Consider the following 54,310-nt stretch of genomic DNA (forward strand, 5'->3'; position numbering starts at 1 on the left):
ACGAACTCGCCGCCGATGTAGTTGCCGTAGCGGGCCTTGAAGGAAACGATGGCGCCTTCGCTACCGGGATGGGCGTAACGCATGATGGTATCTCCTGGCTCTTGTGCTTATTAGGGGAGGACGCGCTGTCGCGCTTGTCGTAAGCCTGGAGCAAGGGCCGGGCCAGAGTGGCGAAAGGCCCGGAGTAGAGCGTCCTGGAGGTTTCGCAGGGGAGCTTGCGAACGCTCCCTGTCACGCGGGCGGGACGCTCGTGAGTGACACTCTGTACCGTTTTCGGCGCAGCTCATGACTCATCGGTCAGTCCGTCGTTGCATTGCGCCCCGGCCTGTTGGATGCTGCACCGATAGCCGTCCGGAGAGTCGCGGACCGATCCACCGCGCCCAGGCAAGAGACGGCCCGTCCCTCGCGGAGAACCATAACAATGCCTGCCAGTTCCATGAGCCGCCACGCGCGGCAAGTGCTGACCGTCGCCCAGGGCAAGATCCCGCCGGGCGGCCCTGCGACCGATCCGTCCATCGCCCGCTCCTGGCTGCGCTGCCTGGAACAGCACCATCTCGATCCCGGCCAGCCGATGGCGCCGATGGTGCTGGAGCACGCGCGCATGCTCGAACGCCGCGAGCGCCTGCAACAGGTGCTGGAGATCGCCGATGGCGAGATGCACAGCCTCTACCAGCAGCTTTCCGGCAACGACCACGCGGTACTGCTCACCGATGCCCGCGGGGTGATCCTCAATTGCGTCAACGCCGACGCCCAGCGCCAGACCTTCGAACACGCCGGCCTCTGGCTCGGCGCCGACTGGAGCGAGCCCTGCGAAGGCACCAACGGCATCGGCACCTGCGTGGTCGAGCGGCAGGCCCTGACCATCCAGCAGGAAGAGCACTTCCGTAGCCGCCACACCGGCCTGACCTGCTCGGCGAGCCCGGTGTTCGATCCGCAGGGCGAGCTGATGGCGGTGCTCGACGTGTCTTCGGCGCGCCAGGAAGTCTCGCGGCAGAGCCAGTTCCACACCATGGCGCTGGTCAACCTGTCGGCGAAGATCATCGAGGGCTGCTATTTCCTCCGTCGCTTCGAGGGCTCCTGGCTGCTGCGCTTCCATGTCCAGGGCGACTATGTCGGCCTGTTCAGCGAAGGGCTGCTGGCCTTCGAGGAAGACGGGCGGATCCGCGCGGTGAACCAGAGCGCGCTGAACCTGCTCGGTTGTCCGCGCCAGCGCCTGCTCGGCCAGCCGGTGGAGACCTTCTTCGATTGCCGTCTCGACGACCTGCTCGGTCGCGCCTCGCCGCAACCCAGCGCCAGCTGGCCGCTGCGCACCCGCGAGGGACGGACCCTGTACGCCATGCTGCGCGGCGCGCCGCGGGCGATACCCCAGGCCCTGGCGGTGCCCACGGCAGCGAAGCCGGCGCCTGCCGCGCCCGGCCTGTGCCTGGGCGACGCCGAGCTGGCCGCCGATTTCCGCCGGGCGCTGAAGGTCTACGCGCGCGACGTGCCGCTGCTGCTCAACGGCGAGACCGGTTCCGGCAAGGAGGCCTTCGCCAAGGCCGTGCACCTGGCCGGCCCGCGCGCGGAACAGGCGTTCGTCGCGCTGAACTGCGCGGCGATCCCGGAAACCCTGATCGAGAGCGAACTGTTCGGTTATCGCGGCGGCAGCTTCACCGGCGCGCGCAAGGAGGGCATGCGCGGCAAGTTGCAGCAGGCCGACGGCGGCACCCTGTTCCTCGACGAGATCGGCGACATGCCGCTGGCCTTGCAGACCCGCCTGCTGCGGGTGCTGGAAGAGCGCCGGGTAGTACCGCTGGGCGGCGAGCCGGAGGATGTCGACGTGCGCCTGATCAGCGCTACCCACCGCGACCTGGCCGGGCTGGTTGCCGATGGACGCTTCCGCGAGGATCTCTACTACCGCCTCAATGGCATGGTCGTGAGCCTGCCGCCGCTGCGCGAGCGCAGCGACCGCGAGGAGCTGCTGGACTACCTGCTGGCCGAGGAGGCCAGGGGCCAGCGCATCCAGCTCGACGGCGAGGTTCGCCAGGGCCTGCTGGCCTACCGCTGGCCGGGCAACGTCCGGCAGATGCGCACGGTGCTGCGGACCCTGGTGGCACTCTGCGAGGACGGCCGGGTCGGCCTGCGCGACCTGCCCGCGGATATCCGCCAGGCCCTGGCGGCGCTGCCGCCCGCCGCAGCGGCGCCCGCCCCGGCCGCGGGCAACAGCCTGGGCGACGCCGAGCGAGCCGCGTTGCTGGCGGCGCTGGACGGCCAGCGCTGGCACGTGAGCCGGGTGGCCGAGCAACTGGGGATCAGCCGCAACACCCTGTATCGCAAGCTGCGCCGGCACGGCCTGGTGCGCGGCCAGGCCTGACGGGCGGGACGGCTCCAGGCGGGCCGCCGCGAGGCCGGCGGGAACCCCGCCGACGCCGCGTCGTCTGATGCCGCGACGCCGGGCGGCCGGCGCCTCCGCTGTGCTAATCTGCCGCCCATTCACAGCGCCTTCGACGGCTTGATCTGCAGGAGTCTGCATGCACATCCACGTACTCGGCATCTGCGGGACCTTCATGGGCTCGCTGGCCGTGCTGGCCAAGGAACTGGGCCACCGGGTGACCGGTTCCGACGCCAACGTCTACCCCCCCATGAGCACCCAGCTGCAAGCCCAGGGCATCGAGTTGATGCAGGGCTACGATCCGGCCCACCTGGAGCCGGCGCCGGACCTGGTAGTGATCGGCAACGCCCTGTCGCGCGGCAATCCGGCGGTGGAGCATGTCCTGAACAAGGGCCTGCCCTACGTTTCCGGCCCGCAGTGGCTGGCCGACCACGTGCTGCAAGGACGCTGGGTGCTGGCGGTGGCCGGTACCCACGGCAAGACCACCACCACCAGCATGCTCGCCTGGGTCCTGGAGCACGCCGGCATGAGCCCGGGCTTCCTGATCGGCGGGGTGCCGCAGAACTTCGGGGTTTCGGCGCGCCTGGGCGGTACGCCGTTCTTCGTGGTCGAGGCCGACGAGTACGACAGCGCCTTCTTCGACAAGCGCTCGAAGTTCGTCCATTACCGCCCGCGCACGGCGATCCTGAACAATCTGGAATTCGACCACGCGGATATCTTCCCCGACCTCGCGGCCATCGAGCGGCAGTTCCACCATCTGGTGCGCACTGTGCCGGGCGAGGGCCTGATCATTCGCCCGAGCGCCGAGAAAGCCCTGGAGCGCGTACTCGGGATGGGCTGCTGGACCCCGGTGCAGACCACCGGCGAAGGCGGCCAGTGGCAGGCGCGCCTGCTCGCCGAGGACGGCTCGCGCTTCGAGGTGCTGTTCGACGGCATCGTCCAGGGCGAGGTGGACTGGCCGCTGACCGGCCTGCACAACGTCGCCAACGCCCTCGCCAGCCTGGCGGCGGCGCGCCATGTCGGCGTGATGCCCAGCCAGGGCGCGGCGGCGCTCAGCGAGTTCCGCAACGTCAAGCGGCGCATGGAGAAGGTCGCGGAGGTCCGGGGCGTGACCCTCTACGACGACTTCGCCCACCATCCGACCGCCATCGCCACCACCCTCGACGGCCTGCGCAAGCAGGTTGGCGCGGATACCCAGGTGATCGCCATCGTCGAGCCGCGTTCCAACTCGATGAAGCTCGGCGCTCATCGCGACGGCCTGCCGGACAGCGTGCGCCAGGCCGACCAGGTGCTCTGGTACGCGCCGCCGAACCTGGGCTGGGACCTGGCCGCCACCGCCGCGCAATGCGCGATACCGTCGCAGGTCTGCGATACCCTGGAGGCGATCATCGAGCAGGTGCGCCAGCAGGCCAGGCCCGGCGCGCAAGTGGTGATCATGAGCAACGGCGGCTTCGGCGGCTTGCACGGCAAGCTGGCCGCGGCGCTGGCCGAGCGAGGGGCGCGATGAGCGGTCCGGAACGCATTACCCTGGCGATGACCGGCGCCTCCGGCGCCCAGTACGGCCTGCGCTTGCTCGATTGCCTGGTGCAGGAAGAGCGCGAGGTGCACTTCCTGATCTCCAAGGCCGCGCAACTGGTGATGGCCACCGAGACCGACGTGGCCTTGCCGGCCAAGCCGCAGGCGATGCAGGCCTTCCTCACCGAATATTGCGGTGCCGCCGCCGGACAGATCCGCGTGTTCGGCCAGAACGACTGGATGGCGCCGCCGGCCTCCGGCTCCAGCGCGCCCAATGCCATGGTGATCTGCCCGTGTTCCACCGGCACCCTGTCGGCGGTCGCCACGGGGGCCTGCAACAACCTCATCGAGCGCGCCGCCGATGTCGCCCTGAAGGAGCGCCGGCCGCTGGTGCTGGTGCCGCGCGAGGCGCCGTTCTCCAGTATCCACCTGGAAAACATGCTCAAGCTGTCCAACCTCGGCGCGGTGATCCTGCCGGCGGCGCCGGGCTTCTACCACCAGCCGCAATCGGTGGAGGACCTGGTGGACTTCGTCGTCGCGCGAATCCTCAACACCCTGGGGATTCCCCAGGATATGCTGCCGCGCTGGGGGGAACAGCACCTTGTCAGCGACGAGTAGGGTGCTGCTGCTGCTGGTCCTGGCGGTGCAGATGGGCGGTTGCGCCACCGTGCGCACCCTGGATGCGGCCAAGCCAGGGGCGCCGGTGGTCTACGCCGGCACCCGGCTGGATTGGTACAGCCTGCACGGCGGCTGCTGCCCGATGGAACGCTTCGGCGCGGAGGCGCCGGCCCATCCGGGGCTCGACCTGCCGGGCAGCGCGCTGCTGGACACCCTGTTGCTGCCGTTCTCGCTGGCCACCGCCATCGGCCTCAACCTCGGCGTCAGCGGCGGCATGTAGGGCGAGACCCGCCCCAGGCTCATTTCCCCAGCTTGCGCAGTTCGTCGGACTCGACGAAGCGCACGCCCTTGCCTTCCTCCAGCGCCAGGCGCCAGAGCGCGCGGGCCAGGTCGCAGGCCTCGATGCCGTGGTACTTGCCGGGAAGGATGCGGGCGATCGGCGCAGCGAGGATCTCGGCCAGGCGGAATTCCTCGCGCGGGCCGAACAGCAGCGATGGCCGGGCGATGGTCAGTTGTGGCCAGCCCTGTTCCTGCAGGGCCTGCTCCAGTTCGCCCTTGACCCGGTTGTAGAAGATCGACGACTTGGCGTCGGCGCCCAGGGCGCTGACCACCAGGTAATGCCGGGCGCCCATCTCCAGCGCGCGCTTGCCCACCGCCAGCGGCAGGTCGAAATCGACCGCGCGGAAGGCCTCCTCCGAGCCGGCTTCCTTGATCGTGGTGCCGAGGCAGCAGAAGGCGGTATCGATGCTGCCGTCGAGTTGCGGCAGCAGCTCGGCCAGCGGGCCGACCGGGTTGTCCAGCCGCGGATGCTCGGCCAGCGCCTTGCGGGCAGGGGCGATGACCTTGGCCAGGGTCGGCTCGCTCAATATCCGATCCAACAGGTGCTCGCCGGTAAGACCGGTCGCGCCGGCGAGCAGAACGCGCTTGGGCGTCGAGTGCATGTGTGTTTCTCCCCTTCCACACCAATGAGCGTAGTGCGCGGCGTATCTATTTGCCCGCCGCGCCCTCGCCGGTTTTTCCTTCCCGGAACGCGAGCGCGCGCTCGGCTTGCTGCCCCCGCAGCGTCCGCCAGTGCGCGAGCACGCGTTCCGGTAACCAGGCTTGCGGTTCCGAAGCTTCGAAACCTTCCTCCTTCTCCCTTTGACGCACTTCCTCTTTCGCCAGTTCGAACGCTTTGGACAGATCGTCGGTGCGGTTCAGCGCATTGGCCAGCAAGGCGCGGCCGAAATAGGTGAAGTCGGCGTCGTCGGAACAGCCGAACGAGACCCGGTCGGCACGCGCGGCGGTCAGGATCAGGGTACGTTCGTCTTTCAGCGGCGGGATGAAGCCCCCGCTGTAGCAGGCCGATACCACCAGCACCTTGTCGCGCTGGCGCAGCGGCGCGAGCAGTTCGGCCAGTTCCGCGGCCGGCAGGTCGCCGAGGTTCAGGCCGGGCATGTCCAGGGCCAACTGGTGGTCGCTGGAGCCGTGGCTGGTCAGGTAGATGAAGACCAGGTCTTCCGGCCCGCTGCGTTCGGCCAGGGTGCGCACGGCGCGGGACAGGCTTTCCCGGGTAGCCAGCGGGCGGTCGCCGAAGTGGTCGCGGTGGTTGACCAGGCGAATCACGCCACGAGCGGCGAAACGCTGGCCGAGCAGGTCGCCGGCGTAATCGGCCTCGCGCAGGAACACGCCCTGGCGGCCATCGCCGCCCAGGCTCAGGGCATAGAGTTCGCTGGCCGGCGTCGAGGCCGGGATCTTGCGCAGTTCTTCGTCGAGCAGGCGACCCTGGGCCAACAGGCCGATTTCCAGGGTGTCGGGCAGGGCCTTGCCGGCGGCGTCGCGGATGCGCTTGCCGTCGGCCCAGAGTCCCTGCTCACGGCTGCCGTCGGCGCGGTCCAGGGTGCCTTGGCCGGCATAGGCGCCGGCGGCGAAGCCGCCTTCGTAGCGGGTGCCGTCCAGTTGTTCGAGCAGGCCCTGGCCATGGAAGCGCCAGAACTGGAAACCGCCGCGGTAGCGGCTGCCGTCGGCGCCGAGAAGCTCGCCGGGGCCGTTCAGCGCGCCTTCGCTGAAGCGGCCGATCCAGACATCGCCGCTGGCGCTTTCGTAGCGCCCCTGGCCATGGAACTGGTTGTCCTTGAACTGGCCGACGTAGCGGTCGCCATCGGGCCCGCTCCAGCGCCCCTTGCCGTTCAGTTGCCCGTCGCGGAAGGTACCGGCGTACTGGTTGCCCTGGCTGTCGCTGAAGCTGCCTTCGCCTTCCAGGCGGCCCTGGCGGAAGCTGCCCTGGTAGCGGCTGCCATCGCTGCCGTCCAGCGTGCCCTGGCCGCTGTACAGGCCCTTGCGGAAACCGCCGCGGTAGCGAGTGCCCTGTTGTTCCAGGCTGCCTTCGCCATCGAACAGGCCCTGGCGGAAACCGCCCTGGTAGACGCTGCCATCGGCCATCGCCAGGCGTCCCTGACCGTCGAACAGGCCGGCCGCGAAGCCACCGCTGTAGCGGCTGCCGTCGGCGCCCTGCCAGGTGCCATGGCCGTGCAGCAGGCCATGCTCGAAGCGGCCGGCGTACCAGGCGCCGTTGTCGTAGTCCAGCCGGCCCTGGCCTTCCAGGCGCCCGTCCACCAGCTCGCCGCGATAGCGCGCGCCGTCAGGCAGGCGCGCATCGGCCGGGAGCAGCGGTTCGCCCTCGCCACAGGCGGCGAGCAGGATGACCAGGGCGGAGCAGAGCGAGAGAGACCTGGCGGGGCGAAGCATGCGGCGTTCCCGATGAGTGGTTCGGTCCGAGGGTGGAGGGGAGACAGTGTGGCGGAAAAATCGTTGCCTGGCAGTAGGGTATTTCCCTGCCGGCCCAGAGCGCCCCCGCGAGCGGGGGCTTTTGGAAGGGGGGAGAGGGGCGCGAAGGCGCCTGGCCGTCAAGCGAACGGCAGCGCTCGCTGGGGCGGGCTCAGACGAAGCAGAGGCTGAGGGTCTCGGCGATGTAGGCGGGTTTCTCCTGGCCTTCGATCTCCAGGGTGGCGCGCGCCTTGATCAGCCACTGGCCGGGATTCTTCTCGTTGACGTCGAGCAGGGTCAGGCCCAGGCGGACCCGCGAGCCGACCCGCACCGGCTGGATGAAGCGCACCGTATCGAGGCCGTAGTTGACCGCCATCTTCAGTCCTTCGGGAAGCACCAGCAGGCCTTCCATCAGCTTCGGGATCAGCGACAGGGACAGGAAGCCGTGGGCGATGGTGCCGCCGAAGGGCGTCTTCGCCGCCTTCTCCGGATCGACGTGGATGAACTGGTGGTCGCCGGTGCATTCGGCGAACTGGTCGACCCGCTCCTGGTCGATGGTGAGCCATTCGGAATGGCCGAGATCCTTGCCGACATAGTCCTTGAGCGCTGCTACGGGTACGAATGGCATAAGTCCTCCGGGAGGATGGCTGTTGTTCTCATGGTGCAGGAAGATCAGCACGCGTTGGCGACCGGGTCAAGAAACCATCGGCCTGGCGAATATCGCGTCATGCGGTGCCGCGACTGCGACTGATGGATAGGCGAGGAGCGTGCCAATGTCCCGGCGGGCTGGGCATAATGGTCGGCCCTTGCTGGAGGTGCCCATGTTGCTTCGTGGTCTGACCTGGCTGGTGCTGTTCCAGTTGCTCGGCACAGGTCTGAACGTTCTGTTGTTGCCCATGCTGCCCGGTCCGATCATCGGCCTGGTGCTGCTGTTCGGTTATTTCCTGGCGCGTGGCGAGGTCGGCAAGCCGGTCAACGAGGCGGCCGGCTCGTTGCTGCGCTACCTGCCGCTGCTGCTGGTGCCGGCGGCGGTCGGGGTGATGGCCTATGCGCGGGAGATCGCCGCCGACTTCTGGGCCATCGTCGGCGCGCTGGTACTGTCGCTGGTGCTGTCGTTCCTGTTCGCCGGCTGGATGATGCAGAAGCTCATCGATCGCCAGCAACGTCGCCGGGAGGAGTCCTGATGGCCTGGCAGGCCGCCCTCGAGGCGGTGATCCACCATCCGCTGTTCGGCGTCGGCGTGACCCTGGGCGCCTACCAGTTGGCCCTGGCCGCCTATGAACGGACCCGCTGGGTGTTCCTGCAGCCGGTGCTGGTATCGATGCTGGTGGTGATCGGCGTGCTGCTGCTTTGCGGCATCGACTACGACGAATACAGTGCCAGCGCCAAGGTCCTGACCATTCTCCTCGGCCCCGCCACGGTGGCCCTGGCGGTGCCGCTATTCCTCAACCTGCGGCGTATCCGCCAATTGTTCTGGCCGACCCTGCTGACCCTGGTGGTCGCCGGTACGCTGGCGACGGTGCTGGGCATCGCATTCGGCTGGTTGTTCGGTGCCGAGCCGCGGATGCTGATGAGCATGGCGCCGAAGTCGGTGACCTCGCCGATCGCCATGCTGGTGGCCAGCCAGATCGGCGGCGTGGCGGCGCTGGCCGCCGTGTTCGTACTGATCACCGGGGTACTCGGGGCGATCCTCGGGCCGGAGCTGCTGCGCGCCATCGGCGTCCGGCACCCCGCCGCGCAGGGCATGGCGCTGGGCATGACGGCCCACGCGGTAGGCACTTCGCGGGCCTTGCAGGAAGGCGAGGAGTGCGGCGCCTTCGCCGCCCTGGCGATGAGCCTGATGGGCGTTGCCACCGCAGTGCTGCTACCGTTGGCGGTAGCGCTGGTTGCCTGACGATGCCCGAGGAGTCGCGATGAAGTTGCCGTTGTTTCCCCTCAACGCCGTGCTGTTCCCCGGTTGCCGCCTGGACCTGCAGATCTTCGAGGCGCGCTACCTGGACATGATCAGCCGCTGCATGAAGCAGGGCACCGGTTTCGGCGTGGTGACCATCGGCGAAGGGCGGGAGGTCGGCGAAGCGCCGAGCCGCCTGGCGATGGTCGGCTGCGAGGCCTCGGTCCGCGACTGGCAGCAGCGCCCGAACGGCCTGCTGGGCATCCGCGTGGAGGGCGGTCGGCGTTTCCAGGTGCTGTCGGTGGAGGTCCAGGCCGACCAGCTCAGCGTCGGCGAGATCGAGTGGTTCGAAGACCTGCCGGAGCAACCCCTGACGTACGAACACAACGATCTCGCCGCGTTGCTCAGCGTGCTGGCCGAGCATCCGATGGTGGCCGCGCTGGAGATGGGCGGCGAGCCCGGCGGCCAGCAGGACCTGGCCAACCAGTTGGCCTACCTGCTGCCGTTCGATACCGAACGCAAGCTCGAACTGCTCGCCCTGCCCGACGCGCAGATGCAACTGGCGCGGATCCAGGTGCTGCTGGAGCACCTGCAGGGCGAGTTGGGTATCGACTGAGCGCCAACCCTCACAGCGGCCGGTAGCGCGCAATGGCTTCCGGCAGGGCCCAGCCGGCGGCGATCGCCAGGGTCGCCACGCAGACCGGCAACAGCAGCCACCAGACCCGTTGCGGCAGCGCCGGCAGCGACTCGCGGCGCTGGCTCAGCCACAGGCTGGCGGCGCAGACCGTAGTGGCGAGCAGGGCGCCGGCGACGATGTCCGACGGCCAGTGCACGCCAAGGTAGACCCGCGACAGGGCGATGCTCAGCGACGGGATCACCGCCAGCAGTACCCAGGTCAGGCGCCAGCGCGGCGGTTGCTGGCGGCTGGCGAGGACGCCCAGGGTGAGGAAGAAGGCGAAGGACGCCGAGCTGTGTCCGCTGGGGAAGCTGAAGCTGCTCAGCGGTTCGGCCAGCACTTCCGGGCGGGCGCGGGCGAACAGGGTCTTCAGGGTCTGGTTGGCCAGCGCGGTACCCACCAGGGTGCCGATGGCGAAGATGGCCGGACGCCATTGCCGGGTCAGCAGGAGGATACCGCCGAGCAGCGCGCCGGCGATGAACTGGGTGCGGAAATCGCCGAGCCGGGTGACCACCACCATCACCGGGTTCAGGTCGGCGTTGCGATGCTCCTGGACCAGCGTCATCAGGCCCTGGTCGAGGTCCTGGAGGTACGGCCAGGCGACGGTCATCGCCAGCAGCAGGACCAGGCTCAGCGCGGCCGCCACAGCGGTTGCCCAGCGTTTGCGCCGCAGGCTGGCCTGGACTACCACGCCGACCAGCACCGCCAGGCAGGCCGCGACGATCCCGGCTTCGCTCCAGAAGCCTTCCGGCAACGGCAGGCGCAGGGCTGCGCCGGTGGCCCAGCCGGGCAACAGGTAGGCGACCGCCCAGCCGGCGGCGGCGATCAGCGAAACGCCGAGAAAACGGCCGAACGGCATGTCGAGCATGCCGGCGACCATCGGCAGCATCGGTCGCAGGGCGCCGATGAAGCGGCCGACCAGCAGGCTGGCGATACCGTAGCGTTCGAAGTACACCTCGGCGGCGGTGATCCACTGCGGATGGCTGCGCAGGCCGGGCAGGCGGCGGATGTTCTGGTGGAAGCGGCGGCCGATCCAGTACGAGCTGAGGTCGCCCAGCACCCCGCCGGCGTAGGCCAGCAGCAGGGTTTCGCCGAGGCCGAGGGCGCCGCTGCCGGCGATCACCGCGACGCCGAACAGCAGCACCACGCCAGGGAGGACGATACCGACGATGGCCGCGCATTCGAGGAAGGCGATGAGGAAGATGGCCAGCCCCAGCCACTCGGGGTTGGCGGCCATCCAGGCGTTGAAGCTGTCGAGACTCATTGCAGGTGCGGGTCCTGATGTCCGAGTAGATGATAGTCGCGCCCGGCGACCTGGCCGCGGCGCAGTGGGTTGCGGGTGCAGAAGGCGGCGAAGGTGGCATCGACGAAACGGTACGGCAGGTGTTCGTCGCGCCCCTTCGGAATGCCCAGCCGAGCGGCCTGGATCACCTGGCTGGGGCGCTCGCCGACATCGTCGACGAACAGTCGCTGCGGGTCGAAGCGCTGTGCGTCCCACTCCGGCACCTTCAGCCCCATGGCCTTGCACAGCAGGGTCTGGCCGGCGCACAGGCGGCCGATCTCGCGGGGCCGGCCCTGGCTGTCCGGGTTCAGGCTCTGCATCCGCTCCAGCGCCGTGTGGTCGCTGATGCGATCCAGCCAGGGATGGCCGGACTTGATCAGCACCGCATTGCCCGGCCCGCCGGCGCTGAAGTTCAGCGAGTCGCCGCCGCGCGCGTAATACATATAGATGTGCCCGCCGTCGAGGAACAGTGCCTTGCGCTTCTCGGTGTAGCCGAGCGAGGCATGGCTGCCTTTCTCCTCCAGGTAGTAGGCCTCGGTCTCGATGATTCGCGCCGCCAGCCAGAGATTGCCCTGGCGATGGCGGATCACCTTGCCCAGCAACTCGCGGGCGACCAGCAACGCATCGCGGTCGAAGAAGGTGTCGGGGAGCGGCCGGGCGTCGGGCCAGGGCAAACTAAGGATGGGATCGCGGGACATGGGATTGTCGCTGGGACCATGGCAGTCATAGGCTGGCGAATGATAACAACAAGAGCCTGAATCATGGTTGAACGAGAGCGTGTCGACAGTGCCCACATCACGCCCAGCGCCCATTACACCGGGTACGTCTGGTTCCGCCATCGACTCGCCGAACCGGCCTTCGCCACCGTCTTCGGCCGCTGGGTACACGGCTTCGTCGCGCCGATCAACTGGGGCGCGCAGCTCGGTTTCGGACTGAACATCGAGGATTTCCTGTTACAAAGACACCTCATGATCGACGCGCGCCTGACCCAGGCCGTCGAACGCGAGGGAGTGGTCCAGGTGGTGGAAATGGCCTGCGGGCTCTCGCCGCGTGGGCGACGCTTCCGGCAACGCTATCCACAGTTGCGCTACCTGGAGGCCGACCTGCCGCCGATGGCCGCGCGCAAGGCGGCGTTGCTCCGCGAGCAGGGGTGGCTGGGCCCGGAGCACGCGGTGGCGGCTGTGGATATCCTCGCCGAGGACGGCGAGCGCAGCCTTGCCGCGCTGTTCGCCGGGCTCGATCGCGAGCGCCCGCTGGTGGTGATCACCGAGGGGCTGGTGAACTATTTCCAGCGCCCGGTGATCGAGGCCTTCTGGAGTCGCCTGGCGACCGAACTTAAACGCTTCCCCCAGGGCACCTACCTGACCGACCTCTATCCCGATCTCCGCGAGCACCCGCGCTACCGGCAGATCCGCTGGGGAGTGGGGATCATCGGGCGGCTGACGCGGGGAAGCTATCCGTTGCATTACCGCAATGCCGCGGAAATCGAGGCGGCCTTCGCCCGCTGCGGCTTCGCCTCCACCCTGGTGCTCGACCCGCAGCGCGAAGGCGCCGCCCTGGGCTTGCCGCAGGGACGCCTGCCGAGCCTGGTGCGGGTGATCGAAAGCCGCACGGCATAGCCGCCTCTCAGGCGACCTCCGCTCGCTCCCAGGCGGCGAGGAGGTCGGCCAGTCCGGCGCTGGCCGCCGGATCGGAGTGCGGGAAGATGAAGGCGAAGCCGCCGGCGGTCGAGCGCAGGGGCAGGATGTCCAAGTCCGCCAGGCCGTCGCAGCACAACCGCCAGCCGCGTTGCGGGCGGGATTCGGGCAGCTCGGCGTGCAGCCGCCCGCCGAAATAGCCGAGTTCCACCAGTTCCGCCGCATAGACGCCGAACTGCGGATGTTCCAGCCGAGCGTGCCCTTGGGCTGGCCGATGGCGGACCTCGAAGCGTCGCTCCAGGCCGAGCAGGCGCGTGCGCGGGATCCGCGTGCTGCCCTCGGCGCGCTCCGGCAGTGCCTCGCCGCGCAGGAACGGGCCGTAGAGCCGGGCGCAGGCCTCGCGTCGTTCGAACTGGGCAAGATGGTCGGCGTCGTGGATCAGGGCGAACTCGGCGTTCCCGCAGGCATGGGCGAACACCGCATGTTCCCAGGGCTGGGTGAAATGGTCGTACTCGCCGGCGAGCACCAGGGTCGGGCAGGTCGGGTGCCGCTCGAAGCCGCCGAAGGCCAGCAGGCGCCGGCTATTCTGCCGGTAGCGTTCGATCTCCGCCGCGGTCAGGCGTTGCAACTGGCGCAGCATGGCCTTGCGAAATACCGGGGAGACGCCGGTACGTTCCAGCTGTAGCGGGTTGATCAGGCCGGTCAGTACGCCGTGGGCGAAGGCGCTCTGGTCGCCCTCGTCGAGCCGGGCCAGGGCTTCTTCCAGCAGCAGCCGCGCACCGGGGCGGCCGAATGCGGTGATGCCGGCCAGTAGCAGGCGCGCGCAGCGGCGCGGATGGCGGGCGGCGAACAGCGCGGCCAGGGCCGAGCCGTAGGACAGGCCGATGGGCATCAACGGCGGCAGGCCGAGCTGTTCGGCGAAGGCCGCGATCAGGTCGGCGAGGTCTTCCAGGCTCAGTTCCGCCGCCAGTTGCTGGTTGCCGCCCTGGCTCGGCAGGTCGAGCAGGATCACCGGGTGCTCGGCGAGCAGTTCGCTGACCTCGCCGGTGAACGAGCGGAAGCTCTGGAAGGCGCCGCCCAGCAGGAGCACCGGCGGGCACGGGTCGTCGGCACGGGCGGCGAAGGCCTGGTAGCGCAGTTGCCAGCCGTCGAGAAGGAGGATATCCGGTTCGCTGCTCAGCGACTGCGCGCTGTAGTCGGTACGGTAGCGCATGGCGAGGCCCCGCGGTGTGTGCGTCGTTATTGTTGTTCTGCCGAGCGGGTGCCGGTGGGTGGCAGCGGCCAGGCTCGCTTCGAAGGTAAACAGAGGTAGCAATTTTGTTTACCTATCCTTCGGCCGGCGCCTGCGCCCGGGTGTCACCGTCTCGCGCACAGGCCCAGGCGCAGCGGGGCCGCCGCGTTACCGCCGGGGGCCGCGGAACGCACTGTCTACCGACCGGCTGTTGCGGCTGGGCGCGCCGGGGCTGGCTCGCTATAATCGCGCATTTCCCTGACGCCAGATGCCGAGACCATGACCGAGTCCGTCCTCGACTATATGAGCCGCCTTGGCCGCGATGCCCGCGCCGCCTCGCGGTTGCTCGCGCGCGCCGCCACCGCGCAGAAGAACCGCGCCCTGCTGGCCGCGGCCGATGCGCTGGACGCCGCCCGCGCGGAGTTGTCCCACGCCAACGAGCAGGACCTCGCCGCCGGCCGCGCCAATGGCCTGGAGCCAGCGATGCTGGACCGCCTGGCGCTGACCCCGGCGCGCATCGACGACATGATCGAGGGCCTGCGCCAGGTCGCCACGCTGCCCGACCCGATCGGCGAGATCCGCGACATGCGCTATGTGCCCTCGGGCATCCAGATCGGCAAGATGCGCGTGCCGCTGGGCGTGGTCGGGATCATCTACGAATCGCGGCCGAACGTGACCATCGACGCCGCCAGCCTGTGCCTGAAGTCCGGCAACGCGACCATCCTGCGCGGCGGCTCCGAGGCGATCCACTCCAACCAGGCGATCGCCCGCTGCATCCAGCAGGGCCTGGCCGAGGCCGGCCTGCCGGCCGCCGCCGTGCAGGTGGTGGAAACCACCGACCGCGCCGCGGTCGGCGCGCTGATCAGCATGCCCGAATACGTCGACGTGATCGTCCCGCGCGGCGGCAAGGGCCTGATCGAGCGCATCAGCCGCGAGGCCAAGGTGCCGGTGATCAAGCACCTGGACGGCATCTGCCACGTCTACATCGATGTCGCCGCCGACCTGGACAAGGCGATTCGCGTCGCCGACAACGCCAAGACCCAGCGCTATGCACCGTGCAACACCATGGAGACGCTGCTGGTGCATGCCGGCATCGCCGAGCAGGTGCTGCCGCCGCTGGCCACGATCTACCGCGAGAAGGGCGTGGAACTGCGCGGCGACGCCGCGACCCGCGCGCTGCTTGGCGCAGACGTGCTGGAGGCTACCGAGGAGGACTGGCGTACCGAGTACAACGCGCCGATCCTGTCGATCCGCATCGTCGACGGACTGGACGCGGCGATCGAGCACATCAACACCTACGGCTCGCAGCACACCGACGCGATCATTACCGAGAACTTCAGCGATGCGCGGCGTTTCCTCGCCGAAGTGGATTCCGCTTCGGTGATGGTCAACGCCTCGACCCGCTTCGCCGACGGCTTCGAGTACGGCCTCGGCGCCGAGATCGGGATTTCCACCGACAAGCTGCACGCCCGCGGCCCGGTCGGCCTGGAAGGCCTGACCAGCGAGAAGTACGTCGTCTTCGGCGACGGTCACGTGCGCACCTGATGGGCAAACGTATCGGCCTGTTCGGCGGCACTTTCGACCCCGTGCATATCGGACATATGCGCAGCGCCGTGGAAATGGCCGAGCAGTTCGCCCTCGACGAACTGCGCCTGCTGCCCAATGCGCGGCCGCCGCACCGGGAAACCCCGCAGGTGTCGGCCGCGCAGCGGTTGGCGATGGTCGAGCGGGCGGTGGCGGGAGTCGAGCGATTGACGGTCGATCCCCGCGAACTGCAGCGCGACAAGCCGTCCTACACCATCGACACCCTGGAGTCGGTGCGGGCGGAACTGGCGGCCGACGACCAGTTGTTCATGCTGATCGGCTGGGATGCCTTCTGCGGCTTGCCGACGTGGCACCGCTGGGAGGCGTTGCTGGATCACTGCCACATCGTCGTGTTGCAGCGTCCGGATGCCGACAGCGAGCCGCCGGAGTCGCTGCGCGACCTGCTGGCGGCGCGGAGCGTGGCCGACCCGCAGGCCCTGAAAGGGCCGGGCGGACAGATCACCTTCGTCTGGCAGACGCCGCTGGCGGTGTCCGCCACCCAGATCCGCGCGCTGCTGGGTGCCGGGCGCTCCGTGCGTTTCCTGGTGCCGGACGCGGTATTGAACTACATCGAGGCGCACCACCTGTATCGTGCGCCACACTGATAAAGAAACAGAGACCGACTCAATGCAAACCGAACAACTCGTCCAAGTGGCCATCGATGCCCTGGAAGACCTCAAGGCCCAGGACATCGTGACCCTCGATGTGCGGGACAAGACCAGCGTCACCGACTACATGGTGATCGCCTGCGGCAGTTCCAGCCGCCAGGTCAAGTCGCTGGCCGACAACGTCCTGACCAAGGCCAAGGAAAACGGCGTCAAGCCCCTGGGCAGCGAAGGCCTGGAGTCCGGCGAATGGGCGCTGCTCGACCTGGGCGACGTGGTGGTCCACGTGATGCTCCCGGCGACCCGCCAGTTCTACGACCTGGAGCGCCTGTGGCAGGGCGCCGAGCAGAGCCGCGCCCAGCACCAGCCGGAAGAGTGACGCCGGCATGCGGTTGCGCCTGATCGCGGTTGGCTCGCGCATGCCTCGCTGGGTCGAGGAAGGCTGGCAGGAATACGTCAAGCGCCTGCCGGCCGAGCTGTCCCTCGAACTGGTGGAGATCCCGCTCAACACCCGCGGCAAGAACGCCGACGTGGCGCGCCTGATCCGTCAGGAAGGCGAGGCCATGCTGGCGCGCGTGCAGCCGGGGGAACGGGTGGTGACCCTGGAGGTCGAAGGTCGGCCCTGGAGCACCGAGCAACTGGCTCGCGAACTGGATCGCTGGCGTCTCGACGCACGCACCGTGAATCTCATGGTCGGCGGCCCGGAAGGGCTGGCGCCGGAGGTCTGCGCGCGCAGCGAGCAGCGCTGGTCGCTGTCGCCGTTGACGCTGCCGCACCCGTTGGTGCGGATCCTGGTCGGCGAGCAGATCTACCGGGCCTGGACCGTATTGTCCGGGCACCCCTACCACAAATAGTCCCCAGTCCCGATGCCGCAGCCGATCCACCTGAAAGACCACGAGAAAGACGCCCGCCTGGTGCGTCGGCGCGTCATCGTCGGGGCGGTGGCGGTGGTCTTGCTGACCCTGGTGCTGGTGGCGCGCATGTACCACCTGCAGGTGACCCAGTACGAGTACCATTCGACGCTGTCGGAGAACAACCGGGTCCATGTGCAGCCGATCCCGCCGACCCGCGGGATCATCTTCGACCGCAACGGCGTGATCATCGCCGACAACCGGCCGAGCTTCAGCCTGACCATCACCCGCGAACGCACCGAGGACCTGCAGAAGACCCTCGACACGCTGGTGGAGATCCTCGGCCTGACCGAGGACGACCGGGCCATCTTCGAGAAGCGCATGAAGCAGGGGCGGCGTCCGTTCGAGCCGGTTCCCATCATGTTCGAGCTCAACGAGGAACAGATCGCCCGCATCGCGGTGAACCAGTTCCGCCTGCCGGGCGTCGACGTGGCGACCCAGTTCGTCCGCCACTACCCGCTGAAGGAGCACTTCGCCCATTCGGTCGGGTACGTCGGGCGGATCAACGAGCAGGAACTGAAGAACCTCGACCCGATCAACTACAGCGGCACCCACCATATCGGCAAGACCGGCATCGAGCGCTTCTACGAGAGCGAGTTGCACGGCACGGTTGGCTACGAGGAAGTCGAGACCAACGCCCGCGGGCGGGTGCTGCGGGTGCTCAAGCGCACCGACCCGATTCCCGGCAAGGACATCGTCCTGAGCATCGACAGCCGCCTGCAGGAGGCCGCCGAGAACGCCCTGGCCGGGCGGCGGGGCGCCATCGTGGCGATCCAGCCGTCCACCGGCGACGTGCTGGCGATGGTCAGCCAGCCGAGCTACGACCCCAACCTGTTCGTCACCGGCATCAGCTTCAAGGCCTATGCCGAGCTGCGTGACTCCATCGACCGGCCGCTGTACAACCGCGTCCTGCGCGGGCTCTATCCGCCGGGCTCGACGGTGAAGCCGGCGGTGGCGCTGGCCGGCCTCGACGCCGGGGTGGTCACGCCGACCTCGCGGGTCTTCGACCCCGGCTACTACCAGTTGCCCAACTACGACCACAAGTACCGTAACTGGAACCGCTACGGCGATGGCTGGGTGAGCCTGGAGTCGGCGATCTACCGGTCCAACGACACCTATTTCTACGACCTCGCGCACAAGCTGGGGATCGACCGCCTGCACGCCTTCATGAGCCGCTTCGGCTTCGGCCAGAAAGTCGCCCTGGACATGTTCGGCGAAGCCGACGGGCTGATGCCCTCGCGCGAATGGAAGCGCAAGACCCGCCGCCAGGTCTGGTACCCGGGCGAGACCCTGATCCTCGGCATCGGCCAGGGCTACATGCAGGCGACGCCGATCCAACTGGCGCAGATGACCGCGCTGCTGGCCAACAAGGGCCACTGGATCCGCCCGCACCTGGCCAAGACCATCGACGGCCAGCCGCCGGTCGACCCCGACCCGATGCCCGACATCGTGCTGCGCGACCCGGCCAACTGGGACCGCGTCGACTACGGCATGCAGCAGGTGGTGCATGGCGCCCGCGGCACGGCGCGCAAGGTCGGCGCCACCTCGGCCTACCTGATCGCCGGCAAGAGCGGTACCGCCCAAGTGGTGGCGATCAAGCAGAACGAGCGCTACGACCGCTCCAAGCTGCTCGAGCGGCACCGCGACCACGCCCTGTTCGTCGGCTTCGCGCCGGCCAACAACCCGCAGATCGCGGTGGCGGTGATGGTGGAGAACGGCGAGTCCGGCTCCGGCGTCGCCGCCCCGGTGGTCAAGCAGGTGATGGACGCCTGGCTGCTCGACGAGCACGGCAAGCTCAAGGCCGAATACGCGGAACCCGTCGCGCCGCTCGCGGCGGCGGTGGCCAAGCCCGAACCCACGGCAGCCGAGCCGGAGGCGCCCGCCCTTGAACAGTAACTTCGACCGCACCCTGTCCAACGAAGACGTGATGCGCCGGCGCGCCAGCCTGTTGCAGCGCCTGCACATCGACGGGATTCTCCTGCTGCTGTTGCTGATCCTCGGCGCCACCGGCCTGTTCGTCCTCTATTCGGCGAGCGGCAAGAGCTGGGACATGCTGATGAAGCAGGCCACCTCGTTCGGCCTGGGACTGGGCATGATGGTGGTCATCGCCCAGATCGAGCCGCGCTTCATGGCCCGCTGGGTGCCGCTGGGCTACCTGGTGGGGGTCGCGCTGCTGGTGGTGGTCGACGTGATCGGCCACGACGCCAAGGGGGCGACGCGCTGGATCAACATCCCCGGGGTGATCCGCTTCCAGCCCTCGGAGTTCATGAAGCTGCTGATGCCGATGACGGTGGCCTGGTACCTGTCCAAGCGCAACCTGCCGCCGGGGCTCAAGCACATGGTGATCAGCCTGGCGATCATCATCACCCCGTTCGTGCTGATCCTGAAACAGCCCGACCTCGGCACCGCCATGCTGATCCTCGCTTCCGGCGGCTTCGTGCTGTTCGTCGGCGGCCTGCGCTGGCGCTGGATCGTCGGCGCGGTGTCGGCGGCGGTGCCGATCGCAGTGGCGATGTGGTTCTTCATCATGCACGACTACCAGAAACAGCGGGTGCTGACCTTCCTCGACCCGGAAAGCGACCCGCTGGGCACCGGCTGGAACATCATCCAGTCTAAGGCGGCCATCGGTTCCGGCGGGGTATTCGGCAAGGGCTGGCTGCTGGGCACCCAGTCGCACCTGGATTTTTTGCCGGAAAGCCACACCGACTTTATCATTGCGGTCCTCGGCGAGGAGTTCGGCCTGGTCGGCGTCTGCCTGCTGCTGGTGCTCTACCTGCTGCTGATCAGTCGTGGCCTGGTGATCACCGCCCAGGCGCAGACGCTCTACGGCAAACTGCTGGCCGGTGGCATCACCATGACGTTTTTCGTTTATGTCTTCGTGAATATCGGTATGGTGAGCGGGTTGTTGCCGGTGGTGGGGGTACCGCTGCCTTTCATTAGTTATGGCGGAACTTCGCTGGTTACCCTGTTGTCAGGGTTCGGGGTTCTGATGTCGATCCATACCCATCGGAAGTGGATCGCCCAGGTTTGAGACCAAGAGTGAAGAACGCAATGCAAGTACTGCGTACATGGGCGGCCAGGGGCGTCCAATGGGTCGGCGTAGCCGGCGTCATTGGCCTGTCCGGGGCGGCCCAGGCGGGGGACTACGACGGCTCGCCGCAAGTGGCCGAGTTCGTCAGCGAAATGACCCGCGACTACGGCTTCGCCGGAGAGCAGCTGATGGGGCTGTTCCGCGACGTGAACCGCAAGCAGTCGATCCTCGATGCGATCTCGCGCCCGGCCGAGCGGGTCAAGCAGTGGAAGGAATACCGGCCGATCTTCATCAGCGACGCGCGCATCAGTCGTGGCGTCGACTTCTGGAACAAGCATGCCGAAGACCTGGCGCGGGCGGAGAAGGAATACGGCGTGCCGGCCGAGATCATCGTCTCGATCATCGGCGTGGAAACCTTCTTCGGCCGCAACACCGGCAGCTACCGGGTGATGGACGCGCTGTCCACCCTCGGCTTCGACTACCCGCCGCGAGCCGACTTCTTCCGCAAGGAGTTGCGCGAGTTCCTCCTGCTCGCCCGCGAACAGCAGGTCGACCCGCTCAGCCTGACCGGCTCCTACGCCGGCGCCATGGGCCTGCCGCAATTCATGCCGAGCAGCTTCCGCGCCTACGCGGTGGACTTCGACGGCGATGGCCACATCAATATCTGGAGCGACCCGACCGACGCCATCGGTAGCGTCGCCAGCTACTTCAAGCAGCACGGCTGGGTCACCGGCGAGCCGGTGGTCTCGGTGGCCGAGATCAACGACGAGAGCGCCGAGAGCGCGGTGACCAGGGGCGTCGACCCGACCATGAGCCTGGGTGAGCTGCGTGCCCGCGGCTGGCGCACCCACGATGCGCTGCGCGACGACCAGAAGGTCACGGCGATGCGTTTCGTCGGCGACAAGGGCATCGAGTATTGGGTCGGTTTGCCGAACTTCTACGTGATCACCCGCTATAATCGCAGCGCCATGTATGCCATGGCGGTTTATCAGCTGGCGGGCGAGATTGCCCGCGCGCGAGGTGCCCATTGAGCAAGCGTGTCCGCTCCTCCCTGATCCTGCCCGCCGTCTGCGGCCTCGGGCTGGCGGCCGTGCTGTTGAGCAGTTGCTCCAGCAAGGCGCCCCAGCAGCCGGCCAGGCAGGCGGGCATTTCCGGGCCGGGCGACTATTCCCGTCCGCATCGCGACGGCGCCCCCTGGTGGGACGTCGACGTGTCGCGGATCCCCGATGCGGTACCGATGCCGCACAACGGTTCGGTGAAGGCCAACCCCTACACCGTGCTGGGCAAGACCTACTACCCGATGAACGATGCGCGGGCCTACCGGATGGTCGGCACCGCGTCCTGGTACGGCACCAAGTTCCACGGCCAGGCCACCGCCAACGGCGAGACCTACGACCTCTACGGCATGACCGCCGCGCACAAGACCCTGCCGTTGCCGAGCTATGTGCGGGTGACCAACCTGGACAACGGCAAGAGCGTGATCGTCCGCGTCAACGACCGCGGCCCGTTCTATTCCGACCGGGTCATCGACCTGTCCTTCGCCGCGGCGAAGAAGCTCGGCTATGCCGAGACCGGCACCGCGCGGGTCAAGGTCGAAGGCATCGACCCGGTGCAGTGGTGGGCCCAGCGCGGCCGGCCGGCACCGATGGTCCTGGCGCAGCCCAAGCAGGCGGTGGCCCAGGCCGCTCCCGCCGCGGCGCAGACGCAGGCGGTGGCGATGGCCCAGCCGATCGAGACCTACACTCCGCCGCCGGCGCAGCACGCGGCCGCCGTGCTGCCGGTGCAGATCGACTCAAAAAAAAACGCTTCATTACCAGCCGATGGCCTGTATCTCCAGGTGGGCGCCTTCGCCAACCCGGATGCGGCGGAGCTGCTGAAGGCCAAGCTGAGCGGCGTGACGGCTGCGCCGGTGTTTATCAGCTCGGTCGTACGCAACCAGCAGATTCTGCACCGGGTGCGGCTGGGACCGATCGGTTCGGCGGACGAGGTTAGCCGCACCCAGGACAGCATCCGCGTGGCCAACCTTGGCCAGCCGACGCTGGTACGCCCCGACTGAGCGCCTACTCACGCAGGGAATTCCCGCAAGGGATTGTTTGACCATTGGTAGAACCAGAGAGACGGATGAACATCACCACTATCGCGAAACGCTTGTCACTGCTTGTCCTGTTCATCGCCCCTACGGCTGGCTGGGCTGCTGAATCCATGATTCCGGCGCCGCCGCAACTGGCCGCCAAGTCGTACGTCCTGATGGACGGCGAGAGCGGCCAGGTTCTGGTCGAGAACAACGGCGACCAGCGCCTGCCGCCGGCCAGCCTGACCAAACTGATGACCGCCTACATCGCCACCAAGGAGATCGAGGCCGGCCGCATCGGCGAGAACGACCTGGTCACCGTCAGCGAACATGCCTGGCGCACCGGCGGTTCGCGGATGTTCATCAAGGTCGGCAGCCAGGTCTCGGTGAGCGACCTGCTGCATGGCATCATCATCCAGTCCGGCAACGACGCCAGCGTCGCCCTGGCCGAGCATATCGCCGGCAGCGAAGACGCCTTCGCCGACATGATGAACACCACCGCGCAGAAGCTGGGCCTGACCAACTCCCACTTCATGGACGCCACCGGCCTGCCCAACCCGGACCACTATTCCTCCGCCCGCGACATGGCGGTGCTGGCCCGCGCGATCATCTACGGTGAGCCGAGCCACTACGCGATCTACGCGCAGAAGGAATTCCTCTGGAACAACATCAAGCAGCCGAACCGCAACCTGCTGCTGTGGCGCGACAAAACCGTCGACGGCCTGAAGACCGGCCACACCGACGAAGCCGGCTACTGCCTGGTGGCTTCCGCGGTACGCGACGGCCAGCGCATGATCGCCGTGGTGTTCGGCACCAACAGCGAGCAGGCCCGCGCCGCCGAGACCCAGAAGCTGCTGACCTATGGCTTCCGCTTCTTCGAAAGCCGCAACTTCTACAAGAAGGGCACCGAGCTGACCAAGGGCCTGGTCTGGAAGGGTTCCGAGCATGAAGTGAAAGCCGGCCTCGCCGAAGATCTGACCATGACCCTGCCGCGCGGCCAGATGCAGAAGCTGCAGGCCAGCATGGTCCTGGAGCCGCAACTGATGGCGCCGATCCAGCAGGGCCAGGTGATCGGCAAGGTGGAAGTGAAGCTGGACGACAAGGTCATCCGCAGCGCCGACCTGGTCGCCCTCAACGCCGTCGAGGAGGGTGGTTTCTTCCGCCGCCTGTGGGATAGCATCCGCCTGTTCTTCTACGGTTTGTTCAACTGACCGACCGGCGCCCGCCCGCTCACGAGGCCAGCGGGCGCCCGTCCCCGCGGACCACGGGTCCGCCGCCGCCATGACCGATACCCCTGACGTTCAACCCCCGAAAATCGAATTCCCCTGCGAGCGTTATCCGATCAAGGTGATCGGCGACGCCGGCGAAGGTTTCTCCGACCTGGTCGTGGAAATCATCCAGCGCCACGCGCCGGATCTCGACGTCGAGACCCTGGTGGTCCGTGACAGCAGCAAGGGGCGATTCCTCTCGGTGCAGGTGCTGATCACCGCCACCGATGTCGACCAACTGCAAGCCATCCATAACGACCTGCGCGCGACCGGACGCGTGCACATGGTGCTCTGATGGGACTCGAGCTGGGCTTCCGTGAGCTCGGCGAGGTTCCCTACGAACCGACCTGGCATGCCATGCAGCGCTTCGTTGCCGAACGCGACAAATCGGTAATGGACGAAGCCTGGCTGTTGCAGCACCCTGCGGTCTTCACCCAGGGGCAGGCCGGCAAGGCGGAGCATGTGCTGTTCCCCGGCGACATCCCGGTGATCCAGGTAGATCGCGGCGGCCAGGTGACCTACCACGGCCCCGGCCAGTTGGTCACCTACCTGCTGCTCGATGTCCGCCGCCTGGGACTGGGCGTGCGCGAGCTGGTCAGCCGGATCGAGCAGAGCCTGATCGGCCTGCTGGCGTCCTATGACGTGCAGGCCGTGGCCAAGCCGGACGCGCCGGGTGTCTACGTCGACGGGGCGAAGATCGCCTCCCTCGGCCTGCGCATCCGCAACGGCTGTTCCTTCCATGGCCTGGCGCTGAACCTGGACATGGACCTGCGACCGTTCCAACGAATCAATCCCTGCGGCTACGCCGGGATGCCCATGACCCAACTGCGCGACCTGGTTGGGCCGGTGGATTTTGCCGAGGTGTGTACCCGATTGCGCGCTGAGCTCGTCTCACGCCTTGGCTACGCTGAACAGAAGACCCTTACGGGCGGGATCGAACTGACATGAGCACTGTTGTGGAGAAGTCCGGAGAAGCCAAGCCGGGCAAGGTGGAAGTCGGCGTGAAGCTGCGCGGCGCGGAAAAGGTCGCGCGGATTCCGGTGAAGATCATTCCCACCGAGGAACTGCCGAAGAAACCCGACTGGATCCGCGTGCGCATCCCGGTTTCCCCCGAGGTCGACCGCATCAAGCAACTGCTGCGCAAGCACAAGCTGCACAGCGTCTGCGAAGAGGCGTCCTGCCCGAACCTGGGCGAGTGCTTCTCCGGCGGCACCGCGACCTTCATGATCATGGGCGATATCTGCACCCGACGCTGCCCGTTCTGCGACGTCGGTCATGGCCGGCCGAAGCCGCTGGACGTCGACGAGCCGACCAACCTGGCCATCGCCATCGCCGACCTGCGGCTGAAGTACGTGGTGATCACCTCGGTGGACCGCGACGATCTGCGCGACGGCGGCGCCCAGCACTTCGCCGACTGCCTGCGCGAGATCCGCAAGCTGTCGCCGGGGATCCAGCTGGAAACCCTGGTGCCCGACTATCGCGGTCGCATGGACATCGCCCTGGAGATCACCGCCAACGAGCCGCCGGACGTGTTCAACCATAACCTGGAGACGGTACCGCGCCTGTACCGCTCCTCGCGGCCGGGCTCGGACTTCGAGTGGTCGCTGGACCTGCTGCAGAAGTTCAAGCAGATGGTTCCGCACGTACCGACCAAGTCCGGGCTGATGCTCGGCCTGGGCGAGACCGACGACGAGGTCATCGAGGTCATGCAGCGGATGCGCGAGCACGACATCGACATGCTGACCCTCGGCCAGTACCTGCAGCCGTCGCGCAACCACCTGCCGGTGCAGCGCTTCGTGCATCCGGACACCTTCGCCTGGTTCGCCGAGGAAGGCGAGAAGATGGGCTTCAAGAACGTCGCGTCCGGTCCGCTGGTGCGTTCGTCCTACCATGCCGACCAGCAGGCGCACGGCAACAAGATCGGCTGATCGACGCCGCGCCAATGCCTCCGACGCCGCGTCCCTGCACAGGGACGCGGCGTTTTTCATTGGGCAGCCACGAAGCCTCTTCGGACGTAGGACGAACAACCGCTTGCGGTTATCCGCCGGCGCGTAGGTGAGTACCGTTTGCTCTCATCCCTGTGCGGTAACGAAGCGACTGCGCTGGCCGAGCTGCCGCACCGCCTCGATCAGTGCATCGGCCGCCAGGCTGGGTTGGCGCGAGAAGGCGTAGAAACGCGCCTCCGGCAGCGTCGGAAAACCCTGTTCCGGGCCCAGTTCGCGTAGCCCCTCGCGCATCTGGCTGCGCGCCACCACCGTCACGGCGAAACCGGCCAGCGCGGCGGACAGGCAGCCGGCCATGCTGGCGCTCTCGAACACCAGGCGCCAGGGACGCGCAGCGGCGCCGAGGGCTGTAATCGCCGCTTCGCGGTAGACGCAGGGTTCGGGGAACAGCGCCAGCGGCAGCGGTTCGCCCGCGGGCAGCTCGATCGCGGTCGCCGCGGCCCAGACCAGCGGTTCCTCCCAGAGCAGTTCGCCGTCGTCTCCTACCCGCCGGCACTGCTTGCCGAACACCACGTCGGTGCGCCCCTGGGCCTGCTGGCGGAGCAGGTCGGTGGTGATACCGACCTTGAGTTCGATGGATGCTTCGGGGTGCCAGCGGCGAAAGCGTTGCAGGACGCGTGGCAGCCAGGCGCTGGCGAAGTCCTCCGAAGCGCCGATGCGCAGGCGGTCGCGGATCGGCGTGCCGTGCAGCCTGGCGCGGGCCTCGCGCTCCAGCTCGACGATGTTGCGGGCATAGGCGTAGAGCGTCTCGCCCGCCTGGGTCAGCTCCAGGCGGCGAGTGGTGCGGCTGAGCAGGCTGACGCCGGCTGTCTGTTCCAGGCGCTTGATATGCCCGCTGACTGCGGAGGGGGTGAGCGCGAGATTGTCCGCGGCGAGGGCGAAACCGCCGCTGTCGACCACTTCGAGAAAGGTACGCAACAACACGATATCCAGGGATTGGGAGGTGGGGACGGCAAGCTCCATGAGGTCTTCCATTCATCTCGTTTCATGAATAGTAGACGCTAACTATTCATGAATCACGCTTGGCAAGCGTCCTAGGATGTCCCTTCTTTCTCTTGGAGAGGTCCGATGAGCCGCTATGCCTTCGTTTCCACCGATGTCCTGGATATCGCCTACCTGGAGTGGAATCCGCAGGGGGCGCGCAGCGCCGTCTTGTTGCACGGTTGGCCGGACAGCCCGCATGCCTGGAAAGACCTGGCGGAGTCCCTGGCGGACGCCGGCTATCGGGTGCTGGCACCAGCCCTCCGGGGATTCGCCCCGACCCGCTTCCGCGATGCGTCTACTCCGCGCAGCGGGCAACTGGCGGCTCTGGCTTGCGATCTGCTGGCATTCGTCGACAGCCTGGCATTGCAACGTCCCCTGCTGGTCGGCCATGACTGGGGGGCTCGCGCGGTGGCTAGTGCCTGCGGACTGCGCGAGGGCCTAGCCTCGCACCTGGTGATGCTCTCGGTGGGGTACGCCAGCAACGATCCGCAGCAAGTTCTTTCCCTGCCGCAGGCCCGTAGCTTCTGGTACCAGTGGTTCATGGCTACGCCACGCGGAGAGCGCGCGCTGCGCGAGGAGGGCGAGGCGTTCGCCCGGCAGATGTGGGACACCTGGTCGCCGCCGGGATGGTATGCCGAGCGCGATTTCCAGGAGGCCGCCCAGGCCTTCTCCGGGCCGGACTGGGTCGCCGTGGTGCTGCACTATTACCGGCATCGCTGGGGCTTCGTCGCGGGGGAGCCGCGCTACGGGGCGGCGGAACAGCGCTTGCTCCCGGCACCGCGCCTGGCGCTGCCGACCCTGGTGCTGCACGGCGGCGCGGATGCCTGCACCCACCCCGACGGCTCCCGCGGACGCGAGCACTACTTCAGCGGGCGTTACCAGCGGCTGGTGCTGGAGGGCGTCGGCCATTTTCCGCAGCGCGAGGCGGCCACCCAAGTGGCGGACGCTATCCTGCGGTTCTGCGCGGATGACTAGGTCCTGGACACCGCAGCGGCGGATAACGCCCATGGCGTTATCCGCCCTACGAACCGGTGTGCCGCGAGCGGTCGCGGCGGACGTGGGGTCGTAAGCTCCGCCGGTGGCCCTATGGCGTCCGCAGGCGGTCGAGCAGCGCCGGGGTCGGATAGCCGTCCGCCGGCCAGCCGAACTCCTGCTGGCAGGCGCGGATCGCCTTGCGCGTATTGGCGCCGATGATGCCATCCACCGCGCCCGGATCGTGTCCGCGGGCGGCCAGTTGCCGTTGCAGCTCGATGCGCTGCGAGCGGCTCAGCGGAACATCCTCCAGCGGCCAGGCGCCGACTATCCGGCCGCCGCCCTTGAAGCTGTCGGCGAGCAGGCCGACGGCCAGGGCGTAGGCGCTGGAGTTGTTGTACTTGAGGATGGCGCGGAAGTTGTGCAGCACCAGGAAGGCCGGGCCGCGGTGCCCGGCCGGCAGCAGCAGCGAGGCCTGTTCGCCGGAGAGTCCGGAGGGCAGGGGGCCGCCGTTGACGCCTTGTACGCCCATCCCTTGCCATTCGCCCAGGGGCTTGCGGATGGTGAGTTCCGCCAGGGAATAGTCGAAGCCTGCCGGCAGGCGGACTTCGAAACCCCAGGGTTGTCCGGCGATCCAGCCGGAGGCTTTCAGGTAGTTGGCGGTGGAGGCCAGGGCGTCGCCGGGCGAGCCCCAGATGTCACGCTTGCCGTCGCCGTCGAAGTCCACGGCATACTGGTTGTAGGTGGTCGGGATGAACTGGGTCTGGCCCATGGCGCCGGCCCAGGAGCCGATCATGAAGGAGGCCGGAACGTCGCCGTGCTGGAGAATCTTCAGGGCGGCGAGCAACTGGGCGTGGGCGAATTCCGGGCGGCGTCCTTCATAGGCGAGGGTCGCCAGGGAGCGGATCACGTTCTTGTTGCCCATGTGCGAACCGTAGTTGCTCTCCATGCCCCAGATCGCCACCACCGCATCCGCATCCACCGCATAGCGCGCGTCGACTTCGCCGAGGATGCGCGCATGCTGCGCCAGGCGCGCCTGGCCCTGGCGAACGCGCAGCGGATCGAGGGCGCCTTCCAGGTACTTCCATACCGGTCGGGTGAATTCCGGCTGGCTGCGGTCGGCTTCGACCACGGCGGGATCGGGCTGGACGCCGGCGAAGGCGCGATCGAAGGTCTGCGCATCGATTCCACCGGCCAGCGCCTGTTGACGGAAGGCGTCGCGCCACTGTTCGAAGCTTTGCCCAGGCTGGGCCTCGTTCGGCGCGCCAGCGGGCACCGAGGCGGCCGGGCCGGCGCCGGAGAAGGGCGCCTTGGTCTGCAGGGGAGCGGCAGGCTGGTTGTATTCGACTGTCGGATTCTTCTGCGCGCAGGCGCTGGAGAGGCCAAGCCCCATGGCGACGACGGTGCTGCCCAGCAGCCCGCTCACCTTCAGCAGGGCGGATCGTTCGGGGTTACGCATTGCTCTCCTCAGCAGGGTCCTCGGGACGGGCCACCTTAGCACGCCGGCCAGGACGCGTCTGCCGTCGTTGGACGCGCCGGCGGGGCCCCGGGTTCGCCAATGTGGTTCCATCGGCGCGGTGGATATCGTTCGCCATATGTTCGGTCACTGTCGGGCGGCCAATGGTTTCGTCCGTACCGCTCCGCCGCCTGTCGAAGCCTCGCGGCGCACCCGAGTCGGGATCGGCGACGGGTCGCGCGGCATGCTCGAGGCCTTCGACTTCTTCTTCCTGGCCTTCGTTCTGCGCGACATGGCTACCCGCTTCGGCGTCGGCATCGAACGCCCGAGCCTGGTTCGTGCGCTGCAATGGCCAGAGGGTTGCCAGTCGGCCGCGCGGGATGTCGAGGCCGCGGATCATGATGGAGGAACCATTGGCTTTTCGCCCAACCCGATGGGGCCAGGGCTTGCGCGCCGACGATAGTGTGCCCATGGGCGGCAGGCTGGCGGTGGGGTTGGTCTTGTCGACGGGCTTCGGGCGGGGTAGGCGGGGCGCGTGGGTGAGGAGGGCGTTGCGGGAGGATGGACCAGCGGCTGTTTCAGGCCGCCATAACGAAAGAAGCCTCCCAGTTACGGGAGGCTTCGCGGCGGTAGCTGCCTTTGCCTTTCTTCACCTGTTCCTGGCGGCTGCGGAACAGTGGCTGGGCGACCAGGGATTTGGCCTTGTTCGGCCGCTTGCTTTTCTTTGCCATGGCATAGGTCCTCGAAGGTGATCGGGCTGGCGCTCGCCAGCGCGCGCATCATCTGCCTGTCGCCGCGGATTGTCCAGTGCCGGTTGCGCCTTCAGGCTGCCGGCAGGCCGAGACGCTGGCCGGCGAGGCTCAGGGCGAGAAGCGAGAGACCGCTCCAGGGGCTGCCGGGTGCCTGTCCCTTGATCTGCGCGTCGATCAACTGGGCATCCCTCAGCATCTGGTTCCAGCGGCTGCTGGAGTGGCGTTGCAGGGCACGGGTCAGCAGCGGACGGCGCTTGTCCCAGACCGGCGGACGCGCCTGGGCGAAGGCTTTCTCCAGCGGGATGCCCTGGCCGTATTGCTGGGACAGGCCAGCCAGCAGGCGGATCTCGCGGGCCAGGCCCCAGAGGATCACCGGCGGCTCGATGCCTTCGCCGCGCAGTCCTTCCAGGATGCGCAGGGCGTGGGCCGCTTCACCGCCAAGGGCAGCGTCGATCAGGCCGAAGACATCGAAGCGTGCGCTGTCGGCGACCGCGGCCTGTACGGTGGCGGCGTCGATCTGGTTGCCCTCGGCGAGCAGCTTGAGCTTTTCGATTTCCTGGGCGGCGGCGAGCAGGTTGCCTTCCACGCGCGCGGCGATCAGTTCCAGGGCTTCGGGGCTGGCGGACAGGCCGGCCTGGGACAGGCGCTGGCGAATCCACTGCGGCAACTGGTGGACGTCGACCGGCCAGACCTGGATGAACTGCGCGGCGTTGCCATCGATCAGGGCCTTGGCCCACTTGGTCTTCTGCGTGCTGCCATCGAGCTTGGGCAGACTGAGCAGGAGCACGGTGTCTTCCGGCGGCCGTTGCAGGTATTCCTGGAGAATCGCCGCGCCTTTGTCGCCGGGCTTGCCGGAGGGCAGGCGCAGTTCGATCAGGCGCTTCTCGGCGAACAGCGACAGGCTGGCGCCGGCCTCCAGCAGCAAGCCCCAATCGAAGTTGGCTTCGGCATTGAATACCTGGCGCTCGCCGAAGTCGCGCTCGCGGCAGGCCTGGCGAATGGCATCGCAGGCTTCCTGGCAGAGCAGCGGTTCATCGCCGCTGACGACATAGACGGGCGCCAGGGGGCCCTGGAGGTGCTTGGCGAGTTGCGCGGGAGTCAGCTTCATAGGAGAAGACGGGGCCGGCGAAACCGGCCCCGGGGCATCACGGGGTGGGGAACTCGATCGGCGACTGCTGCGGCTCGGCGGCGCGGCGCTGGCGCTCCGCCTCGTCGGCGGCGCGCAGGGCTTCGGCTTCCGCCTTGGCCTTGGCTTCTGCCTGGCGCTGGGCTTCGTCGAGTTGCGCCGGGGTCAGCGCCTGGAGGCGCATGGACAACTGCTGGATCAGGTCGCGCCGCATCTCGCTGCGCAGCTGCGCGGCTTCCTGGTCGGAACCGATCAGGTTGTTTTCGTCGTGCACGTAGACCTTCTGCACCTGTACCTGGTTGCTCATCAGGACCAGGTCGTTGGCGCCGACGATCTCGTAGTTGATCGTGTTGGTCAGCTCGAACTCCGCGCCGCGCGCGGAACCGGTGTAGCTGACGGTGCGCTGCTGGTTGTCCTCGCGGACCAGCACCAGGTGGTAGGGCGCGTTGCTGGTGACCTTCACGCCGCTGTTTTCCAGGGTTTCCTTCAGTTCGCGCACGGTCGGGCCGTAGGCGTTGCGCGCGGATACGTCGATTTCCTTGAGCGCGAATTGCGCATCGCCCAGGCCGCGCAGTTGGAAGCCGCAGGCGGCCAGCAGGGTGGTCATACCGATCAGCGCGGCGCTGGTCAGGATACGTTTCATCAAGCTTCCCTCACTCCTGTTGATCAGCGCCCCCGGATGGCCGGGGGCGTCCAATGGAATCGCGTATCAGTTGGCGACGATGTTGACCAGTTTGCCCGGTACCACGATGACCTTGCGGATGCTCAGGCCTTCGGTGAAACGCAGCACGTTCTCGTTGGCGCGCGCGGCGGCCTCGACATCCTCGCGGCTGGCGCTGGCGGCCACGTCGATGTGTCCGCGCAGCTTGCCGTTGACCTGCACCACCAGTTGCAGGGTGTCCTGCACCAGTGCGCTCTCGTCGACGCTCGGCCAGCGCGCATCGATCACCGCTTCGGCATGGCCGAGCTGGCCCCAGAGCACGTGGCAGATGTGCGGAGTGATGGGCGCCAGCAGCAGGACCGCGGTTTCCAGGCCTTCCTGGATCAGGGCGCGGTCCTGGGCGTCCTGGTTCGGCGCCTTCTCCAGCACGTTCATCAGGGTCATCACCGCGGCGATGGCGGTGTTGAACTTGTGGTGCTGGCCGACATCCTGGCTGGCCTGCCTGATCGCCAGGTGGATGGCGCGGCGGACCTGCTTCTGCGCGTCGCTCAGGGCGGCGACGTCCAGCGCGCCGGGGAGGCCGGCGCTGACGTGGGCGTGAGCCAGGCGCCAGACGCGGCGGAGGAAGCGGTTGGCGCCCTCGACGCCGGCGTCCGACCACTCCAGGCTCATGTCCGGCGGCGAGGCGAACATCATGAACAGGCGGCAGGTATCGGCACCGTACTGGTCGATCATCGATTGCGGGTCGACGCCGTTGTTCTTCGACTTCGACATCTTCTCGGTGCCGCCGATCTCGACCGGCTGGCCGTCGCTCTTCAGGCGCGCGCCGACGACCTTGGCCTTGGCGTCACGCTCGACCTCGACGTCGGCCGGGTTGAACCAGTCCTTGCCGCCGTTGGCGGTGGTCCGGTAGTAGGTATCGGCGACCACCATGCCCTGGGTCAGCAGGTTCTTGAACGGTTCGTCGCTGCCGACCAGGCCTTCGTCGCGCATCAGCTTGTGGAAGAAGCGCGCATAGAGCAGGTGCAGGATGGCGTGCTCGATGCCGCCGATGTACTGGTCGACCGGCAGCCAGTAGTCGGCCGCCTTCCTGTCCAGCATGCCGCCTTCGAACTGCGGGCAGGCGTAGCGGGCGAAATACCAGGACGACTCGACGAAGGTGTCCATGGTGTCGGTTTCGCGCTTGGCCGGCTGGCCGCATTTCGGGCAGTTGCATTCGTAGAATTCCGGCATCTTCGCCAGCGGCGAACCGGAGCCGTCCGGTACCACGTCTTCCGGCAGCACCACCGGCAACTGGTCGGCCGGCACCGGGACGTCGCCGCAAGCCTCGCAGTGGATGATCGGGATCGGGCAGCCCCAGTAGCGCTGGCGGCTGATGCCCCAGTCGCGCAGGCGGAACTGGGTGCGCGCCTGGCCCAGGCCCTTGGCCTCGAGGTCGGCGCCGATGGCGTCGAAGGCGGCCTGGTAGCCGAGGTTGTCGTACTTGCCGGAGTTGACGGTGAGCACGGACTCGTCCTTGGCGCCGTACCACTCCTTCCAGACGCTGGACTCGAAGTCGTTGTCGCCCTCGACCTTGGCGATCACCTGGCGGATCGGCAGGCCGTACTTGTTGGCGAACTCGAAGTCGCGCTCGTCATGGCCGGGCACCGCCATCACCGCGCCTTCGCCGTAGTTCATCAGCACGTAGTTGGCGACCCATACCGGCAGCTTGTCGCCGGTCAGCGGGTGTTCGACGAACAGGGAAGTGGCCATGCCTTTCTTCTCCTGGGTGGCGATGTCGGCCTCGGCGACGCCGCCGCGCTTGCATTCGTCGATGAACGCCTGCAACTGCGGGTCGTTCTGCGCTGCCTGGGTGGCCAGCGGGTGTTCGGCGGCGACGGCGACGTAGGTGGCGCCCATCAGGGTGTCCGGACGGGTGGTGAACACCTTCAGTTGGCCGGCGTGGCCGATGGAGGCCTGGTCGTAGGGGAAGCCGATCTCCATCCCGCGCGACTTGCCGATCCAGTTGCGCTGCATGGTCTTCACCTGCTCCGGCCAGCCGGGCAGGTTGTCGAGGCTCTCCAGCAGTTCCTCGGCGTAGGCGGTGATCTTGAAGTAGTACATCGGGATCTCGCGCTTCTCGATCAGCGCGCCGGAGCGCCAGCCGCGCCCGTCGATCACCTGCTCGTTGGCGAGTACGGTCTGGTCGACCGGATCCCAATTGACCGTGCCGTTCTTGCGATAGATCACCCCTTTTTCGAACAGGCGGGTGAACAGCCACTGCTCCCAGCGGTAGTAGTCCGGCTTGCAGGTGGTGACCTCGCGGCTCCAGTCGATCGCCAGGCCGAGGCTGTCCAACTGCGACTTCATGTAGGCGATGTTGTCGTAGGTCCAGGCCGCCGGGGCGACGTTGTTCTTCATCGCGGCGTTTTCCGCCGGCATGCCGAACGCGTCCCAGCCCATCGGCTGCAGCACGTTGCGGCCCTGCATGCGGTGGTAGCGGCTGATCACGTCGCCGATGGTGTAGTTGCGCACGTGGCCCATGTGCAGCTTGCCGCTCGGATACGGGAACATCGACAGGCAGTAGAACTTCTCCTTGTCGGGTAGCTCCCTGACGAGGAAGGACTGGTGTTCTTTCCAGTAGTTCTGGGCCTGGGTTTCGATCTCGAGTGGCTGATATTGCTCGTGCATGGCGCTACTTAGACGTGACTGTTCGAAAGCCTCGTAGCATACATGACCCCCACTCCTGTCGATAGCCCGCGCCGTTTGTCGCCGGGGGCGGTTCAGCCGAACGGGAACGCTAAGCTTGCCCTATGGGCCGTCGATGGCTGGCTGCCCAGTGGTACCTTCAGAGGTGTTCGATGGCTGAGCTGCAACGCGCGAGTGTGACGGGAGGTGGGCTGTACGAGAGGCTGCTGCAGCGTCTCGCCCTGGCTCTGGATGAAGCGGATACGGCCGAGCGCCTGCGTGACGAGCATCCCACGGAGCTTGAGTTGCGTGGTTTGAGCGAAGCGGAGATGGGGCTGATACGCGCCTATCTCGACCAGGACCTGCACTGGTTGCGCGGCTGGCATGCGGCCGCCGAGGAGCTGGCGCTGCTCGAGCGCCAGCCCGGCAGGACACCCCGGCCGCCCCGGCCGCAACCGCCGGCGCCCCGTCGCCACGTCTCGTTGAAACAGCGGCAACTGCTCTGTGCGCTCTGCGGTGCGCCGGTGCAGTGGAGCAAGGGGCATGGCGTGTTGCCGTGCGGCCATTGCGGCTCGCAACTGTTCCGTTCGGGTAACGGCCGCTAGGTTCTCTTTCCGGGAAGTTTCGCCAGGCGTCGCGCAATCCTTTAGATTGCCTCTTCCGACAGGGAGGGGGCGATGCCGATCCGTTATTTCTTCAAGCAACTGCTGCTGCCGCCGGGCGGCCTGTTGCTGCTGCTGTTTTTCGCTTTCTGGTGGCGCACCAGCCGACCGCGGCTGGCGCGGCTGTGCGGTGTCTGCGGGTTCTTCGGTCTGTGGCTGATGAGCATGCCGCTCAGCGTGGAGTGGATGGGGCGCTGGCTCGAAAGCGAACCGGCCCTGCTGGCGGAGGATCTGCCGGGCCTGGCGCAGCGCGCCGACGCCATCGTCATCCTCGGTGCCGGCCGGCAGACCAACGACCCGGCCTGGGGCGACGATGCGCCGAGCCTGCTGGCGGCCGAGCGGCTGCGCTATGCCGCGCGGCTGGCCAAGACCTCGGCGCTGCCGGTACTGATCAGCGGCGGGTTGCATTACGGACGCCCGCCCAGCGAGGCGGCGCTGATGGCCAATGCCCTGTTGCAGGACTTCGGCGTGCCGACGCGCTGGCAGGAAGGTCTCAGCCGTACCACCTGGGAAAACGCCACCCTGAGCGCCCCGCAGTTGCGCGAGGCCGGCGTGCGCCGGGTGGTGCTGGTGACCCAGGCCTGGCACATGCAGCGGGCACGCTGGAGCTTCGAGCGCCAGGGGTTCGAGGTGATCCCGGCGCCGGTCGGCTTCCTCGGCGGGGCCAACCTGCGGCCCTTCGGCGGCTGGCTGCCGGAAGCGCAGGCCTTCTGGCAGAGCGGCATGCTGCTGAACGAGGCGATCGGCCTGGTCGGCTATCGCCTGTTCTACCGCTGAGACGCAACCGGCGCCGCAGGGGCGCCGGTCTTTCCAGGAGGGGCTGGTTTCAGCCGAACAGGCGTCGCTCCTGCGGACGCAACTGGCGGCCGAGCAGAGCCCATAGCAGCAGCACGCCGGCCAACCCGGCCAGCGGCCAGACGCGGTATTGCAGATAGGGCGTCAGGCCCTGCATGGGAATCACCTCGCCGCGCAGGATGCCCTGCTGGAACTGCGGGATCTGCCGGACGATCCGGCCATAGGGATCGATCAGGCCGGTGACGCCGTTGTTGGTCGCGCGGATCATCCAGCGACCGCTTTCCAGGGCGCGCATCTGTGCCATCTGCAGGTGCTGCAAAGGGCCTATGGAAGTGCCGAACCAGGTGTCGTTGCTCACTGTCAGCAACACCTGGCTCTGCGCCGCGAGCGCGGCGGCGAACTCCGGGTAGACCACTTCGTAGCAGATGTACGGGGCGATCTGGTAGCCCTTGGCCTTGAGCAGCGGCTGGTCGGCCGGACCGCGAGCGAAGTCGGACATCGGCAGGTCGAAGAAGGCGATCAGGCCGCGCAGCAGGTCCTGCAGCGGCACGTACTCGCCGAACGGCACCAGCTTCTGCTTGAGGTAGGTGCCCGCGCCTTCGCCGACCACGGTGATGCCGTTGAAGTAGCGACTCTTGCCGTCGGCGAGACGTTCACGCACCGGGACCCCGGTGATCAGCGCGGCGTTCTTCTCGTCGGCGACCTGGCCCATGGCGCCGAGGTAGCCGCTGGCCATGTCCTGGAGAATCGGCACCGCGGTTTCCGGCCAGACGATCAGATCGACGTCCTGCTGCGGCAGGCTCAGGTCGCGGTAGAGGTCGAGTTGCGCGCGGACCTGATTCGGGTCCCATTTCAGCTCCTGGGCGATGTTGCCCTGGATCGCCACTACCCTCAGCGGTTCGCCGGCCGAATGGGTCCAGGCGTGGCCCTTGAGATAGAGGCCGGCCGCCCACGGGCCGAGCAGCAGGACCAGCCCCAGAAGCAGGCTGGCACCGTGCGGGAAGAGGCGCGGCAGGTTCACCAGCAGGGCCGCGCTGAGGGCGATGACGAAGGAGGACAGCCATACGCCGCCCACCGGTACCAGCCCGGCCAGCGGTCCCTGCAACTGGCTATAGCCGGCGTAGAGCCAGGGGAAACCGGTAAGGAACCAACTGCGGAACAGCTCCAGTGCCAGCCACAGGGCGGCGAACGCCAGGGCGTCGCCCAGCGGCGCGTTGTCGCGGCGCAGGCAGCGCGCCCACAGCCAGGCCGGCAGGGCGAAGAAGAAGGCGACGCCGGCGGTGAAGCCGAGCATGAGGAGGCTTGCCAGCGGCACCGAGGCGGCGCCGTAGTCATGGATACTGACGTAGATCCAGCTGGTGCCGGCGCCGAACGCGCCGAAACCGTACCACCAGCCGCGCCACAGGGCGGACTTGCCGGGAAGGCCGCGCAAGCCGAGATAGAGCAGGGCGATCGAGAGGATCGCCAGCGGCCAGTAGTCGAAGGGCGCCAGGGCCAGGGGTGTGAGCGCGCCTGCGGCGAGTGCCAGCAGGTGTCCGGGCCAGCCGGGACGAGAAATCCAACGCATCGAATGTCCTTAGAGCCTGTTCAATGTCCGACTGCGCAGACCGGGGCCGCCTTCGGCTGCCGGACGGCAACGTCCGCGGCGACAGGGGAGTCTGGCGCAAGGCGCAAGAGTAAAGGAGGGGCTGGCGAGACGCCAGAAGGACGGCGCGGGAAGATGCCCCCTCCGCCGCGGCGGAGGGGGCGCGCTCAGTTCTGCAGGGGAGACAGGCGCAGCAGATGGACGCGGCGGCTGTCGGCGTTGAGTACGCGGAAACGGAACTCGCCCAGCTCGACCACTTCGTTGCGCTTGGGCAGGTGGCCGAAGGCGCTCATCACCAGGCCGCCCACGGTATCGAATTCCTCGTCAGAGAATTCCGAGCCGAAGAAGTCGTTGAAGGCGTCCACGGGGGTCAGCGCCTTGACGATGAAATCGCCGCTGGGCAGCGGCTTGATGTAGCTGTCCTCCTCGACGTCGTGCTCGTCCTCGATATCACCGACGATCTGTTCCAGCACGTCCTCGATGGTCACCAGGCCGGCCACGCCGCCGTATTCGTCGATGACGATAGCCATGTGGTTGCGGTTGGCGCGGAATTCGCGGAGCAGCACGTTGAGGCGCTTGGATTCGGGGACGAAGGTAGCCGGACGCAGCAGTTCCTTGATGTCGAAGGGACGCTCGTCGTTGTGCAGGATCAGTGGCAGGAGGTCCTTGGCCAGCAGTACGCCCATGACGTCGTCGAGGCTTTCGCCGACCACCGGGTAGCGCGAGTGGGCGGCTTCGATGATGGCCGGAAGGAATTCCTTCGGCGTCTGGGTCGAGCGGATGCTCATCATCTGCGAGCGCGGCACCATGATGTCGCGCACCTGCAGGTCGGCGACCTGGATCGCCCCCTCGACGATGGACAGCGCCTCGCTGTCCAGCAGCTTGTTGTCGTGGGCATCGCGCAGCAGCTCGAGGAGCTCCTGGCGGTTTCTCGGCTCGTGGGCAAAAGCCTGGGTGATCTTGTCCAGCCAGGACTTGTGCCCGTTGCTCGATCGGTCTTCGCTCATTTTTCCTTGCTCGGTGGCTCTTCGTCGTCGCAGGCGTACGGATCGGGATGACCCAGTTCCGCCAGCAATTCACGTTCCAGTGTTTCCATTTCTTCCGCTTCGGCGTCGTCGATGTGGTCGTAGCCGAGCAGGTGCAGGCAGCCGTGGATCACCAGGTGGGCCCAGTGGGCCTGCAACGGCTTGCGCTGTTCCAGGGCTTCGCGGGCGACCACCGGGGCGCAGATCACCAGGTCGCCGAGCAGCGGGATATCGAGAAGCTCGTCCGGGACATCGGCGGGGAAGGACAGCACGTTGGTCGCGTAGTCCTTGTGCCGGTAGGTGCTGTTCAGTTCCAGGCCTTCGGCCTCGTCCACCAGGCGGATGGTCAGCTCCGACTCCGGACGCTGGCGCAGGGCCAGTTCGCACCAGGCGCGGAACTGCGCTTCGGAGGGCAGGTCCGGGGCGGCGCTGGCGACCTGCAGGTCGAGCTCAAGCGGCATCGTGACCGCCCTTGCCCGTTCCCTCGACCGGCCGCACCTGGCCTTGCTGGCGGCTCTCGTGACGCTCGTAGGCTTCGACGATACGCTGCACCAGCGGGTGGCGGACCACATCCTTGGGCTTGAAGTGGGTGAAGCTGATGCCGGGGACGTCCTGCAGGACCTCGATCACGTGCTTGAGGCCGGAGCGGGTGCCGCGGGGCAGGTCGACCTGGGTGACGTCGCCGGTGATCACCGCGGTGGAGCCGAAGCCGATCCGGGTGAGGAACATCTTCATCTGCTCGACTGTGGTGTTCTGGCTCTCGTCGAGGATGATGAAGCTGTTGTTCAGCGTGCGCCCGCGCATGTAGGCCAGCGGCGCGACCTCGATGACGTTGCGCTCGATCAGCTTGGCCACGTGTTCGAAGCCGAGCATCTCGTAGAGCGCGTCGTAGAGCGGGCGCAGGTAGGGGTCGATCTTCTGCGACAGATCGCCGGGAAGGAAACCGAGCTTCTCGCCGGCCTCGACCGCCGGGCGCACCAGCAGGATGCGGCGGATCTGCTCGCGCTCCAGGGCGTCGACGGCGCAGGCCACGGCGAGATAGGTCTTGCCGGTGCCGGCCGGGCCGATGCCGAAGTTGATGTCGTGGTCGAGGATCGCCTTGACGTAGCGCTGCTGGTTGGCGCCGCGCGGGCGGATGTGCGCCTTGCGCGACTTCAGGGTGACCTGCGGCGCGCTCTGCAATTCCTCGAGGTCTTCCAGGCCGGACTCCTGCAGGTACAGGTGCACGGTGTCGGGGGTGAGATCGGTGCCGTTCTGCGCCTCGCGGTAGAGACGCTGCAGCAGGCGTTCGGCGACCTTGGTCCGGCGCGGTTCGCCGGCCAGTTCGAACTGGTTGCCGCGGTTGCGGATCTCGATGTCGAGGCGTTTCTCGATCTGGTGGAGATGCTCGTCGAACTGCCCGCAAAGTGTCGCGAAGCTGCGGGCGTCGAACGGCTCGAGGATAAAGCGATGAAGTTCCTGGGGGGCGTTCAAGGTGTTCTGTCGTACTCGCCAGTGGCTGATTGATAGGGAAGAGAATAACCGCTGGATATCGTCGCGCAAAGTTGCCGTATCGCGGCGGCGCTTTCCCGGTTCCCGCTGAAACGTTGGTGCACCGTGGCGGCGGGAAGGTTCAGCGAGCCCGCCGTACGGTCGTCGGCCTCAATGCAGGGTGCTGTCGATCAGGGTGCCGCGCAGCGAGTGCGGCAGCGCGTCGTCGATGTGCACCTGGGCGAACTGGCCGATCAGGCGTGGATTGTCGCAGCGGAAGTTGACGATCCGGTTGTTCTCGGTGCGCCCCTGGAGCATGCCCGGGTCCTTCTTCGAGAAGTCGGTGACCAGGATCCGCTGGGTGCTGCCGACCATGCGCCGGCTGATCTCGTAGCCTTGCTGGTGGATGCGGCTCTGGAGGATCTGCAGGCGCTGTTTCTTCACTTCTTCCGGCAGGTCGTCGGCGAGGTCGGCGGCGGGCGTGCCGGGCCGCGCGCTGTAGATGAAGGAGAAGGAGAAGTCGAAGCCGACGTCCTCCACCAGCTTCATGGTCTGCTCGAAGTCCTTCTCGGTTTCGCCGGGGAAACCGACGATGAAGTCGGAGCTGATGCAGATGTCCGGTACCGCGGCCTTCAGCTTGCGGATACGCGACTTGTATTCCAGCACGGTATGGTTGCGCTTCATCGCCGCCAGCACGCGGTCGGAGCCCGACTGCACCGGCAGGTGGATGAATTTCACCAGCTCCGGCACCTCGGCGTGGGCCTGGATCAGCGCGTCGGAGAATTCCAGCGGGTGCGAGGTGGTATAGCGGATGCGCTCGATACCGTCGACGGCGGCGACCACCCGCAGCAGTTCGGCGAAGTCGGCCAGGCGGCCATCGTGGGTCAGGCCGCGGAAGCCGTTGACGTTCTGTCCCAGCAGGGTGACTTCGCGGACGCCGTTCTCGGCCAGGTGGATCACTTCGGCGATCACGTCGTCGAATGGTCGGCTGACTTCCTCGCCGCGGGTGTAGGGCACCACGCAGAAGCTGCAGTACTTGCTGCAGCCTTCCATCACCGAGACGAAGGCGGTGGGGCCATCGACCCGCGGTTCCGGCAGGCGGTCGAATTTCTCGATTTCCGGGAAGGACACGTCGACCTGCGGCTTGCGCGTGCTGCGCGCGGCGTCGATCATTTCCGGCAGGCGGTGCAGGGTCTGCGGGCCGAAGACCACGTCGACATAGGGCGCGCGCTCACGGATCGCGGCGCCTTCCTGGCTGGCCACGCAGCCGCCGACGCCGATCACCAGGTCGGGATTCTGCTGCTTCAGCTCGCGCCACATGCCGAGCTTGGAAAACACCTTTTCCTGGGCCTTCTCGCGGATCGAGCAGGTATTGAGCAGGATGACGTCGGCCTCGGCGGCGTTTTCGGTCACCTCGAGGGCTTGGTGTTCACCGAGCAGGTCCGCCATTCGCGACGAGTCGTACTCGTTCATCTGGCAGCCGTGGGTTTCGATGAAAAGCTTCTTGGCCATGCGCTTCGTCGGACAGTTCGAAAAGGACCGCGCATTATAGAGGGCGGGGCCCCCGGTTCCTAGCGTTGCTGGCCGAAAGGCTGTGCTATGATTCGCGCCCTTCATTTTCCGGCATTGCTTTCCCCGCCATGAACAAGCGCGAAAACCCCATCTACAAGGTGATTTTCCTCAACCAGGGCCAGGTCTTCGAGATGTATGCCAAGCAGATCTACCAGAGCGATCTGTGGGGCTTCCTGGAAATCGAGGAGTTCGTCTTCGGCGAGCGCACCCAGGTGGTGGTGGACCCCAGCGAGGAGAAGCTCAAGGCGCAGTTCGAAGGCGTTCTGCGCAGCTTCGTGCCGATGCACGCGATCGTCCGCATCGACGAGGTCGAGCGCCTGGGTACGCCGAAGATCAGCGAGGCCAAGGGCGCGGGCAACGTCATGCCGTTCCCCATGCCGATGCCCGGCAAGAGCGACTGATTCGCGAAAGGGACGTCAGGGCAGCGGCGCGAAGGGCGTGACGCCGCCGGCAGTCTGCAGTTCGATCAGGTAGTTGCGGAAGATCTGCCCCAGCACCCGGGTGGCGATGTCCAGTTCGTCGCGGTTCATCTGCTCGGCTACCAGGTCGGCGCTGTCCAGGGCGTCCTCGGCGCCGTTCACCGCTGCCATCTTCAGCACGATGTAGGCCTGTACGTTGTTCGCCGGAACCCCTTCGCCACGGAAGAACATGGTGCCGAGGTGGTACTGGGCCTGGGCATGGCCCTGTAGAGAAGCTTTCTCGAACCAGTTGAGGGCGGCCTGGAGGTCGCGCGGGATGCGCTCGCCGTCGTAGAAGAATTCGCCCAGTTCGTATTGCGCCTCGGCGTCGCCGCCATTGGCGACCTGCTGGCAGGCGGCGAGCGCCTGTTGCAATTCTTCGGGAACGGTGTTCAGCGCGCAGCGGCCGGTCGCTGGAATCAGCAACGAGTTGCCTCCCGCCTGCGCGAGCAGCGGCTGGAGGATCAACAGGCAACCCAGGGCGAGGGTGCGGCCGGTACGGAACATGAGGGGAAGACACCTCCTGGATCGGGGCGGGCAAGGGCTGCCCGGCCAACGAAATGCGCTGACCCTCACATTATGAAATAAGCCGACGCCTCCTTACAAAGTCTTTACTGTCTTTTCGGGAACTTTGTCGGCGCGTTTATGCATTTCGGCTAGGAAGGCGTTCCGGCGGGGTGGAGGGCGGCGCCCGGGAAGGGCGCCGCGAAGAGGGTCATTTCAGCGCGGCGAAGGCTTTTTCGGCGGCGTTCAGCGTGATTTCCAGCTCCTTGTCGCCATGGGCGATGGAGGTGAAGCCGGCCTCGAAGGCGCTAGGCGCAAGGTACACGCCACCGTCGAGCATCAGGTGGAAGAAGCGCTTGAAGCGTTCGACGTCGCTGGCCATCACGTCCTCGAAGGTGACGATGGCGTCGGCGCCGCTGAAGTACAGGCCGAACATGCCGCCCGCCTGGGTGGTGACGAAGGGGATGCCGGCGGCATCCGCGCGCTGTTGCAGGCCGTCGAGCATGCGCGTGGTGTAGGCGGTCAGTTCGTCGTGGAAACCGGGGCGGCTGATCAGGCGCAGGGTGGTCAGGCCGGCGGCCATCGCCAGCGGGTTGCCCGAGAGCGTGCCGGCCTGGTAGACCGGGCCCAGCGGGGAAATCTGCTGCATGATCTCGCGCTTGCCGCCGAAGGCGCCCACCGGCATGCCGCCGCCGATGATCTTGCCGAAGGTCGACAGGTCCGGGGTGACCCCGTAGTAGGCCTGGGCGCCGCCGAGGGCGACACGGAAGCCGGTCATCACTTCGTCGAAGATCAGCACCACGCCGTGTTCGTCGCAGGCTTCGCGCAGGCCTTCGAGGAAGCCCGGCGCCGGCGGCACACAGTTCATGTTGCCGGCAACCGGCTCGACGATGATGCAGGCGACCTCCTTGCCGACTTCGCCCAGGGTCTTGCGCACCGCCTCGATGTCGTTGAACGGCAGGGTCAGGGTGTGCTTGGCGAAGGCCGCCGGAACGCCCGGGGAGTTCGGCACGCCGAAGGTCAGGGCGCCGGAGCCGGCCTTCACCAGCAGGCTGTCGGAGTGACCGTGGTAGCAGCCTTCGAACTTGATGATGCTGTCGCGCCCGGTGTAGCCGCGGGCCAGGCGGATGGCGCTCATGGTCGCCTCGGTGCCGGAGCTGACCATGCGCACCATCTCCATCGACGGCACCATGGAGCAGACCAGGTCGGCCATTTCCACTTCCAGCGCGGTCGGCGCGCCATAGGACAGGCCGTGGTCGAGTTGCCGGCGCACCGCGTCGAGCACGTCCGGATGGCTGTGGCCGAGGATCATCGGGCCCCAGGAGCCGACATAGTCCACGTAGCGCTTGTCGTCCTCGTCCAGTACATAGGCGCCTTCGGCGTGCTTGAAGAACAGCGGGGTGCCGCCGACGCTCTTGAAGGCGCGCACCGGGGAGTTGACCCCGCCGGGAATGTGTTTCTGGGCGTTGTTGAACAGCGTTTCGGAACGGGACATGGCTAGCTCTCTATCTCTCGGGCGAGGCGCGGAGGCGTCAGGCAGGTTCGAACAGGGCGCTGAAGGCGCGGGCGCGGCGTTCCACCTCGGCGGCGGACGCGGCGGCGAACAGCGCATGGATCACGGCGACCAGATCGACGCCGCGGGCGATCAGGCCGGGCGCGGTGTCGAGGCTGATGCCGCCGATGGCGGTGATCGGCAGGTGCAGGCGCGGCCGGGCCTGGTCGAGCAGTTCGACGCTGGCGGCGGGGGCGCCGGGTTTGGTGCTTGAATTGAAGAAGCGGCCGAAGGCGACGTAGCTGGCGCCCTCGGCCACCGCTTGCTCGGCCAGTTCCAGTTGGGCGTGGCAGGTGGCGCCGATGATCGCCTGGCGGCCGAGCAGGGCGCGCGCCGCCGACAGCGAACCGTCGGTCTGGCCGAGGTGCAGGCCGACGCCCAGGCGCGCGGCGAGTTCGGCGTCGTCGTTGACGATCAACTGCGCGCCGTGGCGTTCGCAGAGTTCGCGCAGGCTTTCCGCCTCGCGCAGGCGCCGCGCCTGGTCGCTGGATTTGTCGCGGTATTGCAGCAGGCGCGCGCCGCCGCGGAGCGCGGCTTCGACGTAGGGCAGCAGGCGGCCGTCGTCCAGTAGCTGGCTATCGGTGATGGCGTACAGGCCGCGCAGTTTCATCGGCTGGCTCTCAGTGACAGAAGTCGGTGGGCAGGCGGCGCGGCACGTATTGGCCGTGGCCCGGACTCTCGGCGTCGCGCAGGGTCCGCCAGGTGTAGTCGAGGGCGCTCTGCACGGCGCCGTGCAGCGCTTCGCCGAGGGCGATGCGACCGGCCAGGGCGCTGGCCAGGGTGCAGCCGGAGCCATGGTAGCTGCCGGGCAGGCGCTGGCAGGTGAAGGTGCGGCGGCTGCCGTCGCGGCTGTACAGGCGATTGTGCACTTCGCTTTCGTCGCCGTGTCCGCCGGTGATCAACAGGTGCTCGCAGTGTTCCAGCAGGCGCTCGGCGCACTGGTCGGCGCTGCCCTCGGGCAGGTCGGCGAGCAGGCGCGCTTCCGGCAGGTTCGGCGTGGCGATGGTGGCGCGCGGCAGCAGCCGCTCGCGCATGGCGAAGCCGACGTCGCCCTTGCCCAGCGCACCGCCGCCGCCGGCGCGCAGCACCGGATCGCAGACCACCGGCAAGTGCGGGTGGGCGGCGAGGATCTCGGCCACCGTGTCGACCATCTCCAGCGAACCGAGCATACCCAGCTTGACCGCCGCGACGGGCAGGTCGGCGAGTACGGCGTTGGCCTGGGCCAGCACCCACTCGCGGTCGAGGACGCGGAAGTCGCTGACGTTGACGGTGTCCTGCACGGTCAGCGCGGTGACCGCCGGGGCGGCGTGGCAGCCCTGGGCGAGCAGGGCTTCGATGTCGGCTTGCAGTCCGGCGCCACCACTGGGGTCGTGACCGGACAGGCAGAGCACTACGGGGCGGGAAGTCGGTGTTTTCATGGCGCGTGAGCTTACCACTAAAAGCGCTTCGTGGCGGCTGCGCGGACGACCTTTCGGGCGCCGCGCCCGGGCCCTGCGTGACACGTCCCGGGCCTGACGTGGCGTGGCGTGTGCTAAAGTTCGGCGAATATTCATACAACGCTCGCCAAGGGCGGACCATGACGAGGGAGGTGGGGCTCCCGGTCCGTTCGAGGAGCACTGCGGGGCATCATGCGGCACTGGCTGATTCTCTTTCTTCTTGCGTTGCCGTGCCTGGCGGGTGCGGTGAGCTTCAACGAGCAGGTCGAGCGCCTGCCGCTGGGGCAGTCCATCGACGTGTTCGAGGACGTGCGCGGTAGCGCCGATATCAACGACATCACCTCGCGGGCCATCGACAGCAGCTTCCGCCGCCATGACAAGGACGTGCTCAATGCCGGCTATTCGCGCTCGGTGTTCTGGTTGCGCCTGGACCTGGACTACCGGCCGGTCGCCTCCAGCGATCCGCGCACCTGGCTGCTGGAGCTGGCCTATCCGCCGCTGGACAAGCTCGACCTCTACCTGCCCGATGGCCAGGGCGGCTACCGCCTCGCCCAGCGCACCGGCGACACATTGCCGTTCGCCAGTCGGCCGATCCGGCAGAACAACTACCTGTTCGAACTCGGCCTCGAGCCGAACAAGCCGCAGCGTGTCTACCTGCGGCTGGAAAGCCAGGGGTCGATCCAGGCGCCGCTGACCCTGTGGTCGCCCAAGGCCTACCTGGAGGAGCAGCCCGAACGCATCTATGTGCTCGGCATCATCTATGGCGTGCTGCTGGTGATGCTGATCTACAACCTGTTCATCTTCCTCAGCGTCCGCGATACCAGCTATCTCTACTACATCCTCTATATCGCTTCGTTCGGGCTCTACCAGGTCTCGGTGAACGGCGCCGGCATCGAGTACTTCTGGCCCGACAGCCCCTGGTGGGCGAACGCCGCCACGCCATTCCTGATCGGTTCGGCGGCGCTGTTCGGCTGCCAGTTCGCGCGCAGCTTCCTGCATACCCGCGACCACAGCGTGTGGGTCGACCGCGGCCTGCTGGCGCTGATGGCGGTCGGCGCGCTGGTCATGCTGATGGCGCTGACCATGAGCTACGCCGTGGCCCTGCGCCTGGCCACCTACCTGGCGCTGGCCTTCACCGGCCTGATCTTCGCCGCCGGCATCCTCGCCTGGCTGCGCGGCATGCGCGTGACGCGCTATTTCATCATCGCCTGGACCGCCTTCCTTCTCGGCGGCATCGTCAACACCCTGATGGTCCTCGGCTACCTACCGAACATGTTCCTCACCATGTATGCCAGCCAGATCGGTTCGGCGCTGGAGGTGGGCTTGCTGTCGCTGGCGCTGGCCGACCGGATCAACGCGATGAAGGAGGAGCGCGCGCGAATCCTCCAGGAGTCCAGCCGCAAGCTGGAAGCGCTGAACCAGGAACTGGCCAACAGCAACCGCCTGAAGGACGAGTTCCTCGCCACCGTCACCCACGAACTGCGCACCCCGATGAGCGGGGTGATCGGTTCGCTGGAGCTGATGCAGACGGTGCCGATGGACGTCGAACTCGCCGAGTACCAGCGCACCGCCGCCGGTTCGGCGCGGGACATGATGCGGATGGTCAACGACATCCTCGCCCTCATCGAACTGCAGGCCGGCAAGCTCTACCCGCGCCGCGAGCCGTTCAGCCTGCGCGGCCTGTTCGACAGCCTGCGCGCGCAGTACGCGCCGCGCGCCGAGGAGAAGGGCCTGCGCTTCGCCCTGCAACTGGACGACAGCCTGCCGGATACCCTCGAAGGCGATGCCGGCAAGCTGGCCCAGGCGCTGGGCTACCTGGTCGACAACGCGATCAAGTTCACCGCCAGGGGCAGCGTCACCCTGCGCGTCGCCGCCGGGCGTACCCATGACGGGGTGGCGCTGCGGGTGGAAGTGATCGACACCGGCATCGGTTTCGACATGGCCGCCGGCAGCGACCTCTACCAGCGTTTCGTCCAGGCCGACAGCTCGTTGACCCGTGGCTACGGAGGCCTCGGCATCGGCCTGGCGCTGTGCCGCAAGCTGGTGGAACTGCTTGGCGGCGAGCTGACCCACGAGTCCCGGCCGGGGCAGGGCAGCCGCTTCCTCCTGCGCCTGCAACTGACCCAGCCGGCCCAGGGCCTGGCGCCGCCGCCGCGGCGCGCCGGCGGGCAGGCGGTGCGGCGTCCCGAGGAGTGCACGGTGCTGGTGGTGGAGGACAACGCCATCAACCAGTTGGTGACTCGCGGCATGCTGCTCAAGCTCGGCTACCGGGTGCGCACCGCCGACAACGGCAGCGAGGCCCTGGAGTTGCTGGCGCGCGAGCGGCCGGACGGCGTACTGCTCGACTGCCAGATGCCGGTGATGGACGGCTTCGCCACCTGTCGGGCGATCCGCGCGCTGCCCGGCTGCGCGGAACTGCCGGTGCTGGCGTTGACCGCCCACAGCCACAGCGGCGATCGCGAGCGCTGCCTGGCGGCGGGCATGAGCGACTACATGGCCAAGCCGGTCAAGTTCGAAGAGTTGCAGACCCTGCTGCACGATTGGCTGCTGTGCCAGCCGATCGTCACCAAGTCCGCCTGAAGCCTTTCCGCGGCTGGCTGAAATGCCGGCCTGCGCGACCTGTATGTCTCTTTAGGCAAAGCCTGAAGCGTGATTCACTGGGAAAAAGTGAATCCGGATTCAGTCATGGTCTATCGTGTCACCGAACGCCGCCTGCAACGCGATTCCGCGCTGCGCGAGCGCATCCTCCAGCTAGGCCTGCGGCGTGTCGCGGAGGGCGGTTTCGCCGCGCTGACCATGCAGGCCCTGGCCGACGACGCGGGGATCGCCACCGGCAGCCTGTACCGCCACTTCCGGGGCAAGGGCGAGCTGGCGGCGGAAATCTTCCGCCGCGCCAGCCAGCGTGAGGTCGATGCCCTGGCCGTGGTCCTGCGCGGTCCCGGCGCGCCCGCCTGGCGCCTGGCCGAGGGCTTGCGGCGCTTTGCCGCGCGCGCCTGGAGCAGCCAGCGGCTGGCCTTCGCCCTGATCGCCGAGCCGGTGGATCCTGAAGTCGACGAGCAGCGCCTGCGCTATCGCGAGGCCTACGCCGCACTGTTCGTCGAACTGCTCGAGGAGGGCCGGCGCAGTGGCGCATTCCAGCTTTCCCTGGTGCCGCTTGCCGCGGCCTGCCTGGTCGGGGCCATCGCCGAGGCGCTGGTCGGCCCCTTGTCTCCCCCGGCGCGCGCCGCTCGCGACAGCGGCCAGCCGGAACCGAGTCTGGAGCCGGTGAGTACGGCTCTGGTGAACTTCTGCCTGCGCGCGGTGGGCGCGCCTGTCTGCGAGGAACCCTCATGAACCTGCACCAGTACGCCGAAACCCACGAAGTGACCAACCAGGTACCGTCGCTGGATGGTGCCAACCTCTACCGCCTCGACCTGCCTCTCCAGGAGTGGGTGCGTCGCTACCAGGGCGGCTGGGCCGAGGAGCGCCTGCAGCGCTACGGCGAGCTGGCCGGCGGCCCGCTGATGGCGGCCGGCTTCCTGGCCAACCAGCACAAGCCGGAGTTCCATAGCCACGACCGCTACGGCAACCGCGTCGACCTGGTGGAGTTCCACCCCGCCTACCACGAGCTGATGCGCGCCGCCATCGAACACGAACTGCCCTCGCTGCCCTGGACCGACCCGCGCCCCGGCGCCCAGGTGGCGCGGGCCGGGCTGTCCTACCTGCACAGCCAGGCGGAGGCCGGCACCGGTTGCCCGTTGACCATGACCTACGCCAGCGTGCCGGCGATTCGCCTGCAGGCGGACCTGGCCGAGAAATGGCTGCCGAAGATCCTCTCCCGCGAGTACGACCCGCGCAACGTGCCGATGGAGCAGAAGGCGGGCGTCACCATCGGCATGGCGATGACCGAGAAGCAGGGCGGCACCGACGTCCGGGCCAATACCACGCGGGCCTACCCGGTGGGGATTCCCGGGCCGGGGCAGGCCTACGAACTGGTCGGGCACAAGTGGTTCTGCTCGGCGCCGATGTGCGACGCCTTCCTCACCCTGGCCTACACCGACAAGGGCCTGACCTGCTTTCTGCTGCCGCGCCACCGGCCGGACGGCAGCCGCAACCAGTTCTACATCCAGCGCCTGAAGGACAAGCTGGGCAACTGGTCGAACGCCTCCAGCGAAATCGAGTATCGCGGCGCCCTGGCCTGGATGGTCGGCGAAGAGGGCCGTGGCGTGCCGACCATCATCGAGATGGTCGCCATGACCCGCTTCGACTGCATGATCGGCTCCAGCGCACTGATGCGTCAGGCGTTGACCCAGGCCGCCCACCACTGTGCCTACCGCAAGGTCGGCGGGCGGGTGCTGGCCGAGCAACCGCTGATGCAGAACGTGCTCGCCGACCTGGCCCTGGAAAGCGAGGCGGCGCTGGCCCTGACCCTGCGCATGGGGCATGCCCTGGACCGTGGCCACGACGAGCAGGAGGAGAAGTTCGCCCGCCTGGTCACCGCGGTGGGCAAGTACTGGATCTGCAAGCGTGCCCCGGCGATGATCAACGAAGCCTCCGAATGCATGGGCGGTGCCGGCTACGTCGAGGAAACCATCCTGCCGCGGCTGTACCGCGAGGCCCCGGTGAACTCGATCTGGGAAGGTTCCGGCAACGTGCAGTGCCTGGACGTGCTGCGTGCCCTGTCGAAGGAGCCGGGGGTGCTCGACGCGTTGTTCGCCGAACTGGGCGACGGCCATGGCGACGCCCGTCTCGCCGCGCACATCGGCAACCTCAAGGCGGCCTTCGCCGACACCGCCGACATCCAGTACCGCGCCCGCCAGCTCACCGAGGACGTGGCGATCGCCCTGCAGGCCAAGCTGTTGCTGGAAGCCGGCAACTCCGCGGTGTCCGACGCCTTCATCGGCAGTCGCCTGGGGGACGGCGGGCGGGTCTACGGCACCCTGCCGCGCGGCGTCGAGGTCGAGGCGCTGTTGGCTCGCGCCACCCCGCACCTGGCCTGAGGCGCGTCGCGATGCAGGCGCATCCGCGCTACCGGGAGCTGGTCGAGCAGGGCTTCGCCGCGGCCAGTTTCGTCGGCGACCTCGGCATCCGTCCGCTGGACTGCGGGCCGGGTTGGGTCGAAGCGGGGCTGGACATCCTGCCCCGCCACGCCCAGCAGAACGGCTTCATCCATGCCGGGGTCCAGGCGACCCTGGCCGACCATGCCGCCGGGGCCGCCGCCGCGACCCTGGTGGAGGAGGGGCAGACGGTGCTGACCCTGGAGTTCAAGCTCAACCTGTTGCGCCCGGCGCTTTGCCAGCGCCTGTTGTGTCGCGCCGAGGTGCTCAAGGCCGGGCGCCAGGTGACGGTGGTCGAGGCCGAGGTGTTCGCCGAGCGGGACGGTCGGCGGCACCTGTTCAGCAAGGCCACCGTGACCATGGCGGTGGTGGCGCTGGCCGAATGAGGTAACGGGAGAAAAGCGCTGTGTTTTCCTGTCGGTACAGGCAAGATGTTTTCCATGCGAACCGACAGGAAGCCCACCATGAGTATCGATTCCGACGACGGGTTCGTCGTCGCCCGCACGGCCGAGGAGGCCGTCGACCGTCTTGCCGAGCTGCACCGCCAGGCCACCGCGGCGCTGAGCCAGGCGCTCAAGCGCTACATCAAGGAGCGCATCGAGCCAAGCGAGGCCGAGCGGCAGAACTTCCACTACCCGCAACTGCGCATCGGCTACCGCTGCCAGGGCGAGGTGCCGTCCACCACCCGCGCCTACGCTAAGGTCCAGGTGCCGGGCGAATACAGCGTCACCGTCACCCACCCCGACGCCTTCCGCAAGTACCTGCTGGAACAGTTGCGTCCGCTGATGGACGATTTCACCGTGCAGGTGCAGGTCGGCCCGAGCCAACAGGACATCCCCTATCCCTACGTGGTCGAGCAGGGCGACGAGCTGGCCGGCTCCGGGGTGACCGCCGCCGAGCTGGCGCGGGTGTTCCCCAGCACCGACCTGTCCGCCGCTTCCGACGACATCGCCGACGGCCTCTACGAATGGGAACGCGCCGACCAGTTGCCGCTGGCGCTGTTCGACGCCGCGCGGGTGGACTTCTCCCTGCGCCGCCTGGTGCACTACACCGGCAGCGACTGGCGCCACGTGCAGCCGTGGATCCTGCTGACCAACTACCACCGCTACGTCGACCAGTTCATCCGCCTCGGCCTGACCCGCCTGCGCGAGGACCCGCGCTTCGTGCGCATGGTCCTGCCGGGCAACGTGATCATCGAACGCGGGATGGACGAAGGCGAGGCCAACGCCATCGTCGCCGGGGTGGTCTGGCACCGCTACCAGATGCCGGCCTACCACCTGATCGCCGCCGATGGCGACGGCATCACCCTGGTCAACATCGGGGTCGGCCCGTCCAACGCGAAGAACATCACTGACCACCTGGCGGTGTTGCGTCCGCATTGCTGGCTGATGATCGGCCACTGCGGCGGCCTGCGGCAGTCGCAGACCATCGGCGACTACGTACTGGCGCACGCCTACATGCGCCGCGACGGCATCCTCGACCGCGCGCTGCCGCCGCACATCCCGATCCCGGCGCTGGCCGAAGTCCAGGTCGCCTTGCAGGAAGCCGCCGCCGAAGTCACCGGCGAGCGCGGCGAGTCGCTCAAGCGACGCTTGCGCACCGGCACCGTGCTCACCTACGACGACCGCAACTGGGAGCTGCGCTGGGCCCAGGAGCGGCCACTGATCAACCTGGCGCGGGCCATCGCGGTGGACATGGAGAGCGGCACCATCGCCGCCCAGGGCTACCGCCTGCGGGTGCCCTACGGCACGTTGCTGTGCGTCTCGGACAAGCCGCTGCACAGCGAGATCAAGCTGCCCGGCTCGGCCAACGCCTTCTACGAGCGCGCGGTGAACCAGCACCTGCGGATCGGCATCGCCGCCCTCGACCTGTTGCGCAGCCAGCTCAACTCGCTGCACTCGCGCAAGCTGCGAAGTTTCGACGAGCCGCCGTTCCGTTGATCGGACGCGCCGCGGTTTCCGTGCGGAAACCTCGGCGCGCTTCTACGCCTCGCGGCGCCGAGGCCCTACAATGATGGCCCTTCGCCCTGCGTGGAACCGCGGCGCCTTCTGCCGGTCGGAACGACCACGCCTGCCATCGATGTGAGCCCCATGCCGTTCAGCGCCCCCACTCATCTCAGCAACCCGCTCCGTCGCTTCGCCCGCCGCCTGGTGCCCGATGCCGCGCCGGAAGTGGCAGCGCCGTTGCCGATGCCGGAAAGCCTGGCCGGCGAACCGTGGTTCTCGGTCGGTCGGGCGGTCGACGCCCTCGGCGGCGAGCGGGTCGACGGCTGGATCCTGGAAGAATGGCGCGGCCTGGCCCTGCGCGCGCGTTTCAGCGCTTGCTGGCGCGATCCGCGCGGCAACCTGTGGAATGTCCTGCCGCAGGCGGGCGCCATCGCTTTCCTGGCCGACCCGCAGCGGCGCTACGAAGGCGTGCCGCTGGCCGACCAGTACCAGGCGCTCAGCCGCGATGTCCTGCTGGAAGACTACCTCGGCCTGCGGCGCCAACTGGCCCGCGCCGGCCTGGACGACGAGGCCCGCGAGCGCCTGGCCGGGATGGCCGCGCGCCTGGAAAGCTGGCTGGCCCTGGGCGGCCGGGGCGACCAGGCTTGTCCGTGCGGCAGCGGCAAGCGCTACCGCAACTGCTGCTCCCGCCTGGTGGCCTCGGCCTCCTGAGCGACGTTGCGCGGTGCGACGCGCCACTGCTCGCCGGGTTTCGGCGTGCCGAAGGTCGCCGGGTCCACGCCTTGGCTGCGCAGCGCCGCCTGGAGCGCCTTGGGCGGGTCGTCCTGCTGTTCGTCGGTGAGATTGAAGGTACCGAAGTGGATGGCCATGCTGGTCTGCGCCTGCAGCGTGCGATGGGCCTGCACCGCGTCGTCGGGATTCATGTGGTGGTCGCGCATGAACCAGCGCGGCTCGTAGGCGCCGATCGGCAGGGCGGCGAAACGCATCGCCCCGAAGCGCTGGTGGATCAGCCCGAACTCCGGGCCGAGCCCGGTATCGCCGGGAAACAGCAGCGGGCCGTCCGGCGAGTCGATGACGAAGCCGAGCCAGAGCGTGCGGTTGGTGTCGCTGCGGGTGCGCGACGACCAGTGCTGCACCGGTACGCCATGCAGCGTCAGGCCAGCGCCCAGCGGCACGGCCTGCCACCAGTCGATCTCCACGACGTCGGCGAAACCTGTCTGGCGGATCAGCCCGGCGTTGCCCAGGCCGCTGACCACCTTGGCCGTCGGCCAGCGCCGGTGGAGCTGGCGCAGGGTTTCCAGGTCGAGGTGGTCGTAGTGGTTGTGGCTCACAAGCACCAGGTCGATCGGTGGCAACTGGTCGAGCGTCAACCCGGGCGGATGGTGGCGCTTCGGGCCGATGAAGGCGAGCGGGCTGACCCGTTGCGACCAGACCGGGTCGGTGAGGATGTTCAGGCCGCGGTGCTGGATCAGCAGGGTGGCGTGGTTGATGTAGGTGACCCGCAGTTCTTCGCCGCGGGCGCGCTCGTTCACCCTTGGCGGCGTTGCCGTCGGCGGCAGGGCGACCCACGGGCGTTGCGGCGGGCGGTTCCACTGCCACTTGAGCAGGTCGCGCAGGCTCTTGTGCGCGGTCGGCTGGATATTGCGGAAACGTTCGCCGTCGAAATGGTCCGAAGGCGGACCCTGATAGGCGCTGCCAGCGCAGCCGGCCAGGGTCAGCAGGCTGATCAGCCAGGTGGGACGCAGGGAGGGCATGAGGGGATGCTCTTGCGGTCAGGCTCTCGGACAACCTAGCATGCCGCCCGGTACCCCGATCAAGCCAACTCGTTTCCAGTCATGTCCCGTCCCCCGCGTCCTTCCCCGCGTCATCCCGTCCGCCCTGCGCCACGCCGGGTGGCCAAGGCGCCGCCGAGCGAGCCGAAGCTGCTGCTGTTCAACAAGCCGTTCGACGTACTGACCCAGTTCAACGACGAGCAAGGGCGTTCGACCCTCAAGGACTTCATCCCGGTGCCGGGCGTGTATCCGGCCGGGCGCCTGGACCGCGACAGCGAGGGCCTGTTGCTGCTGACCAACGACGGTCGCCTGCAGGCGCGCATCGCCGACCCCCGGCACAAGCTGCCGAAGACCTACTGGGTGCAGGTCGAAGGTACGCCGGACGAGAAGCAATTGCGGCGCCTGCGCGAGGGCGTGACGCTCAACGACGGCCCGACGCT

The 54,310-nt window shown here is 67.8% G+C and carries 55 protein-coding genes (1 of these 55 cut by a window edge); 31 read left to right on the forward strand and 24 right to left on the reverse strand.

Going from position 1 to position 54,310, the window contains the following annotated elements:
* The coding region (locus tag HMPREF3014_RS35150; RefSeq protein WP_239667261.1) for a hypothetical protein at positions 1-83 on the reverse strand (83 nt) is incomplete at its 3' end.
* A 338-nt stretch (positions 84-421) separates the two neighbouring features.
* Here HMPREF3014_RS35150 and eatR point away from each other — a divergent pair.
* The 4 genes from eatR to HMPREF3014_RS15380 all read left to right on the forward strand — a co-directional run bounded on the left by eatR (position 422) and on the right by HMPREF3014_RS15380 (position 4,784).
* Positions 422-2,353, forward strand: coding sequence for a sigma-54-dependent transcriptional regulator EatR (gene eatR / locus HMPREF3014_RS15365; RefSeq protein ID WP_023086998.1), 1,932 nt, complete (start codon positions 422-424; stop codon positions 2,351-2,353).
* A 157-nt stretch (positions 2,354-2,510) separates the two neighbouring features.
* A complete protein-coding gene (mpl, locus tag HMPREF3014_RS15370) occupies positions 2,511-3,878 on the forward strand; it encodes a UDP-N-acetylmuramate:L-alanyl-gamma-D-glutamyl-meso-diaminopimelate ligase (RefSeq protein WP_023086999.1) in 1,368 nt (455 codons plus the stop codon).
* The gene (gene ubiX / locus HMPREF3014_RS15375; protein WP_003093227.1) at positions 3,875-4,504 is read left to right on the forward strand and encodes a flavin prenyltransferase UbiX; all 630 of its coding nucleotides are present in this window, start codon (positions 3,875-3,877) and stop codon (positions 4,502-4,504) included. The genes mpl and ubiX overlap by 4 nt, the downstream gene beginning before the upstream one ends.
* 31 nt (positions 4,505-4,535) lie before the next feature.
* Positions 4,536-4,784, forward strand: coding sequence for a YceK/YidQ family lipoprotein (locus HMPREF3014_RS15380; protein ID WP_042159398.1), 249 nt, complete (start codon positions 4,536-4,538; stop codon positions 4,782-4,784).
* Positions 4,785-4,803: 19 nt separating this feature from the next.
* On the opposite strand, the gene HMPREF3014_RS15385 is transcribed toward HMPREF3014_RS15380, so the two are convergent.
* The 3 genes from HMPREF3014_RS15385 to HMPREF3014_RS15395 all read right to left on the reverse strand — a co-directional run bounded on the left by HMPREF3014_RS15385 (position 4,804) and on the right by HMPREF3014_RS15395 (position 7,877).
* Positions 4,804-5,445, reverse strand: a complete 642-nt coding sequence (locus tag HMPREF3014_RS15385) for an oxidoreductase (protein ID WP_003100290.1) — start codon at positions 5,443-5,445, stop codon at positions 4,804-4,806.
* Positions 5,446-5,491: 46 nt separating this feature from the next.
* Entirely contained in the window at positions 5,492-7,231 is a 1,740-nt protein-coding gene (locus tag HMPREF3014_RS15390; RefSeq protein ID WP_003453986.1) for a C13 family peptidase, read from the reverse strand.
* Between the two features lie 190 nt (positions 7,232-7,421).
* The gene (locus HMPREF3014_RS15395; protein WP_003093220.1) at positions 7,422-7,877 is read right to left on the reverse strand and encodes a MaoC family dehydratase; all 456 of its coding nucleotides are present in this window, start codon (positions 7,875-7,877) and stop codon (positions 7,422-7,424) included.
* A 193-nt stretch (positions 7,878-8,070) separates the two neighbouring features.
* Between HMPREF3014_RS15395 and HMPREF3014_RS15400 the strand changes: the two genes are divergently transcribed.
* Genes HMPREF3014_RS15400 through HMPREF3014_RS15410 form a run of 3 tightly spaced genes read left to right on the forward strand, consistent with a single transcriptional unit; the run spans position 8,071 to position 9,756 of the window.
* Positions 8,071-8,433 carry a CidA/LrgA family protein gene (locus HMPREF3014_RS15400; protein ID WP_003100294.1) on the forward strand — a complete coding sequence of 121 codons (363 nt, stop codon included), beginning with the start codon at positions 8,071-8,073 and terminating at the stop codon, positions 8,431-8,433.
* A complete protein-coding gene (locus tag HMPREF3014_RS15405; protein WP_003093214.1) occupies positions 8,433-9,143 on the forward strand; it encodes an LrgB family protein in 711 nt (236 codons plus the stop codon). The genes HMPREF3014_RS15400 and HMPREF3014_RS15405 overlap by 1 nt, the downstream gene beginning before the upstream one ends.
* Before the next feature lie 19 nt (positions 9,144-9,162).
* Positions 9,163-9,756 carry an LON peptidase substrate-binding domain-containing protein gene (locus tag HMPREF3014_RS15410; RefSeq protein WP_003093212.1) on the forward strand — a complete coding sequence of 198 codons (594 nt, stop codon included), beginning with the start codon at positions 9,163-9,165 and terminating at the stop codon, positions 9,754-9,756.
* Between the two features lie 10 nt (positions 9,757-9,766).
* Here the strand turns inward: HMPREF3014_RS15410 and HMPREF3014_RS15415 are convergent, their stop codons facing one another.
* Together HMPREF3014_RS15415 and HMPREF3014_RS15420 are read right to left on the reverse strand one after the other, a co-directional pair.
* Complete coding sequence (locus HMPREF3014_RS15415) at positions 9,767-11,080, reverse strand: bifunctional DedA family/phosphatase PAP2 family protein (protein WP_003100297.1); 1,314 nt, start codon at positions 11,078-11,080, stop codon at positions 9,767-9,769.
* Complete coding sequence (locus HMPREF3014_RS15420; RefSeq protein ID WP_003100299.1) at positions 11,077-11,796, reverse strand: DNA-3-methyladenine glycosylase; 720 nt, start codon at positions 11,794-11,796, stop codon at positions 11,077-11,079. Before HMPREF3014_RS15420 ends, HMPREF3014_RS15415 begins: the two co-directional genes overlap by 4 nt.
* 63 nt (positions 11,797-11,859) lie before the next feature.
* On the opposite strand from HMPREF3014_RS15420, the gene HMPREF3014_RS15425 reads away from it, so the two are divergent.
* The gene (locus tag HMPREF3014_RS15425) at positions 11,860-12,717 is read left to right on the forward strand and encodes a class I SAM-dependent methyltransferase (RefSeq protein ID WP_003093206.1); all 858 of its coding nucleotides are present in this window, start codon (positions 11,860-11,862) and stop codon (positions 12,715-12,717) included.
* Positions 12,718-12,724: 7 nt separating this feature from the next.
* Here HMPREF3014_RS15425 and HMPREF3014_RS15430 read toward each other — a convergent pair whose 3' ends face one another.
* Positions 12,725-13,948, reverse strand: coding sequence for an alpha/beta fold hydrolase (locus tag HMPREF3014_RS15430; RefSeq protein WP_023087001.1), 1,224 nt, complete (start codon positions 13,946-13,948; stop codon positions 12,725-12,727).
* Positions 13,949-14,245: 297 nt separating this feature from the next.
* Between HMPREF3014_RS15430 and HMPREF3014_RS15435 the strand changes: the two genes are divergently transcribed.
* From HMPREF3014_RS15435 to lipA, 12 genes are all read left to right on the forward strand, one after another.
* Complete coding sequence (locus HMPREF3014_RS15435) at positions 14,246-15,511, forward strand: glutamate-5-semialdehyde dehydrogenase (RefSeq protein ID WP_003119194.1); 1,266 nt, start codon at positions 14,246-14,248, stop codon at positions 15,509-15,511.
* A complete protein-coding gene (gene nadD, locus HMPREF3014_RS15440; RefSeq protein WP_003093199.1) occupies positions 15,511-16,155 on the forward strand; it encodes a nicotinate-nucleotide adenylyltransferase in 645 nt (214 codons plus the stop codon). Before HMPREF3014_RS15435 ends, nadD begins: the two co-directional genes overlap by 1 nt.
* 22 nt (positions 16,156-16,177) lie before the next feature.
* Positions 16,178-16,534: a ribosome silencing factor gene (rsfS, locus tag HMPREF3014_RS15445; protein ID WP_003100305.1), complete on the forward strand. Its 357-nt coding sequence runs from the start codon at positions 16,178-16,180 to the stop codon at positions 16,532-16,534.
* Positions 16,535-16,541: 7 nt separating this feature from the next.
* Positions 16,542-17,009 carry a 23S rRNA (pseudouridine(1915)-N(3))-methyltransferase RlmH gene (gene rlmH, locus HMPREF3014_RS15450; RefSeq protein ID WP_003093193.1) on the forward strand — a complete coding sequence of 156 codons (468 nt, stop codon included), beginning with the start codon at positions 16,542-16,544 and terminating at the stop codon, positions 17,007-17,009.
* Positions 17,010-17,021: 12 nt separating this feature from the next.
* On the forward strand, positions 17,022-18,962 hold the full coding sequence (mrdA, locus tag HMPREF3014_RS15455; RefSeq protein ID WP_003093191.1) for a penicillin-binding protein 2: 1,941 nt from the start codon (positions 17,022-17,024) through the stop codon (positions 18,960-18,962).
* Between the two features lie 31 nt (positions 18,963-18,993).
* Complete coding sequence (gene rodA, locus HMPREF3014_RS15460; protein ID WP_003114090.1) at positions 18,994-20,097, forward strand: rod shape-determining protein RodA; 1,104 nt, start codon at positions 18,994-18,996, stop codon at positions 20,095-20,097.
* 8 nt (positions 20,098-20,105) lie between these two features.
* Positions 20,106-21,128 carry a lytic murein transglycosylase B gene (mltB, locus tag HMPREF3014_RS15465; protein ID WP_003132500.1) on the forward strand — a complete coding sequence of 341 codons (1,023 nt, stop codon included), beginning with the start codon at positions 20,106-20,108 and terminating at the stop codon, positions 21,126-21,128.
* Positions 21,125-22,153 carry a septal ring lytic transglycosylase RlpA gene (rlpA, locus tag HMPREF3014_RS15470; protein WP_003100310.1) on the forward strand — a complete coding sequence of 343 codons (1,029 nt, stop codon included), beginning with the start codon at positions 21,125-21,127 and terminating at the stop codon, positions 22,151-22,153. Before mltB ends, rlpA begins: the two co-directional genes overlap by 4 nt.
* Positions 22,154-22,218: 65 nt before the next feature.
* A complete protein-coding gene (locus tag HMPREF3014_RS15475; RefSeq protein ID WP_023087002.1) occupies positions 22,219-23,379 on the forward strand; it encodes a D-alanyl-D-alanine carboxypeptidase family protein in 1,161 nt (386 codons plus the stop codon).
* A 70-nt stretch (positions 23,380-23,449) separates the two neighbouring features.
* Positions 23,450-23,731, forward strand: a complete 282-nt coding sequence (locus HMPREF3014_RS15480; protein WP_003100311.1) for a DUF493 domain-containing protein — start codon at positions 23,450-23,452, stop codon at positions 23,729-23,731.
* Positions 23,731-24,384 (forward strand): lipoyl(octanoyl) transferase LipB, encoded by a 654-nt coding sequence (lipB, locus tag HMPREF3014_RS15485; RefSeq protein WP_003093177.1) that lies wholly within the window; start codon positions 23,731-23,733, stop codon positions 24,382-24,384. Before HMPREF3014_RS15480 ends, lipB begins: the two co-directional genes overlap by 1 nt.
* The gene (gene lipA, locus HMPREF3014_RS15490) at positions 24,381-25,364 is read left to right on the forward strand and encodes a lipoyl synthase (RefSeq protein WP_003119196.1); all 984 of its coding nucleotides are present in this window, start codon (positions 24,381-24,383) and stop codon (positions 25,362-25,364) included. Before lipB ends, lipA begins: the two co-directional genes overlap by 4 nt.
* A 144-nt stretch (positions 25,365-25,508) precedes the next feature.
* On the opposite strand, the gene HMPREF3014_RS15495 is transcribed toward lipA, so the two are convergent.
* Positions 25,509-26,402, reverse strand: coding sequence for a LysR family transcriptional regulator (locus tag HMPREF3014_RS15495; RefSeq protein WP_003119197.1), 894 nt, complete (start codon positions 26,400-26,402; stop codon positions 25,509-25,511).
* A gap of 105 nt (positions 26,403-26,507) precedes the next feature.
* Here HMPREF3014_RS15495 and HMPREF3014_RS15500 point away from each other — a divergent pair, with 105 nt between their 5' ends.
* On the forward strand, positions 26,508-27,398 hold the full coding sequence (locus HMPREF3014_RS15500) for an alpha/beta fold hydrolase (protein WP_023087003.1): 891 nt from the start codon (positions 26,508-26,510) through the stop codon (positions 27,396-27,398).
* Between the two features lie 109 nt (positions 27,399-27,507).
* Here HMPREF3014_RS15500 and HMPREF3014_RS15505 read toward each other — a convergent pair whose 3' ends face one another.
* The 6 genes from HMPREF3014_RS15505 to leuS form a co-directional block, all read right to left on the reverse strand.
* Positions 27,508-28,854: a lytic murein transglycosylase gene (locus tag HMPREF3014_RS15505; RefSeq protein ID WP_003118255.1), complete on the reverse strand. Its 1,347-nt coding sequence runs from the start codon at positions 28,852-28,854 to the stop codon at positions 27,508-27,510.
* Complete coding sequence (locus tag HMPREF3014_RS34655) at positions 28,847-29,251, reverse strand: hypothetical protein (protein ID WP_153274348.1); 405 nt, start codon at positions 29,249-29,251, stop codon at positions 28,847-28,849. The genes HMPREF3014_RS15505 and HMPREF3014_RS34655 overlap by 8 nt, the downstream gene beginning before the upstream one ends.
* Positions 29,252-29,429: 178 nt before the next feature.
* On the reverse strand, positions 29,430-29,582 hold the full coding sequence (gene arfA / locus HMPREF3014_RS15515) for an alternative ribosome rescue factor ArfA (protein ID WP_023087004.1): 153 nt from the start codon (positions 29,580-29,582) through the stop codon (positions 29,430-29,432).
* Between the two features lie 91 nt (positions 29,583-29,673).
* Positions 29,674-30,711, reverse strand: coding sequence for a DNA polymerase III subunit delta (gene holA, locus HMPREF3014_RS15520; protein WP_003093168.1), 1,038 nt, complete (start codon positions 30,709-30,711; stop codon positions 29,674-29,676).
* 37 nt (positions 30,712-30,748) lie between these two features.
* Entirely contained in the window at positions 30,749-31,372 is a 624-nt protein-coding gene (gene lptE, locus HMPREF3014_RS15525; protein WP_003100322.1) for an LPS-assembly lipoprotein LptE, read from the reverse strand.
* A 66-nt stretch (positions 31,373-31,438) separates the two neighbouring features.
* Positions 31,439-34,060 carry a leucine--tRNA ligase gene (leuS, locus tag HMPREF3014_RS15530; protein ID WP_023087005.1) on the reverse strand — a complete coding sequence of 874 codons (2,622 nt, stop codon included), beginning with the start codon at positions 34,058-34,060 and terminating at the stop codon, positions 31,439-31,441.
* A 170-nt stretch (positions 34,061-34,230) separates the two neighbouring features.
* Between leuS and HMPREF3014_RS15535 the strand changes: the two genes are divergently transcribed.
* Both HMPREF3014_RS15535 and HMPREF3014_RS15540 read left to right on the forward strand, forming a co-directional pair.
* Positions 34,231-34,662 (forward strand): hypothetical protein, encoded by a 432-nt coding sequence (locus tag HMPREF3014_RS15535; protein ID WP_003114329.1) that lies wholly within the window; start codon positions 34,231-34,233, stop codon positions 34,660-34,662.
* Between the two features lie 72 nt (positions 34,663-34,734).
* Positions 34,735-35,496 carry a YdcF family protein gene (locus HMPREF3014_RS15540; RefSeq protein ID WP_003093163.1) on the forward strand — a complete coding sequence of 254 codons (762 nt, stop codon included), beginning with the start codon at positions 34,735-34,737 and terminating at the stop codon, positions 35,494-35,496.
* Between the two features lie 49 nt (positions 35,497-35,545).
* On the opposite strand, the gene lnt is transcribed toward HMPREF3014_RS15540, so the two are convergent.
* The 5 genes from lnt to miaB form a co-directional block, all read right to left on the reverse strand.
* Positions 35,546-37,081 (reverse strand): apolipoprotein N-acyltransferase, encoded by a 1,536-nt coding sequence (lnt, locus tag HMPREF3014_RS15545; RefSeq protein ID WP_003118259.1) that lies wholly within the window; start codon positions 37,079-37,081, stop codon positions 35,546-35,548.
* Positions 37,082-37,266: 185 nt separating this feature from the next.
* Entirely contained in the window at positions 37,267-38,106 is an 840-nt protein-coding gene (locus tag HMPREF3014_RS15550) for an HlyC/CorC family transporter (RefSeq protein WP_003093161.1), read from the reverse strand.
* Positions 38,103-38,585, reverse strand: coding sequence for an rRNA maturation RNase YbeY (gene ybeY / locus HMPREF3014_RS15555; RefSeq protein ID WP_003093160.1), 483 nt, complete (start codon positions 38,583-38,585; stop codon positions 38,103-38,105). The genes HMPREF3014_RS15550 and ybeY overlap by 4 nt, the downstream gene beginning before the upstream one ends.
* Entirely contained in the window at positions 38,575-39,597 is a 1,023-nt protein-coding gene (locus HMPREF3014_RS15560) for a PhoH family protein (RefSeq protein ID WP_003093159.1), read from the reverse strand. The genes ybeY and HMPREF3014_RS15560 overlap by 11 nt, the downstream gene beginning before the upstream one ends.
* Before the next feature lie 168 nt (positions 39,598-39,765).
* Positions 39,766-41,106: a tRNA (N6-isopentenyl adenosine(37)-C2)-methylthiotransferase MiaB gene (gene miaB / locus HMPREF3014_RS15565; protein WP_003093158.1), complete on the reverse strand. Its 1,341-nt coding sequence runs from the start codon at positions 41,104-41,106 to the stop codon at positions 39,766-39,768.
* A gap of 128 nt (positions 41,107-41,234) precedes the next feature.
* Here miaB and HMPREF3014_RS15570 point away from each other — a divergent pair, with 128 nt between their 5' ends.
* Entirely contained in the window at positions 41,235-41,567 is a 333-nt protein-coding gene (locus tag HMPREF3014_RS15570; protein ID WP_003093157.1) for a DUF1820 family protein, read from the forward strand.
* 15 nt (positions 41,568-41,582) lie between these two features.
* On the opposite strand, the gene HMPREF3014_RS15575 is transcribed toward HMPREF3014_RS15570, so the two are convergent.
* The 4 genes from HMPREF3014_RS15575 to HMPREF3014_RS15590 form a co-directional block, all read right to left on the reverse strand.
* Positions 41,583-42,131, reverse strand: coding sequence for a tetratricopeptide repeat protein (locus HMPREF3014_RS15575; RefSeq protein WP_003093155.1), 549 nt, complete (start codon positions 42,129-42,131; stop codon positions 41,583-41,585).
* 208 nt (positions 42,132-42,339) lie between these two features.
* Entirely contained in the window at positions 42,340-43,623 is a 1,284-nt protein-coding gene (gene hemL, locus HMPREF3014_RS15580) for a glutamate-1-semialdehyde 2,1-aminomutase (protein WP_003093150.1), read from the reverse strand.
* 37 nt (positions 43,624-43,660) lie between these two features.
* A complete protein-coding gene (gene thiE, locus HMPREF3014_RS15585) occupies positions 43,661-44,290 on the reverse strand; it encodes a thiamine phosphate synthase (protein WP_003093148.1) in 630 nt (209 codons plus the stop codon).
* Between the two features lie 10 nt (positions 44,291-44,300).
* Positions 44,301-45,098: a hydroxymethylpyrimidine/phosphomethylpyrimidine kinase gene (locus tag HMPREF3014_RS15590; RefSeq protein ID WP_003100335.1), complete on the reverse strand. Its 798-nt coding sequence runs from the start codon at positions 45,096-45,098 to the stop codon at positions 44,301-44,303.
* A gap of 210 nt (positions 45,099-45,308) precedes the next feature.
* On the opposite strand from HMPREF3014_RS15590, the gene ladS reads away from it, so the two are divergent.
* The 6 genes from ladS to HMPREF3014_RS15620 all read left to right on the forward strand — a co-directional run bounded on the left by ladS (position 45,309) and on the right by HMPREF3014_RS15620 (position 52,809).
* Positions 45,309-47,696, forward strand: a complete 2,388-nt coding sequence (ladS, locus tag HMPREF3014_RS15595; protein WP_034017401.1) for a hybrid sensor histidine kinase/response regulator LadS — start codon at positions 45,309-45,311, stop codon at positions 47,694-47,696.
* 105 nt (positions 47,697-47,801) lie between these two features.
* Positions 47,802-48,449, forward strand: coding sequence for a TetR/AcrR family transcriptional regulator (locus HMPREF3014_RS15600; protein WP_003093144.1), 648 nt, complete (start codon positions 47,802-47,804; stop codon positions 48,447-48,449).
* Positions 48,446-50,095 (forward strand): acyl-CoA dehydrogenase family protein, encoded by a 1,650-nt coding sequence (locus HMPREF3014_RS15605; protein WP_003119203.1) that lies wholly within the window; start codon positions 48,446-48,448, stop codon positions 50,093-50,095. Before HMPREF3014_RS15600 ends, HMPREF3014_RS15605 begins: the two co-directional genes overlap by 4 nt.
* Before the next feature lie 11 nt (positions 50,096-50,106).
* Positions 50,107-50,538 carry a PaaI family thioesterase gene (locus HMPREF3014_RS15610; protein ID WP_003093139.1) on the forward strand — a complete coding sequence of 144 codons (432 nt, stop codon included), beginning with the start codon at positions 50,107-50,109 and terminating at the stop codon, positions 50,536-50,538.
* Between the two features lie 54 nt (positions 50,539-50,592).
* A complete protein-coding gene (amn, locus tag HMPREF3014_RS15615) occupies positions 50,593-52,092 on the forward strand; it encodes an AMP nucleosidase (protein WP_003119204.1) in 1,500 nt (499 codons plus the stop codon).
* A 150-nt stretch (positions 52,093-52,242) separates the two neighbouring features.
* A complete protein-coding gene (locus tag HMPREF3014_RS15620) occupies positions 52,243-52,809 on the forward strand; it encodes an SEC-C metal-binding domain-containing protein (protein WP_016254302.1) in 567 nt (188 codons plus the stop codon).
* Here HMPREF3014_RS15620 and HMPREF3014_RS15625 read toward each other — a convergent pair.
* Positions 52,767-53,852, reverse strand: a complete 1,086-nt coding sequence (locus tag HMPREF3014_RS15625) for an MBL fold metallo-hydrolase (protein WP_003119208.1) — start codon at positions 53,850-53,852, stop codon at positions 52,767-52,769. The genes HMPREF3014_RS15620 and HMPREF3014_RS15625 overlap by 43 nt on opposite strands.
* Before the next feature lie 138 nt (positions 53,853-53,990).
* On the opposite strand from HMPREF3014_RS15625, the gene HMPREF3014_RS15630 reads away from it, so the two are divergent.
* Positions 53,991-54,310, forward strand: the 5' portion of a protein-coding gene (locus HMPREF3014_RS15630) for a pseudouridine synthase (protein ID WP_003106061.1). 250 nt of this gene lie beyond the right edge of the window; 320 of the gene's 570 nt are visible here — the first part of the coding sequence; it begins with the start codon at positions 53,991-53,993; the stop codon falls past the right edge of the window.

The organism is Pseudomonas sp. HMSC065H01 (assembly GCF_001815235.1).
GTDB classification, from domain to species: domain Bacteria; phylum Pseudomonadota; class Gammaproteobacteria; order Pseudomonadales; family Pseudomonadaceae; genus Pseudomonas; species Pseudomonas aeruginosa.

Coding starts and splice junctions, on each gene's coding strand:
- eatR (WP_023086998.1), top strand. CDS start 422: ATGCCTGCCAGTTCCATGAGCCGCCACGCGCGGCAAGTGCTGACCGTC.
- mpl (WP_023086999.1), top strand. CDS start 2,511: ATGCACATCCACGTACTCGGCATCTGCGGGACCTTCATGGGCTCGCTG.
- ubiX (WP_003093227.1), top strand. CDS start 3,875: ATGAGCGGTCCGGAACGCATTACCCTGGCGATGACCGGCGCCTCCGGC.
- HMPREF3014_RS15380 (WP_042159398.1), top strand. CDS start 4,536: ATGGGCGGTTGCGCCACCGTGCGCACCCTGGATGCGGCCAAGCCAGGG.
- HMPREF3014_RS15385 (WP_003100290.1), bottom strand. CDS start 5,445: ATGCACTCGACGCCCAAGCGCGTTCTGCTCGCCGGCGCGACCGGTCTT.
- HMPREF3014_RS15390 (WP_003453986.1), bottom strand. CDS start 7,231: ATGCTTCGCCCCGCCAGGTCTCTCTCGCTCTGCTCCGCCCTGGTCATC.
- HMPREF3014_RS15395 (WP_003093220.1), bottom strand. CDS start 7,877: ATGCCATTCGTACCCGTAGCAGCGCTCAAGGACTATGTCGGCAAGGAT.
- HMPREF3014_RS15400 (WP_003100294.1), top strand. CDS start 8,071: ATGTTGCTTCGTGGTCTGACCTGGCTGGTGCTGTTCCAGTTGCTCGGC.
- HMPREF3014_RS15405 (WP_003093214.1), top strand. CDS start 8,433: ATGGCCTGGCAGGCCGCCCTCGAGGCGGTGATCCACCATCCGCTGTTC.
- HMPREF3014_RS15410 (WP_003093212.1), top strand. CDS start 9,163: ATGAAGTTGCCGTTGTTTCCCCTCAACGCCGTGCTGTTCCCCGGTTGC.
- HMPREF3014_RS15415 (WP_003100297.1), bottom strand. CDS start 11,080: ATGAGTCTCGACAGCTTCAACGCCTGGATGGCCGCCAACCCCGAGTGG.
- HMPREF3014_RS15420 (WP_003100299.1), bottom strand. CDS start 11,796: ATGTCCCGCGATCCCATCCTTAGTTTGCCCTGGCCCGACGCCCGGCCG.
- HMPREF3014_RS15425 (WP_003093206.1), top strand. CDS start 11,860: ATGGTTGAACGAGAGCGTGTCGACAGTGCCCACATCACGCCCAGCGCC.
- HMPREF3014_RS15430 (WP_023087001.1), bottom strand. CDS start 13,948: ATGCGCTACCGTACCGACTACAGCGCGCAGTCGCTGAGCAGCGAACCG.
- HMPREF3014_RS15435 (WP_003119194.1), top strand. CDS start 14,246: ATGACCGAGTCCGTCCTCGACTATATGAGCCGCCTTGGCCGCGATGCC.
- nadD (WP_003093199.1), top strand. CDS start 15,511: ATGGGCAAACGTATCGGCCTGTTCGGCGGCACTTTCGACCCCGTGCAT.
- rsfS (WP_003100305.1), top strand. CDS start 16,178: ATGCAAACCGAACAACTCGTCCAAGTGGCCATCGATGCCCTGGAAGAC.
- rlmH (WP_003093193.1), top strand. CDS start 16,542: ATGCGGTTGCGCCTGATCGCGGTTGGCTCGCGCATGCCTCGCTGGGTC.
- mrdA (WP_003093191.1), top strand. CDS start 17,022: ATGCCGCAGCCGATCCACCTGAAAGACCACGAGAAAGACGCCCGCCTG.
- rodA (WP_003114090.1), top strand. CDS start 18,994: ATGCGCCGGCGCGCCAGCCTGTTGCAGCGCCTGCACATCGACGGGATT.
- HMPREF3014_RS15475 (WP_023087002.1), top strand. CDS start 22,219: ATGAACATCACCACTATCGCGAAACGCTTGTCACTGCTTGTCCTGTTC.
- HMPREF3014_RS15480 (WP_003100311.1), top strand. CDS start 23,450: ATGACCGATACCCCTGACGTTCAACCCCCGAAAATCGAATTCCCCTGC.
- lipB (WP_003093177.1), top strand. CDS start 23,731: ATGGGACTCGAGCTGGGCTTCCGTGAGCTCGGCGAGGTTCCCTACGAA.
- lipA (WP_003119196.1), top strand. CDS start 24,381: ATGAGCACTGTTGTGGAGAAGTCCGGAGAAGCCAAGCCGGGCAAGGTG.
- HMPREF3014_RS15495 (WP_003119197.1), bottom strand. CDS start 26,402: ATGGAGCTTGCCGTCCCCACCTCCCAATCCCTGGATATCGTGTTGTTG.
- HMPREF3014_RS15500 (WP_023087003.1), top strand. CDS start 26,508: ATGAGCCGCTATGCCTTCGTTTCCACCGATGTCCTGGATATCGCCTAC.
- HMPREF3014_RS15505 (WP_003118255.1), bottom strand. CDS start 28,854: ATGCGTAACCCCGAACGATCCGCCCTGCTGAAGGTGAGCGGGCTGCTG.
- HMPREF3014_RS34655 (WP_153274348.1), bottom strand. CDS start 29,251: ATGATCCGCGGCCTCGACATCCCGCGCGGCCGACTGGCAACCCTCTGG.
- arfA (WP_023087004.1), bottom strand. CDS start 29,582: ATGGCAAAGAAAAGCAAGCGGCCGAACAAGGCCAAATCCCTGGTCGCC.
- holA (WP_003093168.1), bottom strand. CDS start 30,711: ATGAAGCTGACTCCCGCGCAACTCGCCAAGCACCTCCAGGGCCCCCTG.
- lptE (WP_003100322.1), bottom strand. CDS start 31,372: ATGAAACGTATCCTGACCAGCGCCGCGCTGATCGGTATGACCACCCTG.
- leuS (WP_023087005.1), bottom strand. CDS start 34,060: ATGCACGAGCAATATCAGCCACTCGAGATCGAAACCCAGGCCCAGAAC.
- HMPREF3014_RS15535 (WP_003114329.1), top strand. CDS start 34,231: ATGGCTGAGCTGCAACGCGCGAGTGTGACGGGAGGTGGGCTGTACGAG.
- HMPREF3014_RS15540 (WP_003093163.1), top strand. CDS start 34,735: ATGCCGATCCGTTATTTCTTCAAGCAACTGCTGCTGCCGCCGGGCGGC.
- lnt (WP_003118259.1), bottom strand. CDS start 37,081: ATGCGTTGGATTTCTCGTCCCGGCTGGCCCGGACACCTGCTGGCACTC.
- HMPREF3014_RS15550 (WP_003093161.1), bottom strand. CDS start 38,106: ATGAGCGAAGACCGATCGAGCAACGGGCACAAGTCCTGGCTGGACAAG.
- ybeY (WP_003093160.1), bottom strand. CDS start 38,585: ATGCCGCTTGAGCTCGACCTGCAGGTCGCCAGCGCCGCCCCGGACCTG.
- miaB (WP_003093158.1), bottom strand. CDS start 41,106: ATGGCCAAGAAGCTTTTCATCGAAACCCACGGCTGCCAGATGAACGAG.
- HMPREF3014_RS15570 (WP_003093157.1), top strand. CDS start 41,235: ATGAACAAGCGCGAAAACCCCATCTACAAGGTGATTTTCCTCAACCAG.
- HMPREF3014_RS15575 (WP_003093155.1), bottom strand. CDS start 42,131: ATGTTCCGTACCGGCCGCACCCTCGCCCTGGGTTGCCTGTTGATCCTC.
- hemL (WP_003093150.1), bottom strand. CDS start 43,623: ATGTCCCGTTCCGAAACGCTGTTCAACAACGCCCAGAAACACATTCCC.
- thiE (WP_003093148.1), bottom strand. CDS start 44,290: ATGAAACTGCGCGGCCTGTACGCCATCACCGATAGCCAGCTACTGGAC.
- HMPREF3014_RS15590 (WP_003100335.1), bottom strand. CDS start 45,098: ATGAAAACACCGACTTCCCGCCCCGTAGTGCTCTGCCTGTCCGGTCAC.
- ladS (WP_034017401.1), top strand. CDS start 45,309: ATGCGGCACTGGCTGATTCTCTTTCTTCTTGCGTTGCCGTGCCTGGCG.
- HMPREF3014_RS15600 (WP_003093144.1), top strand. CDS start 47,802: ATGGTCTATCGTGTCACCGAACGCCGCCTGCAACGCGATTCCGCGCTG.
- HMPREF3014_RS15605 (WP_003119203.1), top strand. CDS start 48,446: ATGAACCTGCACCAGTACGCCGAAACCCACGAAGTGACCAACCAGGTA.
- HMPREF3014_RS15610 (WP_003093139.1), top strand. CDS start 50,107: ATGCAGGCGCATCCGCGCTACCGGGAGCTGGTCGAGCAGGGCTTCGCC.
- amn (WP_003119204.1), top strand. CDS start 50,593: ATGCGAACCGACAGGAAGCCCACCATGAGTATCGATTCCGACGACGGG.
- HMPREF3014_RS15620 (WP_016254302.1), top strand. CDS start 52,243: ATGCCGTTCAGCGCCCCCACTCATCTCAGCAACCCGCTCCGTCGCTTC.
- HMPREF3014_RS15625 (WP_003119208.1), bottom strand. CDS start 53,852: ATGCCCTCCCTGCGTCCCACCTGGCTGATCAGCCTGCTGACCCTGGCC.